This window comes from Streptococcus infantis (genome assembly GCF_047464215.1).
Taxonomy (GTDB): domain Bacteria; phylum Bacillota; class Bacilli; order Lactobacillales; family Streptococcaceae; genus Streptococcus; species Streptococcus infantis_P.
The window spans coordinates 1-51,711 of record NZ_JASHCG010000016.1 but is presented as its reverse complement, the minus strand read 5'-3'; the positions used below and the strand labels follow the sequence as shown (position 1 = coordinate 51,711).

General features: G+C 37.4%; 48 protein-coding genes, 1 tRNA gene, 1 pseudogene and 1 riboswitch. Of the genes and pseudogenes, 7 read left to right on the top strand and 43 right to left on the bottom strand.

What is annotated here, in order from left to right; translation table 11 throughout:
- The coding region (locus QM469_RS08975; protein WP_414276310.1) for a transposase at window positions 1–266 on the top strand (266 nt) is incomplete at its 5' end.
- Window positions 267–326: 60 nt separating this feature from the next.
- On the opposite strand, the gene QM469_RS08970 is transcribed toward QM469_RS08975, so the two are convergent.
- From QM469_RS08970 to QM469_RS08950, 5 genes are all read right to left on the bottom strand, one after another.
- Complete coding sequence (locus tag QM469_RS08970; RefSeq protein ID WP_000254784.1) at window positions 327–1,124, bottom strand: formate/nitrite transporter family protein; 798 nt, start codon at window positions 1,122–1,124, stop codon at window positions 327–329.
- 387 nt (window positions 1,125–1,511) lie between these two features.
- The gene (locus tag QM469_RS08965) at window positions 1,512–2,309 is read right to left on the bottom strand and encodes a formate/nitrite transporter family protein (RefSeq protein WP_248034321.1); all 798 of its coding nucleotides are present in this window, start codon (window positions 2,307–2,309) and stop codon (window positions 1,512–1,514) included.
- A 71-nt stretch (window positions 2,310–2,380) separates the two neighbouring features.
- Window positions 2,381–3,028 carry a hypothetical protein gene (locus tag QM469_RS08960; protein WP_414276588.1) on the bottom strand — a complete coding sequence of 216 codons (648 nt, stop codon included), beginning with the start codon at window positions 3,026–3,028 and terminating at the stop codon, window positions 2,381–2,383.
- Between the two features lie 28 nt (window positions 3,029–3,056).
- Window positions 3,057–3,470, bottom strand: a complete 414-nt coding sequence (locus tag QM469_RS08955) for a hypothetical protein (RefSeq protein ID WP_248034322.1) — start codon at window positions 3,468–3,470, stop codon at window positions 3,057–3,059.
- Between the two features lie 115 nt (window positions 3,471–3,585).
- A complete protein-coding gene (locus QM469_RS08950) occupies window positions 3,586–4,095 on the bottom strand; it encodes a QueT transporter family protein (protein ID WP_248034323.1) in 510 nt (169 codons plus the stop codon).
- A riboswitch (PreQ1 riboswitch) is annotated at window positions 4,093–4,190 on the bottom strand. It overlaps the preceding gene by 3 nt.
- 28 nt (window positions 4,191–4,218) lie before the next feature.
- Between QM469_RS08950 and QM469_RS08945 the strand changes: the two genes are divergently transcribed.
- The 3 genes from QM469_RS08945 (at window position 4,219) to QM469_RS08935 (ending at window position 5,283) form a co-directional block, all read left to right on the top strand.
- On the top strand, window positions 4,219–4,653 hold the full coding sequence (locus tag QM469_RS08945) for a GtrA family protein (protein WP_248034324.1): 435 nt from the start codon (window positions 4,219–4,221) through the stop codon (window positions 4,651–4,653).
- A gap of 70 nt (window positions 4,654–4,723) precedes the next feature.
- On the top strand, window positions 4,724–5,104 hold the full coding sequence (mscL, locus tag QM469_RS08940; protein ID WP_248034325.1) for a large conductance mechanosensitive channel protein MscL: 381 nt from the start codon (window positions 4,724–4,726) through the stop codon (window positions 5,102–5,104).
- A gap of 107 nt (window positions 5,105–5,211) precedes the next feature.
- Window positions 5,212–5,283: transfer RNA gene (locus tag QM469_RS08935), tRNA-Arg, on the top strand.
- 137 nt (window positions 5,284–5,420) lie between these two features.
- Here QM469_RS08935 and QM469_RS08930 read toward each other — a convergent pair.
- The 20 genes from QM469_RS08930 to QM469_RS08835 form a co-directional block, all read right to left on the bottom strand.
- Window positions 5,421–5,804: a hypothetical protein gene (locus QM469_RS08930; RefSeq protein WP_248034326.1), complete on the bottom strand. Its 384-nt coding sequence runs from the start codon at window positions 5,802–5,804 to the stop codon at window positions 5,421–5,423.
- Between the two features lie 2 nt (window positions 5,805–5,806).
- The gene (locus QM469_RS08925) at window positions 5,807–6,190 is read right to left on the bottom strand and encodes a hypothetical protein (protein WP_248034327.1); all 384 of its coding nucleotides are present in this window, start codon (window positions 6,188–6,190) and stop codon (window positions 5,807–5,809) included.
- Window positions 6,191–6,290: 100 nt separating this feature from the next.
- Complete coding sequence (locus tag QM469_RS08920; protein ID WP_153225505.1) at window positions 6,291–8,081, bottom strand: DUF262 domain-containing protein; 1,791 nt, start codon at window positions 8,079–8,081, stop codon at window positions 6,291–6,293.
- A gap of 115 nt (window positions 8,082–8,196) precedes the next feature.
- On the bottom strand, window positions 8,197–8,763 hold the full coding sequence (locus QM469_RS08915; protein ID WP_371607809.1) for a hypothetical protein: 567 nt from the start codon (window positions 8,761–8,763) through the stop codon (window positions 8,197–8,199).
- Between the two features lie 289 nt (window positions 8,764–9,052).
- Window positions 9,053–12,289, bottom strand: coding sequence for a type I restriction endonuclease subunit R (locus QM469_RS08910; protein WP_414276587.1), 3,237 nt, complete (start codon window positions 12,287–12,289; stop codon window positions 9,053–9,055).
- Window positions 12,290–12,301: 12 nt separating this feature from the next.
- Window positions 12,302–13,378 (bottom strand): restriction endonuclease subunit S, encoded by a 1,077-nt coding sequence (locus tag QM469_RS08905; RefSeq protein WP_414276591.1) that lies wholly within the window; start codon window positions 13,376–13,378, stop codon window positions 12,302–12,304.
- 1 nt (window position 13,379) lies between these two features.
- Window positions 13,380–15,119: a type I restriction-modification system subunit M gene (locus QM469_RS08900; protein WP_371607812.1), complete on the bottom strand. Its 1,740-nt coding sequence runs from the start codon at window positions 15,117–15,119 to the stop codon at window positions 13,380–13,382.
- A 140-nt stretch (window positions 15,120–15,259) separates the two neighbouring features.
- Window positions 15,260–16,429 (bottom strand): hypothetical protein, encoded by a 1,170-nt coding sequence (locus tag QM469_RS08895; protein ID WP_414273630.1) that lies wholly within the window; start codon window positions 16,427–16,429, stop codon window positions 15,260–15,262.
- Between the two features lie 23 nt (window positions 16,430–16,452).
- Window positions 16,453–17,523, bottom strand: a complete 1,071-nt coding sequence (locus QM469_RS08890) for a hypothetical protein (RefSeq protein ID WP_414276586.1) — start codon at window positions 17,521–17,523, stop codon at window positions 16,453–16,455.
- A 520-nt stretch (window positions 17,524–18,043) separates the two neighbouring features.
- Window positions 18,044–19,414 (bottom strand): 23S rRNA (uracil(1939)-C(5))-methyltransferase RlmD, encoded by a 1,371-nt coding sequence (rlmD, locus tag QM469_RS08885; RefSeq protein WP_414273628.1) that lies wholly within the window; start codon window positions 19,412–19,414, stop codon window positions 18,044–18,046.
- 74 nt (window positions 19,415–19,488) lie between these two features.
- On the bottom strand, window positions 19,489–20,463 hold the full coding sequence (locus QM469_RS08880; protein WP_414273627.1) for a DUF1002 domain-containing protein: 975 nt from the start codon (window positions 20,461–20,463) through the stop codon (window positions 19,489–19,491).
- An 82-nt stretch (window positions 20,464–20,545) separates the two neighbouring features.
- On the bottom strand, window positions 20,546–21,148 hold the full coding sequence (locus QM469_RS08875; protein ID WP_414276585.1) for a lysozyme family protein: 603 nt from the start codon (window positions 21,146–21,148) through the stop codon (window positions 20,546–20,548).
- Window positions 21,148–22,122: a nucleoid-associated protein gene (locus tag QM469_RS08870; RefSeq protein WP_414276584.1), complete on the bottom strand. Its 975-nt coding sequence runs from the start codon at window positions 22,120–22,122 to the stop codon at window positions 21,148–21,150. Before QM469_RS08870 ends, QM469_RS08875 begins: the two co-directional genes overlap by 1 nt.
- 7 nt (window positions 22,123–22,129) lie before the next feature.
- Window positions 22,130–23,386 (bottom strand): serine hydroxymethyltransferase, encoded by a 1,257-nt coding sequence (gene glyA / locus QM469_RS08865; RefSeq protein WP_414276583.1) that lies wholly within the window; start codon window positions 23,384–23,386, stop codon window positions 22,130–22,132.
- Window positions 23,387–23,452: 66 nt separating this feature from the next.
- Window positions 23,453–23,884, bottom strand: coding sequence for a GNAT family N-acetyltransferase (locus tag QM469_RS08860; protein ID WP_311522714.1), 432 nt, complete (start codon window positions 23,882–23,884; stop codon window positions 23,453–23,455).
- A 1-nt stretch (window position 23,885) separates the two neighbouring features.
- Window positions 23,886–24,488 carry an L-threonylcarbamoyladenylate synthase gene (locus QM469_RS08855; protein WP_414276582.1) on the bottom strand — a complete coding sequence of 201 codons (603 nt, stop codon included), beginning with the start codon at window positions 24,486–24,488 and terminating at the stop codon, window positions 23,886–23,888.
- Window positions 24,472–25,308, bottom strand: coding sequence for a peptide chain release factor N(5)-glutamine methyltransferase (prmC, locus tag QM469_RS08850; protein ID WP_414276581.1), 837 nt, complete (start codon window positions 25,306–25,308; stop codon window positions 24,472–24,474). Before prmC ends, QM469_RS08855 begins: the two co-directional genes overlap by 17 nt.
- Window positions 25,308–26,387, bottom strand: coding sequence for a peptide chain release factor 1 (prfA, locus tag QM469_RS08845; protein WP_414276580.1), 1,080 nt, complete (start codon window positions 26,385–26,387; stop codon window positions 25,308–25,310). Before prfA ends, prmC begins: the two co-directional genes overlap by 1 nt.
- A 9-nt stretch (window positions 26,388–26,396) precedes the next feature.
- Entirely contained in the window at window positions 26,397–26,876 is a 480-nt protein-coding gene (locus tag QM469_RS08840; protein ID WP_414276579.1) for a GNAT family N-acetyltransferase, read from the bottom strand.
- Complete coding sequence (locus tag QM469_RS08835; protein WP_414276578.1) at window positions 26,866–27,465, bottom strand: thymidine kinase; 600 nt, start codon at window positions 27,463–27,465, stop codon at window positions 26,866–26,868. Before QM469_RS08835 ends, QM469_RS08840 begins: the two co-directional genes overlap by 11 nt.
- Window positions 27,466–27,589: 124 nt before the next feature.
- On the opposite strand from QM469_RS08835, the gene QM469_RS08830 reads away from it, so the two are divergent.
- Window positions 27,590–27,772 (top strand): 4-oxalocrotonate tautomerase, encoded by a 183-nt coding sequence (locus QM469_RS08830; RefSeq protein ID WP_001117401.1) that lies wholly within the window; start codon window positions 27,590–27,592, stop codon window positions 27,770–27,772.
- Between the two features lie 121 nt (window positions 27,773–27,893).
- Window positions 27,894–29,267, top strand: a complete 1,374-nt coding sequence (mnmE, locus tag QM469_RS08825; RefSeq protein ID WP_311522719.1) for a tRNA uridine-5-carboxymethylaminomethyl(34) synthesis GTPase MnmE — start codon at window positions 27,894–27,896, stop codon at window positions 29,265–29,267.
- Window positions 29,268–29,554: 287 nt separating this feature from the next.
- Here mnmE and hemH read toward each other — a convergent pair whose 3' ends face one another.
- A complete protein-coding gene (gene hemH / locus QM469_RS08820; RefSeq protein ID WP_414276577.1) occupies window positions 29,555–30,649 on the bottom strand; it encodes a ferrochelatase in 1,095 nt (364 codons plus the stop codon).
- A gap of 154 nt (window positions 30,650–30,803) precedes the next feature.
- Here hemH and pepT point away from each other — a divergent pair, with 154 nt between their 5' ends.
- The gene (gene pepT / locus QM469_RS08815) at window positions 30,804–32,027 is read left to right on the top strand and encodes a peptidase T (RefSeq protein ID WP_414276576.1); all 1,224 of its coding nucleotides are present in this window, start codon (window positions 30,804–30,806) and stop codon (window positions 32,025–32,027) included.
- Window positions 32,028–32,103: 76 nt separating this feature from the next.
- Here the strand turns inward: pepT and QM469_RS08810 are convergent, their stop codons facing one another.
- The 17 genes and pseudogenes from QM469_RS08810 to QM469_RS08730 form a co-directional block, all read right to left on the bottom strand.
- Window positions 32,104–35,106, bottom strand: a complete 3,003-nt coding sequence (locus QM469_RS08810; protein ID WP_414276575.1) for a pneumococcal-type histidine triad protein — start codon at window positions 35,104–35,106, stop codon at window positions 32,104–32,106.
- A gap of 7 nt (window positions 35,107–35,113) precedes the next feature.
- Entirely contained in the window at window positions 35,114–36,043 is a 930-nt protein-coding gene (locus QM469_RS08805) for a metal ABC transporter substrate-binding protein (RefSeq protein WP_153225378.1), read from the bottom strand.
- Window positions 36,044–36,196: 153 nt separating this feature from the next.
- Complete coding sequence (locus QM469_RS08800) at window positions 36,197–38,782, bottom strand: pneumococcal-type histidine triad protein (protein WP_414276574.1); 2,586 nt, start codon at window positions 38,780–38,782, stop codon at window positions 36,197–36,199.
- Between the two features lie 310 nt (window positions 38,783–39,092).
- Window positions 39,093–39,347 (bottom strand): DUF3884 family protein, encoded by a 255-nt coding sequence (locus tag QM469_RS08795; protein WP_414276590.1) that lies wholly within the window; start codon window positions 39,345–39,347, stop codon window positions 39,093–39,095.
- Window positions 39,348–39,389: 42 nt separating this feature from the next.
- Window positions 39,390–40,796 carry a 6-phospho-beta-galactosidase gene (lacG, locus tag QM469_RS08790; RefSeq protein WP_153225380.1) on the bottom strand — a complete coding sequence of 469 codons (1,407 nt, stop codon included), beginning with the start codon at window positions 40,794–40,796 and terminating at the stop codon, window positions 39,390–39,392.
- Window positions 40,797–41,009: 213 nt separating this feature from the next.
- Window positions 41,010–42,701, bottom strand: coding sequence for a lactose-specific PTS transporter subunit EIIC (locus QM469_RS08785; RefSeq protein WP_414276573.1), 1,692 nt, complete (start codon window positions 42,699–42,701; stop codon window positions 41,010–41,012).
- The gene (locus tag QM469_RS08780; protein ID WP_045763395.1) at window positions 42,701–43,018 is read right to left on the bottom strand and encodes a PTS lactose/cellobiose transporter subunit IIA; all 318 of its coding nucleotides are present in this window, start codon (window positions 43,016–43,018) and stop codon (window positions 42,701–42,703) included. The genes QM469_RS08785 and QM469_RS08780 overlap by 1 nt, the downstream gene beginning before the upstream one ends.
- 34 nt (window positions 43,019–43,052) lie before the next feature.
- Window positions 43,053–43,889 carry a PRD domain-containing protein gene (locus QM469_RS08775; protein ID WP_006147554.1) on the bottom strand — a complete coding sequence of 279 codons (837 nt, stop codon included), beginning with the start codon at window positions 43,887–43,889 and terminating at the stop codon, window positions 43,053–43,055.
- A gap of 234 nt (window positions 43,890–44,123) precedes the next feature.
- A complete protein-coding gene (gene lacD / locus QM469_RS08770) occupies window positions 44,124–45,104 on the bottom strand; it encodes a tagatose-bisphosphate aldolase (RefSeq protein ID WP_414276572.1) in 981 nt (326 codons plus the stop codon).
- A 1-nt stretch (window position 45,105) separates the two neighbouring features.
- On the bottom strand, window positions 45,106–46,035 hold the full coding sequence (locus tag QM469_RS08765; RefSeq protein ID WP_223339540.1) for a tagatose-6-phosphate kinase: 930 nt from the start codon (window positions 46,033–46,035) through the stop codon (window positions 45,106–45,108).
- A gap of 10 nt (window positions 46,036–46,045) precedes the next feature.
- Window positions 46,046–46,561, bottom strand: a complete 516-nt coding sequence (gene lacB / locus QM469_RS08760) for a galactose-6-phosphate isomerase subunit LacB (RefSeq protein WP_001216925.1) — start codon at window positions 46,559–46,561, stop codon at window positions 46,046–46,048.
- A 148-nt stretch (window positions 46,562–46,709) separates the two neighbouring features.
- The gene (gene lacA, locus QM469_RS08755) at window positions 46,710–47,135 is read right to left on the bottom strand and encodes a galactose-6-phosphate isomerase subunit LacA (RefSeq protein ID WP_000029280.1); all 426 of its coding nucleotides are present in this window, start codon (window positions 47,133–47,135) and stop codon (window positions 46,710–46,712) included.
- 258 nt (window positions 47,136–47,393) lie between these two features.
- Window positions 47,394–48,302, bottom strand: coding sequence for an aldose 1-epimerase family protein (locus QM469_RS08750; protein ID WP_315639045.1), 909 nt, complete (start codon window positions 48,300–48,302; stop codon window positions 47,394–47,396).
- Between the two features lie 88 nt (window positions 48,303–48,390).
- Window positions 48,391–49,866 carry a PTS galactitol transporter subunit IIC gene (locus QM469_RS08745; RefSeq protein ID WP_315639044.1) on the bottom strand — a complete coding sequence of 492 codons (1,476 nt, stop codon included), beginning with the start codon at window positions 49,864–49,866 and terminating at the stop codon, window positions 48,391–48,393.
- Window positions 49,867–49,910: 44 nt separating this feature from the next.
- On the bottom strand, window positions 49,911–50,216 hold the full coding sequence (locus QM469_RS08740; RefSeq protein WP_000590576.1) for a PTS sugar transporter subunit IIB: 306 nt from the start codon (window positions 50,214–50,216) through the stop codon (window positions 49,911–49,913).
- 39 nt (window positions 50,217–50,255) lie between these two features.
- On the bottom strand, window positions 50,256–50,732 hold the full coding sequence (locus tag QM469_RS08735; RefSeq protein WP_311522730.1) for a PTS sugar transporter subunit IIA: 477 nt from the start codon (window positions 50,730–50,732) through the stop codon (window positions 50,256–50,258).
- 255 nt (window positions 50,733–50,987) lie between these two features.
- A pseudogene (locus tag QM469_RS08730) lies at window positions 50,988–51,380 on the bottom strand (hypothetical protein); the annotation flags it as partial.
- Between the last annotated feature and the right edge of the window lie 331 nt (window positions 51,381–51,711).

Genomic DNA, 51,711 nt, shown 5'->3' with positions numbered 1-51,711 from the left:
TCTTTGAACTGATTGAAGAAACGATTTCTTGTGTAAATCCTATTTTTCAAACTGTTTTTAAGACCTTTTTGAAAGACAAGGACAAAATCATGAACGCACTGGAACTGCCCTACTCAAACGCGAAACTGGAGGCTACTAATAACCTCATTAAGGTCATCAAGCGCAATGCTTTTGGCTTCCGGAACTTTGAAAACTTTAAAACTAGAATCCTCATTGCTTTGAACATCAAAAAGGAGAGAACCATGTTGGTCCTCTCCAGGTTATAACTTTTCATCAACCCACTACAGTTGACAAAGAGCCAGAAAAAGTTGGAATAAATCCAACTTTTAATCTACATATGTATCTTCGTTTTTGTTTAAGAAGGCGTAAGGTAATCCCATCAGTAGACCACCACCAATAAAGTTACCAATAAAGGTTACACCCCAGTGACGAAGAATATTTCCAATACCGAAGTTTGCGATTGAATCAGCAGCAACACTGAATTTCACGATAGCAAATGATGCAAAGTTTGCGGCGATGTGTTCATTTGTTAAGAATACAAACATGTAAATGGCTGAAAGAACCAACCAAAGTTTAGCTCCACCATCTTTAACCAAAACAAATGAAAGAATTGCGATATTTACAAAGACATTAGCCAAGATAGCTTCAAGTAAGACTAGTTCATTTGAACGGCCCAACTTCATTTCCACAACTCCAGAAATAAAGCTATCATGGGTAAGGTTTGCATAAGCCGCTGAATGGGCGAAGCCCCAACCTGCTATAAGAGCACCGATCAAATTAAAGAGTGTACAGTATAGAAGAATTTCAGCTGTCTTTCTCCAGCTAATTTTTTTCAAAAAGCTACCAGCTGTCAAGAACATCATGTTAGATGTTACTAACTCAGCATTCAAGAAAACAATGTAAGCCAATCCCCAAGCGAAAACAAATGGGAAGAGGAAACGTCCACTTCCAGGAGCAATCTTATTAATCAAGTCAGCTCCAACTGCACCAGCTGCTGTACTAAATGTTAAGAATGCACCAGCAAACATTGAACGGATAGCGTACTTGAATTTACTTTGACTGTAAAGACTTTCCTTTTTCTTACAAGCAAACTCAATTTTTGAGATAAATTCTGAAGAAACCATATAAACTCCTAAAACTTTTATTTGTGAATATTATAACATAAAATCGAAATTATGGGAAGGCTTTCTTAATTCTAGTTACAATATTTTCATCACTTTTAGTAATCGTTTCCATTTGCTTTGTATCAGCATCTTTAATGTTTTCACCCCTTTATTTTTAAACTCTCCATTCTATATATTTAATATATGTTTTTATTTTGTTCTATATTGAATTTACAAAAAAGTTTCTTTATTTTTCAGCAAAAGTCCATGCACTAATAATTTGTTTGAATTTATAGACAGAGAAAATAACGTTTTTATCAAAAAGTTCTTTGGAAAAAAATTGAGGTCTGGATTTTTAGTCCCGACCTCCTCTATTATTGATTTTCATTATATTTTCAAAAGCTTTTACTAATCAACATAAGTATCTTCATTTTTATTAAGATAAGCGTATGGTAAGCCTATCAAGAATCCTCCACCAATCAAGTTAGCGATAAAGGTAACACTCCAATGACGTAGGATATTAGGAATATCAAAGTTAGCAATTTGATCAGAAACAATGCTGAATTTGATAATGCTAAAAGATGAAAAGTTGGCTGCAATATGCTCGTTAGATAAGAAGACAAACATAGAAATAGCTGACAAGATAATCCAGAGTTTGGCATTGCTATCCTTAACCAAAATTGAAGACAGAATGGCAATATTTACAAACATATTTGCCAAAATCCCTTCCAACAAGACCAAATCACTAGGACGTGCCAACTTCTTGGCTACAATCTTTGGAAGATAACTGTCGTGTGTCAGGTGTGAAAACGCCGATGAATTAGCAAAGCACCAACCTGCTAACAGAGCGCCAACTAAGTTAAAAAAGGCACAATAAAGTAAAATAATAAAGGCTTTTTTCCAATCAATCTTCTTCAAAAATGTTCCAGCTGTCAAGTACATCATATTTGACGTCACCAACTCGGCATTTAAGAAAACGATATAAGCAAGTCCCCATGCAAATACAAAGGGAAATAGGAAATAACCAGCACTTGGAACGATGCTATTGAGTAGATCAGCACCTATGGCCCCAGCGGCTGTACTAAAGGTTAAAAAAGCACCTGCAAACATGGAACGAATAGCATACTTGAACTTACTTTGGTCAAATAGACTTTCTTTCTTATGACAATAATAATCAATCTTTGAAATAAATTCTGATGAACTCATATAAACTCCTTAAAATATAATCATCAGTATTATAACATAAAATAATTTAAGTGAAAATTAAATTTTACTTTTTACACTTGAATATTTTTAGCGCTAGCAAAAGCTTCAATTTCTTCTGCAGTCGCCCCCAGTAGCTCTGAAACCCACAAGCCGACAATATCTGACAAAACAGAATCGCAGACATATTCATTCTCACCATGACCATATTTACAAGTAAATAGTGGAGTTCTTATCGCTGATTGATAAAAATTGGAGGCTAACTCTTGCAGTTTTTCTGGCTGAAATTCAAGTCCCAACTCTTGTGCAAGTAGAGTTCTCACTTTGTCCCACTTTTCGCCTTTTGACTGGTAGTTCTCTCGTGCTTTGTTAATAAATCCCTGACAGAATTTTGACAACAAATCCTTGTTTTGATAGAGCAACCGACAAGAAAAGTCTGATATAGAACCAGCATGAAGTAAGAAAGTAAGCAAGTCATCAAGGCTTTCTGCTACCCGACCAACTTGGCCTTCACTCCCTATAAAGCCAATACTCTCATCCTCAAGAATTACATATTCTCCCCCGCTGCCGTCTTTAGCAAAGGCCTGACAAGCTAGAGAATATTCCTCATCGTTGTTAGAAAACTGCACCTCTCTGATGTGATCATAAAAGTAAATATCACACTCATCTAAAAGTAATCTTCTTAAATGCTGATTATTTCTGATTATTTGTAGCCTATCCATCTTTATCCCTCTCCAATATTTGGAATTGTCAGTGAATGATAACTTTAATATGATACTTTTTCGTTTCATTTTTTAGATTTCTGACAAGCTTATCATTCTCTTTTGATTGGCCAAAGAAATAGGCTAGAGCTTTTCCGTTCTTTTGTTGGATACTCAAAAAATATCTAGCTCCATTCAATTTAACACTTGGAATAAAATCAACCTCAATCTTTTTAATATTATTCAGTGGTATAATTCGCTTTCTAAAAACATAAGCATTATGGATATAAAATCTTCCCTTAGCAATATGAAAAGGGGCAAAAAAGTTTCCACCACTTTGACGCACAATGACATAACGGCGCCAAAGGATCAATAAAAGAAGGAAGGATACAAAGCAAATAGCAAAAGTCAAAACCGAGCTTTTCATCATCGACTTTAGCCCAATCAAAAAATAATCTATCATAATTAAAGCTCCTTTTTTCCTTATTATATCACTTTTATTGAACAACTAGTTTTATGGACAAAGAAAAAGACTGAACAACGTTCAGCCCTTTTCAATAATATTTGATGTGATATCTTTATCTAGTCAAATCAAGACGTTTACCGATTTTTCCGATAAGAATAGCACCAACAATCAAAGAAGCGAATTCTCCGATAGCAGTTGTAAACCAAGTTAAGAAGAAAGGTGCTTCTGCTACGATGTTCAATTCAGCAGCAATGGTGATCATTGAAATCGAAAAAAGAATTGAAAAGAAGAAATGATCTTTTCGAATCAATCCATTAAAAAGATAGTCTTTTTTATATTTGCTAAACAACCATACGCCTAAACTTAGGAAGATAAGCGTAGAGCCTCCACCAACTGCGACATCGATGATTCCAAAACTGAAGAAATTTGCAATCATACATCCAAGAGTAACACCGATAATGTACTTAGGATTGTAAAAGGCAAGGAAATTCATCATTTCAGAGATACGGAACTGATAAGCACCGTAACTGATAGCATTAAGGGGTGGTGTGATTGTCAAAACCACATAAATTGCTGCGACAATGGCAATATCTGCCATATCACGGATAGTTAGTTTTTTCATGTTTTCTCCTTTAGCGATTAACCCGCGTAAAATATGCTTGGTGAAAGAAGCTAAGCACCAAGGGTTGAGCAAGTCAACCCTACAAGTATAGCACATTTATCTCCTTTATGCTATACTATTTTTATGAAAACATGCATAAAAAAATTCTTCGATAATGAAATTCTCTCCTACTTATTTTTTGGAGCTGCAACTACTCTTGTTTCGATTATTGTTCGTATCACGATTTTTTACCTTTGCCAACAAGAATTATGGGCGACTGCTCTGGGAAATATAACTGGAATTTTGTTTGCTTTTTTCACCAACGATACCATTGTTTTTAAACAGAAACGAAAAAATTGGTTCAAACGTCTGATAAAATTTACAACTGCAAGATTCATAACTTTTCTATTAGACCTCCTTCTGACCTTTATTTTTGTGACGAGTTTCCCTCACATCATCGGTCAATTTGTAGGTGATAATCTCAATACTATCAACACAATTGAGACTATTTTTGCACAAGTTACGATCATAGTCCTCAATTACATCTTCAGTAAAGTTTTTGTTTTTAAAAAACACTGAGCATATTTCTTGAATTCAACAGATGATTGAGATATAATTTAGACTGTAAAATTTCGAAAGGAAAAAGAAAATGTTAAAAGATCTTAAAGAATTTTTGCTCCGTGGTAACGTTGTAGACCTTGCTGTCGGTGTAATCATCGCTTCTGCTTTTGGTGCTATCGTGACTTCATTTGTTAATGATATCATCACTCCACTTCTATTGAACCCTGCTTTGAAAGCTGCAAAAATTGAACGTATTGCTGAACTTTCATGGAATGGTGTTGCTTACGGTAACTTCTTGAGTGCTGTTATCAACTTCCTTGTTGTTGGTACCGTTCTATTCTTTGTGATTAAAGCAATGGAAAAAGCTCAAAACCTTGCCAAAAAAGAAGAAGTTGCTGAAGAAGCACCTGCTGGTCCAACTGAGTTGGAAGTTCTTCAAGAAATCAAAGCTCTTCTTGAGAAAAAATAATCATCTAGAGGATTCGGTTCAATACTGAATCTTTTTTACTTCTCTTTTTGCTGAGTTTAGAAAAAACTTGAGTTCAGCTCTCTTTTTTGATATAATAATTAAAGTTTCCACCCTTAGTGTAATGGATATCACGTAAGATTCCGGTTCTTGAGATGGGGGTTCGATTCCCTCAGGGTGGATATTTTATAAAGAACTTACCAAAATCTGTAGATAAAGCTGTAAGGATTCAGGCTCTATAATATTTCTAGTGGATAAATTCCCTATAGATATTATGGAGTCTATTTTATTGTTGAAAAGGTTTACTTTTATCTAGGCTTCAGTCTAGTTTTTTTATAATCGGAAATGCCTCTGTAAGGACGTCTATCCCAAAATTAATTCCCTGTACTTGGTAGTGATAGATGGGGGCAGGATAAAACTTTTGAACTCGGTTTTTAAGGTGAGTGTCTATCATTTCAAGTAAAATCCCATCTGATAAATAGGGAAATTCTGGTCCGCTGAGTAAATCTTCTTCTAGTAAATTCAGGTCCCACCCCTCATCAATAGATCTGCAAAAAAGAATCTTACCAAAATCAATACAGTATTTGAGCTTTTGATTCTTTAAGCCCTCAAGAAAAATTTGCAGGTGATTTTCTTGAGAAAGTTGACACCGTAATTCATACCAATTATACTTGATTTCCTCACCAATATGAACCCACTTCATTTTTAACAAACCTCTTCTATCCTTATATCACTCTCTTGATTTTTATAGAGAACTAAGTCAAAAACTAGATTCTTAGCACAAATACGAAAATGAACCAAGTCTTCTTCAGCCAAAACTCCACCCGCCCTATGAATCACTTCTGTAATCAGGCTACTAGTCTCTAGCTTACAAATAGGCGATTCAAGATCTGACGAACTAGGAATCTGATGAAGAGCATCAAATAAGTCTCTTTCTGTGATTTGGTAAAAATGACAGAAGGGAAATTTCAATCGAATCAGATGTTTCTTTCCCTTCAAAGTCATCGTAGAAATCTCGTAATGACTATTTTCGCTAAAAGCTGCACTAGCTTCATATTCATCCTCTGGTACAGATTTCCACTCTAGCATAAAATCTTGCCCTCCACTATTTTCTCATCTCATACGCTTTCTCTCTATAAAAATCTAAAATAGTTTAAAAAACGCACAGCTACTTGTTATTGATTCACCATTAAATCCATCCTTTTTCCTTAAATTCAGCAATACGAGCTAAATCCTCATCTGAAGGTTTATTGGAAACAATTTCTTTTGTAATAACCGAATACTCTTTGTTCCATTTTTTAAGAATTGCAATAATAGAATCTGAAATCCTGATATCTCTTTTCGAAATTGACTCTAAATTCCACTCTTGAATTTCAGAAAGTCCCATAAATTTTGTGATTTCGATCTTAGAAGCTGCATATTCTTTTTTCTTTTTAGCAAAGTAACCATTTCCTGCTATAATATTTAACTTCTTTTCAAATGGTAATTTATTGCCTATATGCTCGATTTTCTCTCGGATTTTATGATCTGATTCATCTATAAAGTAGTTAGTTTGCCATTTTTGAGGGAAGATATGCTCGATTTCCCATTTACTTGGTAATAATGAATCCTGATGTTTATAAGCAAGTGTTTTAAGCAACATTCTCACCACATTACGGTGAGGATTTTGGATTCCTGCTTCAAGTTGAGCTTGGTCTAGTTCTTTGAAATCAAATTTAGGAATATCTGATACAACAATTGCTGAATTTAATTTTAAAATATCACCTTTAACAGCATTGATAGTTGGAATAAGAATGTATTTTGTCATTAGTTCAGCGAGTAATTTGTTTAAGAATCTTGCAAATTTATCCTCAAAGTTTTTATCCTTACGATAACAAATATAATATATAATCACCGGATATTTCCAGAACTCATTAGGATATGAAGTAAGTGTATCTAATGTTTGTTTTATCTTTATATTTGATGACCAACTCTCATCTTCCAGCACTTCACCTTTATTAATTACTTTCCATAATTCGATCATTACGAATAAATTATCTAATAATTCAGATTGATAAAGGCGTTCAAATTTGTTACTCGAATAGTATTTTCTGACACCAGGTGTAGTACTTTTAGTATCTTTTTCCAAAGCTCTAAGATAGAACATATAGTAATAAAATAATTGTTGGATACTTTCATTAGCTGCTGTAGCTTGTTCATCAAGCTCTTTCCAGCGTTCAATAAATGTTTCCTTATCTTTTCCCTCAAGATGGTTATAAATCTTAGCTTTAAATATATCAGCATCAGATAGCGGTAAACCTCTGTCATTTAGAGTAGAGAAAATAGTCAATGCTGTATCTTGGGTATCAGCAGTTATTGGTAAAAGAATAGCTTGATTTAATAGGGAATAAATGAACTGATAAATCATTAAGGGATTCTCACTTGAATGTTTATCAAGTAACTCCTGAAAATGAATATAATTTCTAGAATAATTATCTTTAGAATCTTTATTTGCTCTTCCAGTTTCGAGAATTTTACGAAGAATTTCATTACCTTCATTATTAACAACACGTGATGTTAGAAGAGTAGTCTTATAATCAACTGTTCCAGTCAGTTTATTAGTGCGCCAGATTGAGGGTTCAATCTTACCAATAAAATTGTTCGCTTCTGGAGTTCGTTCTGATAATGGAGAATTAAATAGCTTTGTGTAAATCGCTCTTAACAATAAAAACAGAGAGGTAATACGTTGCTGACCATCAATAATTTCCTGTTCACCATTATCATTTTCATACGAAACGATACTTCCAAGAAAATACGAACCTTCGCGTTCAGTACCACCATTACTGACGGTAAATTCCCATAAATCTTCAAACAGTGTTTCAACCTGTTCATCCGTCCAAGCATAAGGACGCTGATATTCTGGAATAACAAATGGTTTTGTTCTTCCACTACCAAGTAGTGCTTCAACACTCTGCTTATTAACTTCTATTGTAGTTGGCATCTTAAACCTCCATATTATATTTGCTAAAATACTACATTTTTTATTGATTATTTTGAAAACTATATCAAATCGCTTTAACTAGCAATCCTACACATTCAAAACGAACTTTTAGTAACTATTGCATATCTTCCATGGCTTCTTTCACATATCCTTCTACATCTTCAATCTCTAAAAACGAAGGATCAAGGTGACACAAAAAGTGCCAATCTTCGGCGCCTTTTTTTCTATAGACAATCGCTTCCCCGTCTTCACTTCCGAAAAAGTTTCTGTCGACTTCATACCCGTTGCGCTCTAAAAAGTCCTTTGCCTGATGATACTTGACTTCTCGTGCTTCGATATAAGCTTTGACTTCATCGTTGTTAACGATATAGGCATCGATTTTTGAATCCCCTTCGATTACTTGATTGTTTTTAACGGAAAGATTCGAAATTTCTTTCCAAATAATCTCGACATTTTCTTCAGGTTCAAATGAAAATCTAGATAAAGGGACAATATTTCCATTGAACACAATTTCCATATAATCTGGCAAGTGTTTTGGGTTCACATACTCCACTTGAAACCCATCTTCTGTTTCTAAAGTATATCCAGGAATTTGAGCTACAAAGGCTTTTCCATCTTCTAAAGAGTCAAACACGACTAAATCTTTTGAATAATGATTTTGATACAATTCCAATATAAGCATTGATAATCTCTCCCATTTTCTCTACCAATATTGTATCACTTTATTGAATTGTACTACAAATAATAAAAAGCTATTCTCTATCAACTCCTAAATACCTTTTCCAAACATAGGTAGTTACAAAAAAATCTGAGTGCCCCAATATTAGCTACACCCAGAACTTCTGTAATATCAACGATATTGATCGTAAGCTATTTATCGCCAACCTAGTTACCCTACTTAAATTTTTAAGTAGGATGGTCTTTATAAAAATAATTAGAAAAACAATTTAATGATTATTTTCAATATAACCCTATGCAAGACCAATCCATCCATATCCTTGTACTGCCATATCAACAAAATGGTTAATGAGTAATGATACCTTAGAATCAAAGGCTGCTTTGTCATAACTCTCAGGAAGATCCTGATTTAATGATAATTCAACTTCATATTTAAGTTTGGCACGCGGCTGTTCATCTTTGTACCAATCTACCACAAGAAGATTACTACGATTATCCATCAATTTCTTAAACAGATTTTTTGCAGACAGTTTTACTTTTTGCTCCTCAACCTGTGTCAATTTCTTTCCAGCAATCAACAAATCGTAAATTTCCAGTTCTTCTTCCGTAAGACCTTCCATATTTGCACGATTGTCCTCTTGACGCATCTCTTCAAGAAGTTTAACAAGCTGTTCGTAATAATCTTCATTTTCAGTACCGCCTGCATTATAGGAATCAATAATGCGTTTGAATCGTTCGGAGAATTTCGTTCTAGTGCAATTTCTATTAAGCATTTGTTCTAGTGCTTGCTCTATATATTCCTTCAAATCATCAATTTCAATAGCTTTATACTCAGCCAATTTTATTTCTTGTCTTAGCTGTTCAATATCTACTTTAGATAAATCTATGGCCTTTGTCCCTTTAATCATGTACTGAGCTTCTTTCCCCCGAACATAATTAGCGAAATCCGGACTTGCAATTACACTACCGTCCAGAATTTGATTCATTTTCTGTCTGGCACGAGCTACTTTTTCGTCATCAATAGTATGATAAAACAATCCATGTAAATAAACGAGTGGTGCAAATTTATCATTAGTCCAATTTCTTTCAAAGATTTCTGGTTTTGATGCTTCGTAGAGATTCGTTAAGGTGTTCAGTATAACCTTGAATTTCTCTTTAGCATCATCTTTAGCAATAATAGCGTCATAAGCTCTTCTTAAAGCATCCAGTTTATCCAGAGTATTGGAATCTGCAATGATTTTCTCTAATGAAACACCTAAAGAAAGCAAGAAAGAATCTGCCTCATGAATTGTACCATCAATGTATCCGATTAGCTGTTCTATATCTTTTGCAGGAAATTCTGTTCCGTCATTACCCGTGGCATATTCTGTTAATGCTTTCTTCATATATTTAAAAACATTCACATAATCAACAATAATTCCAGCAGGTTTTCCAGGATAAACTCTGTTGGCACGAGCTATGGCTTGCATCAACGTGTGTCCCTTCATCGGCTTGTCAAGATAGAGCGTAGAAAGGTTTTTCACATCAAATCCTGTTAGCCACATAGCACACACAAATACTAATTGCAAAGGATCATCTGGACTCTTGAACCTATCCTCGATATCTCTACCATCAGATGTGATTTCTTTCATCTTTGCACGATGCTCCGATATTCTCAACCCTTGTTTAGCAAACTTAGCTTCTTCATCATTCTCTTCAGAAATAACCACTGCCATTTCCACCTTATTCATATAAGCAAGAATATTTGTGAGCTGATCACATTCTTCCTTTGTAGTGGCAGAATTTCGCTGTTTCGTAATATTTTGTTTTTCAATAGCCCAGTAATGCTGAACCTTGTCATACATCTTGACAGCTGTATATTTGTCAACTGACACAACCATTCCCTTCCCAAGAAATCCTCGTCTTGGGAAGTGGTATGCAATATCCTGCGCAACCTTATCCAGTCTGTCATCACGCTTAATAACTTCTAAAATACGAGAGGATGCATTTTCTAACAGACGGATTTCGTCGTCGTTAAGATTTTCTTCTTCGATAATATCTACAACATCATCATCAAGGAAATTATTTTCAAGACCTACTTCCGGAACTCGTCTGGAATAGAACAATGGTACAGTAGAACCATCTTCGACAGATTGTGCAAAGTTATACTCTGACACATACTCACCGAACCATTGATTAGTAAGACGCTTAGCCCCGAGAAGTGGTGTTCCTGTAAACGCAACAAAATTAGCATTAGGAAGTGCTGTTCTCATGTTTTCTGCTAAATCTTTGTACTGTGTTCTATGTGCCTCATCAACTAGAACAATGATATCATCACGTGTAGAAAGAACAGGATACTTCTTCGTCTTATCGTATCTAAACTTATGAATTAGTGTGAAGATAAATGCTTTGTTAGTAGTTAAAAATTCTCGCAGCTGCTTGCTGTTTTTTGGTTGACACTCTTCTTTAGAACCAATAACTTCTGTGCGTACAAAATTCTTATGAATCTGCGTATCCAAATCTTCACGGTCTGTGATAATAAGGAATGAAAAATTACCAGCCACTTTGCGTTTAACCTTACGGGCAAACATAACCATAGAGTAGGACTTACCCGAACCTTGTGTATGCCAGAAGACACCCAGTTTACCATTTAATTCTTTTCTGTTTTTTACTGATTCCATCAGATTATTTACGCCTAAATACTGATGGTTTTTAGCGATAATTTTTATTTGTTGATTCTCAAAGAGAATAAAATTTTCGATATAATCAATCAATTTATCCTTGTTTAATAAACCATCAACAAAATATCTTACAGAACTATCTTTTACATTTTCAGCTGAGTGAATAGCTTCTCGATCCAGTACTTCTTTTTCACTATCAACTTTAAGCCATTCAAAAAAGTAGTCATAGGTCGCATTGAAGGCACCAAGCTTTGTTTCTAATCCATTTGAGAGAACACAAATTTGATTGAATGCAAATAGATTTGGAATATCTCGTAAATAATCCTTTAAATTATTATTATAGGCTTCTTCAATTTTAACGATGCTATTCTTTAGTTCAATGAACACAAGAGGCATTCCATTGATGAAGATAAGGATATCCGGTCTGCGATAATAGGCCTTTCCTTGAATCCACATCTGAGAAACTGCTGTAAAAGTATTGTTCTCCGGATGCTCAAAATCAATTAGCTTTACAAAATCAAAGTCTTCTTTGTCGTCTTTGCGAACTGTGATTTTTATATTATTGCGGATTTGCCTGTATATTTTATAGTTAGTATCAACAATATCTGTACCTGTGTAATCCTGCCTTAAGTTTTTTACTATTTCCTTGATTTTATCTTCAGAGATAGTAGGATTAATGCGTTTCAAAGAAGACAGCATAACATCAGGAAGAACACATTCTTTCTTAGAAGCTCTTCCTGTACCATCATTCAAATCATCTTGCTTACTCAAATCAGCATCACAAATGAGGATATCATAGTTAAATGGTTCCGTTTTTAATTTTGCAAGTATAGCCTGTTCTATATCATCTTCAGATATAAAATTACGCATAGGAACACCTCCTTACACTTCAAGTTTGCCACTCATTAAGCGTGGTAAAAGCATATCTCTTTGTTTAATTAATAATTGGATTTCATTCCAAAGGTTATTTTGCTCTTGAATAATCGGTTTAATAAAATCAGCAAAAACTATTTGTAATTCATAATCAGGAACCAAAATCTTCATTCCCGTAAATCTACCCCAATGTCTTTTATACTCTTCTGTTACAATAATTTTGTGAACAGCATAAAACAAATAATAGTCATTCAACTTATTTTCATTTTCGCTTATAAATGGAACCACATTTTCACCCAAAGAAAACTCTCTAATCATTAACACAAATTTACATGAATGATCACCAAACAAAAGAACTGGTTTATCAATACTTGCACAATGAGATGGTTCATCATTATGGTAACCTAGGAATTCCGCTGAAGATTGATCAATTACTATTACTTTACCTTCCGATTCCAATTCATTTCTTTTATATAACCGATTAAAAGGCAATCTTTTTACACAGTTCTTTATCTTTTTAACTTCCCAGCCTTTTGGTATGCCATTTTCAAATTCTACATCCTCATATCCAGGAAAGCGGAATCTTACAAACCATTCTTTATATAGATTCTCTGCCATTTGCTCCAACAACTTGATCCGCTTGTTGTTGTTTTCGATGAGGTTGTCGTAAGTTGTCAATATCGATGAAATCTTCTTTTGAATAACAAGTCTTGGTAGTAAAGCTTTGTGTTTTGATAAATTATTTATTGTGATTTGTGATTGAGCCGCCCCCGTATCCAAGTATCTCAAATTATTGCAAACAAATTGATAATATAAGTAACGCATATCTGCAACACTTTCATCAAGATCAACAATGATAGATAGATTCGTGATATAAGATTTTGGCGGTGAAATTTTTACATCCCCTGTACCTCCAACTCCTCTTGCTACCACAATTAAAGTCGGATTTTCAACCATGTATTCACTATAATATCCTGTTATTCTATATCCGCTGAAAACAGGATATCCATCGTCAAGAAACTTATCTTTATCAGGCATCTTTCCATAGCGAAATTTTGCTATATTCCCCAATTTCACATATTTCATATCACTCACCCAACAATTCTTTCAGATTATTTGCGATGAGCTCTTCAAGTTTCTTTGCCTCAGCACTTAATGAAGTGAACTCGGCATTCAAGGATAACATTTCTTCCTTAAACTCTTCCTCGGTTAATCCATCATCTTCTATCACTACACCTACATAACGACCTGCATTGAGGGAGTAGTCCTGTTCAATGATTCCGTCTTCACCATTCATAGGTGCAACTTTACAAAGGCCGATAACATCAGCATATACACCATCTGGGAATCTTTCCGTTAACCAATCAATCTGTGATTGCCAGTAATCTTTAGTTAGGACTTCTTTATCATCAGAAGATTCTGGAGCATTTGCAAGTTCTGTTTTATATTCATCAAGCAAGTCAACAAGAGCTTGTGTATCACCTTGATATAGTTTTGTTATTATGCCAAGGTTCTTAATCTGCTCATCTGAGAACTTTCTATGAGCACGGTCAATCTGAGTAAATATATTTCTGGCATCGATAAATAAGATTTCATTTTTCTTATCAGTGTTTGGCTTCTGTTTATCGAAGAACCAAAGAGTTGCCGGAAGTGTAACAGATGAGAACATATTTGAAGGAAGAGTCACCATTTGTGAAATAATACCTTCTTCAATCATTCTCTTTCTGATTTCATATTCTGAACCAGAAGCATCCGAAGCGGAATTAGCCATAACAAGAGCTGCCTTACCATGCTCATTTAACGCAGTGGCAAAGTAGCCAATCCACAAGTAGTTAGCGTTTGGTACTGTTTCTTTTTTATCTGATTTTTTCTTTGTCGATTTTGTCTTATTTCTTGGTACGCCATACGTATTGAAACGGATATCGTCAGAAACTTTCTCAACCACAACCTCATCAACATTAAAGGGTGGATTTGCCATTACATAGTCAAACTGTCCAAATGCATTATATGGATCAGAATAAAATGAGTTAGCTTGTGTAATATCTCCACGAATATTATTCAGAAGAAGGTTCATCTTTGCCAGTTTAACGGTGTCTGGTTCCTTTTCCACACCATAGCAACGGAATTTCATCTGTTCACTCTCGCTGGCATTGTGATTATGCATGTACCTTGCTGCCTGAACAAACATCCCTCCTGAACCACATGCTGGATCTAGGAACTTCTTTTCACCGGGCTGAGGATCTAATACTTCAACCATATATCTTACAACAGTTGCAGGAGTGTAGAATGTTCCTCCATCCTTACCTTCCGCAAGTGCGAATTTTCCTAAAAAGTATTCATAAATTTCACCAAAGATATCAATAGTGCTATTTTCAGGAATATCCTTGAAAATACGCACGATGTTAGAGAGAAGCTCTGGTTCCTCATCCGGAACAAGCTGTGCGTATACTTCTTTAGGAAGAACTCCTTCCATTCTAGGGTTTTCATCTTCAATAGCTTCCATAGCTTCCTTTACGATGATAGCTTTGTTTGCATCGTCCGGTGCGTCATTGATAAAGTCATAATAAGCACATCCTGGAAGATAGAATCCGCATTTTTCTATTGAGATTTCTTTCATGGATTTTTCCATACGTCCACCTTTAAGACGATTATACTCTTCCTCAATATCTTCCTTATGTTGTTTATATAAAATATCTGCATATCTAAGGAAGATAAGCCCGAGAATAGGCTGACCATATTTATTCGCAGCTAAATGCGCACTTGCACGAAGAACATCGGCAGAATGCCATAGTTTATCTTTTAATTGTTTTAGTTCTGTATCTTTCATTCCCTATTTTTCCTCCTTAATAAATTCAAGTACATCGTTAGGATAGGAGTACCGTTCAGCGATATACAGATACTCTCTAATTTATCTAATGCCATATATTTCCCTGTTGGAGTTATACTATGGAATGGAACTATTAAAATTTATTTAGTAAGTAAATTCCCTAACTCACTGCTCAATCTCTGCTTTATAGAACAGAAATCAAGCCCCTGAACTTTCTCTGCACGTAATCTAATTTTTTCTTCAGTAGTATAAGAATCTAACTCATCTTGAGTGAAAAAATCTTTTGCATCATATCGACGTATAGGTATAATTATTTTATTATAATAAACCAGCATTTTAATAGGATTGGCTCGTAATACCTCGGCCAACCCAGAATCCGCAGTTGCAAAATAGTGGAGATAAATCACATCTGGGTTTTCAATACAATTTAATAAAGTACTTTGCTCCAATAGTCTTATATGAAAAATATCCCATGCTGTATTATGTATTTTATCAATTAACTTATCAGCCTTTAACTGCAACTTTTTAAATATTTCTTGAACCGCACTATCATTTTTCAAAAAAAGTATTAATAAAGTCATTTCCAATTCTAAAAATACGCATAAATCCTCAATACAATAGCGTTTAAACTCAGCCACTTTAGCTTTTGTAGAAAGATTTTTTGTATTTTTCAAAATGAATGCTTTCAATATATAGCAACACACTGCCTCATAATGTTGTATCACCTCATCATTACTTAGGTAGTATTCTGCATCTTCCCAGATTTCTTTCATCCAAATATATTTATCTGGTTTTAGAGTCTGAGGCACATTAGATTGAAATACTTCAAAATTAATGCTATCAAAATAAACATAACTTTCAATCATTTTAGCTAATAATTCACGATTTATTGGGGTGGTATATCTTTCCATTAAAGCAGTTGAAATATTATTTGTTAGACGCAACGATTTAATCTCGTGTAAAAATCTAATTAAATTCTCCTTATCTAGGATATTTCTTCCTCTATATAAATCATGTATGTAAGTAAAAATGTTTAGGTCGTAATTGACAATTCTAGCAACGGGTAAGAAATTATCCTTAGCATTCACAGTATTTTTATCAATAACCCAAATTTTTTGGTAATCTCCCAAACCAATCAGATTAAACTTTCCATAGCTAAATGATTTGCCTATATTACCAAAATTTGACTTTTCTTCATCAAATAGAAAAACTCTACACTTATGAAGGTTCCATCTATTGAAAACTTCCATTTTCTGTATGGTCGTTTCACAATTAATTATCTCCTGAATAAAAGGATATATTTCATCCATAAGCGTTTAACCTCAAAAAAAACTCAGTTGTCTTGTTCATAACAAATAACTTCTTCCCAATAATCATACTCATCACAAATATACAACATTGCATTAAGTAGCTTCAAAAACTCTTGTTCTTCTATTTCTTTCTCCCACCTACCATGTCCAATCATATGTCGATTTGGTTCATCAAGTGTAAACCTATTTGTATCTTTGAAGAAACGATACAGCCAGTGCATCAGTCCTACATCGCTAAACGACTTATCAATAAATATATTATCAATTTCTTTAATCGCTCGGTGACCTACTGGTATTTTTTTCTCTAATGAAGTCAATTCTGAAATTCTATTTAGCGCACCATCAATTGCCAAACTCCCAAGAGTGTATGCTGCATAAAAGTTTTTATTAAAGTAGCAGTCAACCATTGATTTTACTAGGGGAGCCGAGTAACACGGCGAATTTTGTAAGGAAATAATAAATTTCTCATTTTTTAGTTTATCCCTAAGCAACTTAATCCATTCGTCCTCCAAGGTATTCCATTCCTCAGCAAGTATACGCTGATAAACATTTCTGTCACGAAAATAAATAACCCATCCATTTTCTGCTAGCAGTTGAACTCGAGATATAATCTGCTCGATTTCTTCTTGTGTGTAAATCGAAGGCAGTGATTTTAAAAGTTCATTGATGCCACTAAAAATCTTTGAATAATCAATTTGATAGCTAGCAATTAAATTTTTTGCAGAATCTGCAATGTTTTGAATTGCTTGCAAGTGTGTGCTTGATAACGTTTTATTGTACGAAGCAATCACTTCTGACATGACATTAATAGCGTTTTTGTCCACTTGAATTAATGAAGGCAGACTTACTAAAGGAGTCGTCAAATTAGCAATATTCACTAATTTAGCTGAACTTAATACATTTGAAGTTGCAATTAATTCTGAAATAATGTTAGCATTTACAGTTGCTTGAAAGTTACTAAAGGTATCAGCCAAAACAGAAATAGCTGCAGTATTTTGTCCCAATTTTATCTTCTCAGAGAGGTTTGTTGAGCTGTCTAAGGCAATTTTTATAGAGTCTTTTTCAACTTTCTTCACTTTATTACTATCAGTCATTTCGTCCTTCCAAAACAGCTTATTCATATTGTTTATTATACCACTAAAACCCAAAAAGACCTTAACCATTCGGTCACAGTTACTGACAATTTTATCTTAGTCCATCTGTCAAATTTTCCCTTTCTATGTGCTAATTATTCTGTCCAATAACTAACACATAATTAGCACATTAAAAACTATTTTATTTTCTGAACTAAAAATTTTAATCGTTAACTGAAATAATATTCTAAAAAGTTTTTGACTCCTGTCAGATTGTAAAACTTACTATAAAATTGCTTGATTTCCTGTAAGAATATAAACTACTATACTACTTCTACTTCGCTAATGCCTCAGCTCATACAAGCAGTGATACCACTTCGACATAATGCGTTTGTGGGACTCAAAAGGTTTGGGTGAACCTTTTGAGGATTAACTGCGTTTTACCAACAAACTCACACACTCAGCGGTTCGCTGTTACCGTATCGTTTCGTCGTAAACTCCTTACTCTACGACAGCTATCCCATGGACAGATCATCTTTTTCTACTTCGCTGATGCCTCAGCTCGTACAAGCAGTGATACTGCCTCAACATGATGCGTCTGCGGAAATAAATCAACCGGCTGGACTTTCTTCAATTTATAGCCCAACTCTTGATAGAGTTTGATATCACGTGCCATAGTAGCCACATTACAGGAGATATAGGCGATACGGTCTGCTCCTGTTTGGGCGCTGGCTTTGATAAAGCTTTCGGTCAAGCCCTTGCGTGGTGGGTCGACTAGGATGGCAGTTGGTTGGATGCCTTCCTTGAACCAATTCTTCATGGCATTTTCAGCTGTATCGCAGACATAGTGGGCATTGGTGATATTGTTTAATAAAGCATTCTTCTGGCTATTTTCTACTGCTTCTGAAATAACCTCTACTCCATAGACTTCCTTGACATGCTTAGCGACAGATAAGCCAATAGTCCCAATGCCTGAGTAGGCATCAATAACCACATCATCCGACTTCAACTCTGCAAAATCAATAGCCGTTTGATAAAGTTTCTCTGCCATTTCGGTATTGACCTGGTAAAATGCTGGTCCAGAGATTTGGAAATCATTGCCCAACATTTGATCAGTAATGTAATCTTGACCATAAAGCGTACGCCATTCTTTCCCGAAAATGGCATTGGTATTTTGGTCATTGATATTCTGCATAACAGACACAATTTCTGTAAATTGCTTGATTAGTTGTTCAATCAATTGTTCTACTCGGAAAACTTTAGGACGAGTTGTTACCAAAATGACCATGATTTGTCCTGAATGATGACCACGACGGACTACAAGATTGCGAATCAAGCCAGATTGTTCTTTTTCATCATAAGGCTTCAAATCATAGCGGCGAAGCAAATCTCGTAAAGCCACAATAACCTGGTCAATAACTGGATCCTGAATGTAAAAATCTTCCAATGGCATAAGGTCATGAGAATTCTTACGGAAGAAACCAGTTTCTAGAACACCATTAACACGACGAACAGGTACCTGAGCCTTGTTACGATACTTGATAGGATTTTCCATACCAAGAGTATCAGCAACCTCTACATCTGAAATTCCAGCAATCTTATAAAGACTGTCTTTTACTTGTTTAGTTTTAAACTTAAGTTGCTCTGGATAAGCTAGATGACCTAGGTCGGCGATTCCAGAACGCAAGTAAGCCAAATCTAAGTCTTGATTACGATGTGGAGATTGCGCAAGGTATTCCTCAACCTTACCAAAGCCAATTTTCTTGTTGACTTTAAGGACACGCATGAGGATTTTCTCAGTCGGTAGAGCATTCTCTACAAAAAAGACCAAGCCATCTACCTTGGCAACACCTGCTCCTTCATGTGTCAAATCGACAATCTCTACTTCTACAATATCATTTTTCTTTAACATAATTTTCACTTTCTATCAGCCGACAAAAAAAGACGGCAACTGTTCTGTTACCATCTATTATACCATGAATTACCCTAAGCACCAAAACTCTTGAAAAAGTTTACAATTGCTTGCCAAATAGCACTGAGGATATTGCCACCGTCTTGAATAGCTTTATTAGCATCAAAGTTAAGGTCTATATTGCTAAAACTATCTCCTGCTTGCGCGACGATACTTTGTTTCAGATCCTTTAGAGTCTTTGTGAAATCTTCGTTATTGAGAATATCACTCTTGGAAAGATTGAAGGCAAAGTTGATGATGATATTAATCTGATTTCCTGTTATAACCTGATCCAACTTATAATTTTTCAACGTATCTTCAACAATCTTACGAACATCATCTTCAGTAAGCTCACCCTTAGACTCTTTAGCTTTAGCGATAGCAGATTTGATATCGGCAAGGGCTACATTGAGTTTATTGGCATCATAGCCTGATTTGTCCTTGTTTTCATCGTTAATGTCTGACAAGGCTTTTAGCTCTTCCTGAGCTAGGTCTTTATTTTCTTGAGGAAGTTGAACACCATTAGCTTCTAGCGAATAGTAAATACCTGCTAGGGCACTTTCACCTGTTACAGGGATTGGTGCAGCTACGGTGATGCGCGCATGCTCCACACCCAAGGTAACGGCCGCATTACGGTACATGTCTTGGGTCACTTTAGTGATATTTTCAGGGGTTTCAATCTTCACTTCAAGTGGAGATTTTTCACCTAATTTTTGAATTTTTGCAGACGAATAGAGCTGGAGACTAGAGTCATTAGCGACGTTCATAATCTTTGAGTAGACATCTGGCGTCATAGTCTTCAATTCTTTGGTATCTGTAGAGGCGCTATAGCCGAGTTTTTTTAATGTTTGATTTTTTTGATCTTCAGTGAGAGAAGAACCCAAGACGTACTCAGGTTGAACATAAGTTTCATCAATTACTTTTTGAACATCAGTGGCTGCTTGAGCGCTTTGCAAAGTTGCAACTGCTAAAAGAACTGCAGCACTAGTCAGAAAGAATTTCTTTCGCATGAGACGTTCCTCCTTTTCCTATCTAGGATAGTCTATTAGCCTTAAAGAAAGCTTATAAAAACACCTAGAATTTTCTAAGTGCTTAAAATAGATTAAAAAATTTAATAATATAGAGATTTAGTTGAACCTGTCTAGAGTAATAATAGTTCCCTCCATCTACATAAAGTTCTCCACCTTGAAAGATGGAAATTGGATTGACATATCGATAGGTTTTTCCAGTTGTATTTCCTAAAATCGGAGCAACGGTATCTCTTGAGTATTGTTTAGCTAGGGCAAGGGTATTTTCTTTCCCATTTTGGGCGATAAAATCAATATAAGCAGGTCCAAAGTTATAGGCCTGTACAGCAGTCCAAACATCTACACCCTTTTCTTGAGCTAAATAAAGATTCTCTGTCAAGGTTTGAATTCCCTGACGAATACTACTCCTATTGTCAGAGATTGTATTTGTAGTTCCGCTGGCAGACTCACTTGACTGCATCACATCACTTTCTTTACCTTTGGTTTCGGTATAAATCATGGCCAGGACTAGTTCTTCATTTGCGGGTGTATCTTGCTCACTTAAAACCTCTCGTACCAAGGATTGATAGGTCATGACCTGCTTCACATCCCGATACATATGAAAAAGTTTATAACCAGTAAATAAGATAAGAACAAGCACCAAGACCCTTCTTATAAATTTAAACATTATTTGCTTTGTATATCCTCGATGTTTTTGATTAAGATAGAGTAGGTACCATTGTCATTTTGGATAAATTCGACCGACTCAGCATCTTGGTAAATATTATTAGGTACGATTAACTCAATCCCATTTGACAAGGAGAGTTTTTGGTTTTCAAATTTCTTTAATTGACGACTAGCATCGATTTCATCAAATTGAACTGGCTCTGGCACTGCTTCCTTGACTTGATCAATAAAGCTAAGACGTGCAGTGAGATTGTTGTCAAAAAGGTCATTAGCCAATTTTTCAGGAGACAATTCATTGCTTTCTTCAAGATTGTTGAAAATAGCAGACTTGACCTTGGATTGAAACTGGAAATCGTCTGTGTTGAAGGTTTCTGCAATTCTTTGAGCCGTTTTTTCCAGTTCCTTGATGGACTTCTTAGGTGAAATCTTTGGCTGAGCCTGGATCAGATTCTCAGAAAAATAGTTCAAAAAAGTCCCGTTATACTTGATTCGTTTCTCAATAAGATGATATTTTCGACTCTGAAGATTGACCACCAAGGCCTCATCAGCCCCTGTACCAAATCCAGGAAGATTGTTTTGAGTCAGCTTGATTGGATTATCAACCTCTCCACCGAGGTGAGTCAAGGTCTCACGCAGGGCAATTCGCAAGAAAGCGAAATGCTCTACTCCTTCTTTAGAAAATTGCACAAAAATCAAGTCATTGGTCTTAAGATTTTCGGAAATGCTGAATTCCTCTTTCCAGAGATTAGCCAGCGTCACCGATGTCTCCAACAAATCGTCTGTGATGTGATTGAAGAAGGAATTTTCTTCTTCGAAAATCCCAGTCTTAGCTTCATCCGAATACACACGTTCGATTTTCTTGCGCAGGTATTCTTCGATTTTTGGAGTGATATTGAGAAATTTATCCGCTAGGAACAGCTCGGTATCATCCGGACTGAACTGATGGATAATAGCTTTCTTAATATAAATGTCCATAAAAATTTTAATCCTCGTATAATGGGAAGGCATCTGTCAAGGCTTTGACTTCGCTTCTCACTTCTTCTAAAACAGCCTCATTTTCTGCATTTTTAAGGGTTTTAATGATCAGTTCAGCTACTTTACGGCTCTCTGCTTCAGCAAAACCACGTGCAGTTGTTGCCGCTGCACCGATACGAATACCACTTGTCTTAAATGGTGACAATGTTTCGTAAGGGATTGAGTTTTTATTTAGGGTAATATTGACCTCATCTAGCAAGTTTTGAGCAACTTTTCCGTTCTCCACAACCTTGGTTACATCAACTAGGAAGAGGTGGTTTTCAGTACCACCAGAGATAATACGGAAATCAGGGTCTTGCAAGAAGACTTCTGCCATAGCCTTGCTGTTCTTAATAACATTTGCTGCATATTCCTTGAAGGCTGGATCCAAAACTTCTTTAAAGGCAACAGCCTTAGCAGCAACAACGTGCTCTAATGGCCCACCTTGGATACCTGGGAAGATAGCTGAGTTAATTTTCTTAGCAAGATCTTCGTCGTTGGTCAAAATCAAACCACCACGTGGACCACGAAGGGTTTTGTGCGTCGTTGTTGTTGTAATATGTGCATAAGGCACTGGACTTGGATGAAGACCAGCAGCAACCAAGCCAGCAATATGAGCCATATCTACCATGAGTTTCGCACCAACAGCATCTGCAATTTCACGGAATTTTGAAAAATCAATAATTTGAGAGTAGGCTGAAGCTCCTGCTACGATTAATTTTGGTTTTACTTCTTGGGCTTGTTTTAAGATAGCATCAAAGTCCAATAGTTCGGTATCAGGATCAACGCTATAAGAAACAAAGTTGTAGGTTTGGCCTGAGAAACTTACTGGAGCTCCGTGAGTCAAGTGCCCACCTGCTGCCAAATCCATCCCCATGACCGTATCACCTGGCTCAATCAAGGCCATGTAAGCTGCACAGTTGGCTTGACTTCCTGAGTGAGGTTGGACATTGGCAAACTTAGCACCAAAAATTTCTTTTGCACGTTCAATAGCTAGACTTTCTACCACGTCTACCACATCAGTTCCACCATAATAGCGACGTCCTGGGTAACCTTCGGCGTATTTATTGGTCAAGATAGACCCTTGAGCAGCCATAACAGCCTTAGAAACGACATTTTCAGACGCGATTAGCTCAATATTGTTTTGTTGGCGTTCCTCTTCTTTGGCAATGGCATTCCAAAGATCTGCATCATATGCTTTAAAATCATCTTTGTCAAAAATCATAGGTCTTCTCCTTTATAGTGTGACAGGTCTTTAGTTTGTTTTTACAACAAGAATATAAAATCCAAACTAAAAAATGCGAATAAACCGTTTCTGCGTCTTATCACAGGTATAACCAACTTTTTCATAGAAAGCATGCGCACCTAAACGATGGTCTGCAGAATTTAAGCGGATAAACCCATAATCACGTCTTTTTGCTTCTTCTTCCAACCCTTGTAATAAGCTTTTACCAATACCTTGACCTTGCGCTTGAGGTGAAACTGCTAAGGCTAAAATATTAAATCCTGCTTTAGAATAAAGTGATTCATAAACCTCGGCATGAACATAACCAACTAAGTCATGGCTGGTCGAATCCTCGAAACCCAGTAGGTAATGATGTGAGTCTTGAGATAACTTAGCTAGTTGACTAGCCGTTTCCTCTAAACTAAACGAATAGCCTAAAGTTTCTTTGTTAATCTCACAAATAGCTGCAACATCTCTTGTTTTCAAATCACGTAGCATATCATACCTCCTCAAAAAGAATGGCTGGTATCTTGGCAAGGATATCTTCTCGAGTAATCGCTCCTTGGCGTAGAATCTTTACCTTGTCGCCAGATAAGTCTAAAATAGTCGAATCCTGACCCGTTAAAAAAGCATCGTCTTCTAGTCCCAAGACCACTTGGTCAAAGTTTTGAAGAATCTTGTGAAAATCTACTCCACTTGATTGACCTGAAATATTGGCAGAAGGTCCGATTAAGGGGCCAAACTCACGAATCAAGTCCAGAGTTACAGGATGACTCGGCATGCGAAATCCAACAGTAGTCAAGTCTGAATTTACCCAGTAGGGAACTCTGTCATTAGCTTCTAGGATAATCGTTAGTGGACCCGGTAAAAAGGCATCAACAAGATTCTTTAGATAATCTGGTTGATTTTTAGAAAAATACAAGATGTCATCGATAGAAGCGACATTCAGATTAAGCGCCTTATCTCTAGGGCGACGTTTAAGCTGATAAACATGGTCAACAGCCTTTTTATCTAGAGCTTTTGCAAAAAGTCCATAAACAGTCTCCGTTGGCAAAACAACAGCGCCACCATTTTCAAGCTCTTGCTTAATTTTCTCCATCATCAACAACAACCATCCTATCTTGGCCAAATTGATCTTTGAGGGTTCGCACTCTTTTATCAGGAAGATTTTCCTTAAAAAGAGTAGGAACACTAAAACCTTGCTTGTATCCAATTTCAAGGTAAATCTTACCACCATCATTTAGATAGTCTTTAGCTTCCTCCGCGATTCTGCAATAGATCGCTAGACCATCCTCATCTGCAAAGAGGGCTAAATGTGGCTCTGAATGGAGAACATTCAAACCAACTTCTGCCTCATCTACTCGAGATATATAAGGTGGATTGGATACAATTATATCATATTTTGAAGAAATTTCGGAGAAACAATCAGATTTAATAAAGGATAATGTTAGACCTTGATTATTAGCATTTTCGCTGGCTACATCTAAAGCATCTTGGGAAATATCTGCTGCTGTCACTGACCAATCTTGTTTGTTTTTGGCTAAGGCGAGAGCAATAGCTCCACTACCTGTTCCAATATCCAGAACTGAAAGATTCGTCTCAGGATTTTCAGCTAGAATAAGCTCCACCAACTCTTCTGTCTCTGGACGGGGAATCAAGACCCGCTCATCAACCTTTAACTGCATCCCCAAAAATTCTGCATGACCGATAATGTACTGTGCAGGTATATGATTTGCCAGTTTCGTGTAAATTTCCTCTACAAACTCTTTTTCTTCCTCTGTAACTTCTTGCTGAAGGGCAAAGACGAAGTCAGTAAAAGATAGATTTTTCAGGCTACGATAGACAAAGGAGAGGCTTTCTGCTTCCTCTCCTTGCGCTATCAACTTTTCCTCAAAATCTTTAAACATTTGAGCTAATTTCATTATTTGTTTAATTCTTCCAATTTTTGTGTTTGGTCATAAAGAACCAAGGCGTCCACAACTTCATCTAGTTTACCAGACAAAATCGTATCTAGTTTTTGAAGAGTCAAGCCAATACGGTGGTCGGTAACACGGTTTTGTGGGAAGTTATAAGTACGGATACGTTCTGAACGGTCACCAGTACCGATAGTAGACTTACGCTCTGCGTCCTGCTCGTCTTGGGCAATCTGTGCAAAGTGGTCAGCAACACGCGCACGAATGATCTTCATTGCCTTCTCACGGTTTTTCTGCTGGGTACGTTCTTCCTGCATTTCAACCTTGATATTGGTTGGCAAGTGAACGATACGAACGGCAGTCGCAACCTTGTTGACGTTCTGTCCACCAGCTCCAGATGCGTGGTAGATATCCACACGAAGGTCTTTTGGATCAATATCGTACTCTACTTCTTCCACTTCAGGCATGACAAGGACAGTAGCTGTCGAGGTATGAACACGCCCTTGACTTTCTGTCACAGGGACACGTTGAACACGATGGGCACCAGACTCATACTTAAGCTTAGAGTATACAGACTGACCTGATACCATAGCAACCACTTCCTTGAAACCACCTACACCGTTCATTGAGGCTTCCATGACTTCAAAGCGCCAGCCTTGGGCTTCCGCATACTTTTGGTACATAGTTAGCAAATCCCCAGCGAATAGTGCTGCTTCATCTCCACCAGCTGCTCCACGGATTTCAAGTATGATGTTCTTGTCATCGTTTGGATCTTTAGGAAGGAGCAAGATTTTCAGTTTTTCTTCGTACTCTTCTTTTTCAGCCTTAGCATCTTTCAATTCTTGTTTGGCCATTTCTTCCAAGTCAGCATCTCCGCCTGATTCTTTAATCATCTCTTCGGCGTCGACAATATTCTGAAGGACTTGTTTGTATTCGCGGTAGGCATTTACGGTATCACGAGTAGAAGCTTCCTCTTTTGAAAGCTCCATGAAACGCTTGGTATCAGAGACCACATCTGGGTCGCTCAGCAATTCTCCCAACTCTTCATAACGGTCTTCTACAGCTTGTAGTTGATCATAGATGTTCATTTTTTCTCCTTATTTCTCAATTGTTAAATCATAGATTGCTACTACTTCATTCTCAAATATTTCCCCAGTTTCTTTAAATCCATAACTGAGGTAACAAGATCTTGCGTGTTCATTTTCCGGTTCATAAGACAACCAAAGTTTATTGCTTAAACCTACTGGCGCTGTCCGAACATAGTCTAGTACTTTATCCATAATTGGTTTAAAATATCCTTGATTTTGAAAATTCTTATCAATCATAAAACGAAATAGTAAATAATTTCCACTACTAATTCCTATCTTTTTGTCATAAGCTAACATTACAAAACCTATAATTGCATCATTATCATAAACTGCCAATGGAGCTACAAAATCTCCATTTTTAGTGTAGACGTATGCTTCAGCTAAACTAATTGCATTGGTTGCAATGAATTGTTTTTGATATTCCTTGACATCCAAATTCAAAACATCAAAATAATTTTCCATTGTAACATCTCTTAGTTCAATTGTCATAGCTTTGCTCCTTGTTAGAAGTTATCATTGGCGCAAAATAATGTTTACGGCAAACCGAGATATAGGTTTCATTGCCACCTATCTGGATCTGCTCACCATCATAGACTGGCAATCCGTCCTGCGTACGCAAGACCATGGTCGCTTTTTTCTTGCAATACTGACAGATGGTTTTGATTTCATCGATTTTATCTGCCAAGAGCAAAAGGTGTTTGGAGCCTTCAAACAGCTCATTACGAAAGTCATTTTTTAAACCAAATGCCATAACAGGTATATCTAACTCATCCACAACACGAGCTAGGTCGTAAACATGGTGACGCTTTAAAAACTGGGCTTCATCGACAAGTACACAGTATGGCTTTTCAGGTAAGTCTCGGATAAATCCAAAGATATCCGTTGTTTCCTCAATAGCAACTGCTGGTCTTTTCATTCCAATTCGACTTGAAACATAGCCAACACCGTCACGCGTATCCAGAGCCGAAGTCATAATCACAACTCCCTTTCCTTGCTCCTCATAGTTATAGGCTACCTTGAGAATCTCAATCGTCTTGCCTGAGTTCATGGTCCCATAACGATAATACAACTGTGCCATGCTTCTATTTCACGTCCATTTCTAAATTTTTTGCTACATTCTAGTATACCATATTTTCTCAAAGCTTTAAATGGCAAATTGTGGTAAAATAGAAGAAATCAAATATCTAGTGGAGGACGCAATTATGCCATTTGTACGCATTGATTTATTTGAAGGACGCACGTTAGAGCAAAAGAAAGCCCTAGCCAAGGAAGTAACGGAAGCTGTTGTTCGCAACACTGGTGCACCTCAATCTGCTGTTCATGTCATTATCAACGATATGCCTGAAGGAACCTATTTCCCACAAGGCGAAATGCGCACTAAGTAAAGCTTAAGCAATCTGCTTAGGCTTTTCTTTATAAGTGCCATTCGTTGAATAAAACACTATATTTTGTTACAATTTGAAGAGATATTAGTCTATACAAACAAATAAACTATAAGGAATTGAAATGATTACACGGGAATTTGATACCATTACAGCCATCTCGACACCGCTTGGTGAAGGGGCTATTGGGATAGTCCGCCTAAGCGGAACGGATAGTTTTGCCATTGCGCAGAAAATCTTTAAAGGCAAGGACTTGAGCAAGGTTGCTAGCCACACTCTTAACTACGGCCACATTGTTGATCCTCAAACTGGTAAGGTCATGGACGAGGTTATGGTTGGGGCTATGAAATCTCCAAAAACATTCACTCGTGAAGACATTATCGAGATTAACACCCACGGTGGAATCGCCGTAACCAATGAAATCCTGCAATTGGCTATCCGTGAAGGGGCACGCATGGCAGAACCTGGAGAATTTACCAAGCGTGCCTTCCTCAACGGTCGAGTGGACTTGACTCAGGCTGAAGCTGTGATGGATATTATACGTGCCAAGACAGACAAGGCCATGAATATTGCAGTCAAGCAACTAGACGGTTCTCTATCTGACTTGATTAATAATACTCGCCAAGAGATTCTCAATACCTTGGCTCAAGTTGAGGTTAATATCGACTATCCTGAATACGACGATGTGGAAGAAGCCACTACTGCCGTTGTCCGCGAAAAAACTATGGAGTTTGAACAACTCTTAACCAATCTCTTAAAAACGGCACGTCGTGGGAAGATTCTCCGTGAAGGGATTTCAACGGCTATCATTGGTCGTCCCAACGTTGGGAAATCCAGCCTCCTCAACAACCTATTGCGTGAAGATAAGGCCATCGTAACTGACATTGCTGGTACTACTCGAGACGTCATCGAAGAATACGTCAACATCAATGGTGTACCACTTAAGTTGATTGATACTGCGGGTATCCGTGAAACAGATGACATCGTCGAACAAATCGGTGTCGAGCGCTCCAAAAAAGCTCTCAAGGAAGCTGATTTGGTTTTACTCGTCTTAAACGCCAGCGAACCTCTAACTGCCCAAGACCGACAACTTCTTGAAATCAGCCAAGATACCAACCGTATCATCCTACTTAACAAAACTGACCTACCTGAGGCTATTGAAACTACCGAACTTCCTGAAGATGTCATCCGTATTTCGGTCCTCAAAAATCAAAACATTGATAAGATTGAAGAACGGATTAACAACCTCTTCTTTGAAAATGCTGGCTTAGTCGAACAAGATGCTACTTACTTGTCCAATGCCCGTCATATTTCATTAATTGAAAAGGCAGTCGAAAGCTTACAAGCTGTAAACGAAGGCCTCGAACTAGGAATGCCAGTTGATTTGCTTCAAGTTGATTTGACACGTACTTGGGAAATCCTCGGAGAAATCACTGGTGATGCTGCTCCAGATGAACTCATTACACAGTTGTTCAGCCAATTTTGTCTGGGTAAATAAGAAAAAACTAGGTCAAAAAAATGCTAGTCACCTAAAAAGAGGTTGGGACAAAAAGATCCCGACCTCACTTTTTATTATCAATCATAATTTGACGCGGTAGCTGATTGAACTTTTTGTTCGTCTTTTAGACTCCAAAAAGCTCCTAATCATCCTCGCGGGGCTGGAACTACGAAATCAAGACTTTGTCTATCGATTTCTGTCCCACCGCCTTTTCTTTCACCTTCTAAGCAATATCCTGCCTTAGCAAATATTTGAAACAAAACTTACCAGTTCTTTTCTATTTTCACTTAGTCTTTAGGTAATTTGCCAGCTTTTTCAAGCATTTTTTTGATTAAATAAGGCATCTTGACATTTTCACGACCTTTTTTCTCAATCAATTTTTTAACAAATTCTGGCATTTGTAAGTCTTGTGATTCATCTAAAATATTCTTAGTTTCATCCGAAGGGACTAATTCATCAAAGGTTTCTTCTTCTGGGAGGAATTCTCTAAATTCTTTATATTCGTTAGCTCGGACAATATTGACCAAGGCATCAATCAAACGAGAATCTGTATTTGGCATTGGTGGACGATGGTAGTTCACCTCCAATTCCTGACACAAGTCTTGACATTCCACATCGTTGTCAAACAAGACTTCAATATGCTCACTGATAAAACTAATAGGCACAAAAATATAATGTTCTGGATGCTCTTCCTGTTCTCTAAGATACTCCAATACATCTGGTTTAATCCAAGGAATACCAATATCACTTTCGCTCTGCCAAGTGTTGGTATATTGCTCTGGTTTCAAGCCTAATTTCTCAGCAATTAACTTGCTATTTTCGAAAATCTGGTCGATATAGGGATCACCAAAATCCAAGGCAAAAATGGGCACACTGTGGGCAGAAAAGATTACTTTGAAAGTATCCTGTTTCACCTTTTCTTTTAAAATCTTAGCAATTTCATCTGTCCAATAGTTTAATAGGGCTTCTTCTTGATACCAGTCCTTAATAACTAAAAACTGAATTTGTTTACTTTCCAGAAACTTTTCGTACCCCATGACAGAGTAAAAGGAATAGTGTGGCTCCAAAATCAAGCAAATACACTTTTCAATTCCATCTGCTTCCATTTGCCGAATCACATCTGGAATAAAGGGGGTTGAAAATTTATTGGCAAAATAGACACTATGTTCATTTCCCAATCTAGCTTCTACTAAGGCAACTTCTTCACGGGTAATTTTTTGAAGTGGGGTTCCTCCAATTCGGATATAATTATCGTAAAGTGTTTGAATCTCGTGGTCTTGAGGTCGAACTCCACGACGAATGTTGGTAAAAAAGTCGGCTACTCCTTCAAAGGTAATCTCTTCTGGGGAACCAAATGTCATCATTAAAATCGCTTTTTTCATCTCTGCATCCTTGTGATATTTTTATCTTTTTTATTGTATCACTAAAACAGCTATAAGTAAACGCTAACATAAGAATGTTACCTCCCTTCTGACTTTTGTTTTTCTCTTCTTTCTATGATACAATGGTTTTAAAAGAAGGAAAAAAGGAGTTACGATGAAATATCCAACATTGTTGGAGCGTTTTTTGACTTATGTCAAAGTCAATACTCGTTCTGACGAACATTCAACCACTACACCAAGTACCCAAAGTCAAGTAGACTTCGCAACCAATGTCCTCATCCCTGAGATGAAACGTGTTGGTTTGCAAAATGTTTACTACCTACCAAACGGTTTTGCTATCGGAACCTTACCAGCCAACGACCCAAGTTTGACTCGTAAGATCGGTTTTATCTCCCACATGGATACAGCTGATTTTAATGCTGAAGGTGTCAATCCACAAGTTATTGAAAACTACGACGGTGGAGTTATCGAGCTTGGTAATTCTGGTTTCAAGCTTGATCCAGCAGATTTCAAGAGCTTAGAGAAATATCTAGGGCAAAGCTTGGTTACAACTGATGGAACTACCCTTCTCGGGGCTGACGACAAATCAGGTATCGCGGAAATCATGACAGCTATCGAATACTTGACTGCTCATCCTGAGATTAAACACTGTGAAATCCGTGTTGGCTTCGGACCTGATGAAGAAATCGGTGTTGGTGCCAATAAATTTGATGCAGAAGATTTCAATGTTGACTTTGCATATACAGTTGACGGGGGACCTCTTGGTGAACTTCAATACGAAACCTTCTCTGCTGCAGGTGCAGAACTTCATTTCCAAGGTCGTAATGTTCACCCAGGAACGGCCAAAGGGCAAATGGTTAATGCTCTCCAATTAGCCATTGACTTCCACAATCAACTCCCAGCTGGTGACCGACCTGAGTTGACTGAGGGGTACCAAGGATTCTACCATCTCATGGATGTAACAGGAACTGTTGAGGAAGCGCGTGCCAGCTACATTATTCGTGACTTCGAAAAAGAAAACTTCGAAGCACGTAAAGCTGCTATGCAAGCTATCTCTGATAAGATGAACCAAGAACTTGGTAGTGATCGTGTTACTTTAACATTGACAGACCAGTACTACAACATGAAGGAAGTCATTGAAAAGGATATGACACCAGTAACCATTGCCAAAGCAGTTATGGAAGACCTTGGTATCACACCAATTATCGAGCCTATCCGTGGAGGAACAGACGGTTCTAAAATTTCCTTCATGGGAATTCCTACGCCAAATATCTTTGCTGGTGGCGAAAATATGCACGGTCGTTTTGAATACGTTAGTCTACAAACAATGGAACGTGCAGTCGACACCATTATTGGAATTGTAGCTTATAAAGACTAAAGAGATCGGGAAAAAATTCCCGACCTCTTTTTTATCAGCAGCCTACTTTTGACGCAGTAACTGTCTGAACTTTGTATTATTCTGCTACTTTTTCTCTTGTTTCTGGAGAGCTAGTTGCAGGAGTTAAGGTTGACTCAGCTTGTTTATCGTTTGTTTCTGTATTGGCTGTTTCTGTGCTAGCTTCAGCTGGCTTGACTTTGGATTGAAATTCTTGGTTTAACAAAACGATTTCTTGAGCAAGAGCTAAAAGAGCTTGCTTGTCTTTGCTTGCTGCACTAAGCTTATCAAATAAAGCGTCCACTTTTTCAAAGTCAGCATCAGAACCATTATTCATTTCTAAATAAGTATGAAGGGCAATAACACCATTATAAAGTTTTTGGTAGAGAACTAAAACCTCTGGGTCTTGTTTGACATTCTCACGTTCATTCTGAATGGTTAGTGAAATACGTTTCAGAAGATCTTGGACTTGCATGTTCAATTCATCTAGGTCAGCATCCTCTTTGTCAAAGGCAGCTTTCAGATTCTTCACTTCGTCAACAAGTGAAGCTTTAACACCTTCTTCTTTGACTTGAGCTACTAATTCTTCAGCTTTTGTTAAAAGTCCTGCCACCTGACCTTTTAAGACATGGTTACTTTGTTCCTCAGGTTTTATATCATCAAACAAACCTTTCAAGAACTCATAAACTGCAGTTTTAGCACTATGACCATCAACTTTTTCAGTGTCTAGGATCGTTTCAGAAGGTTTATGAGCAACTGATTCATTCTTCACTGCTTCTTCTACCTCTAATTTTGTTTGATAGATTTCAGGGAAGAGTTTGTTCAAGTCAGTTGCCTTAAGGAAAGATTGTGACTGATAAAGAGTCCAAGTTAAGTTAGCAACTTTATTTCTAAGAGTGTCATTTAAACGACCATCTGACAGATGTTGATAGAAATACTTAATGTATTCGACTGTCGTAACACCAGTTCGATCATTAAAATCTTGCAGAGCTTGTAGTTTAGCTTCAACTGCATCTAAACCAGCCTCATCTTGAGCCAATTTATTTTCTTGGAGTTGAGCCAAGAGATCCTTTTTAGGAAGTCCATAAGCATCCGTATCCAAGGTATTAATCTTATCTACTAAAGCTTGATATTTCTTGTCTAAAGGACTGATTTCTGTTGGTTTTACACTAGAGTCAACGTGGATATACTGCTTGTCAAAGAGATCTAAAGCAGCCAGATAACCAGCTGTTGAGTTGGTTGAGAGCTTCTTCATATTTTCAGAGAATTGTCCCAAGGCAAGCTCAATTTGTCTTTGTAAAATTGGTTTATCTTTATAGACTTCACGACTCTCTGCCAAGAGTTGATCAATCTTATACTGGACTGCTTTTTCATCAAAAGCACCAGGTTGGTAAGTTGACTGTAATGCAGGAATTTTGTTTTTCAAAGCGACTTCATAACCTTTAGTTTGAACCTTGATGTAGTGGTTATGGTCACCATGAGGGATAACAAAGCTGCCATTTTCAACCTGCAAGCTATAAGGAGAAACACCATCACGTAGAGCAGTTGTATAGAGTTCGTTTAGGAAATCAAGCTCTGCATCACCTGTTTGAAGCGGAATACGAACGTGTTCCTTACGAACGGCGTAAGGGTGAATGTGAGTTGGATCATAAGCTTGGTCTGGATTACCAAATACAAAGAATCCATTTGAAATTCGGATTGCTTCAAGCGGAACACCATAGGTTTTAGAGATATAAGCTATCTTTTCTTCATCGCTGGCATCTCGAGAGAAAGCCTCTACATCTTTTGCAAGTGGTTTAACAGGTTCTACCTGATGATGTTCCGTCAAGTGCTCCTGAGCAGCCTTAATCTGCTCTGTTGATAAATCCTTTTTAAAGAAATAGTGATTGTGATCTCCATGAGAAACGACAAAACCTTCCTCATCTTCACTTATCACTCGGTCAGCATCGAATCCGTGATCGTGGTCTTCACCATCATTATGATGGTCATGATTAGCATCTTCATGGTCATGGTTGTGCTCATGATCTTCACTAGGTTTACTTGGAGTTTCTACAGGATTTGATGGTGTTACAAGACCTGAAAGTGGCATCAAACGAGCAATCTTTTGTTCCAAAGCAGACATACTACTATAGGGAATGAAATGGTAGTGATTACCGTGTGGAATGGCCACCCCTGATGGTGTACGACTGGTAATTTTAGCTGGGTCAAATACCAAACCATCAGATTCTCGATAGCGTTGACTAACTGGTAAAGCATATAACTGAGCAAGAAGACTTTGAAGGTCGTCCGCTTGAGCTACTGGTTTGTTTGTAGCTGAGTTATCTGCTTGAGGACTTGGTTCAACACTTGGATTCGGTTTATAGTCCGTCACACTCGGTTGACTTCTCCTGCCAGCCAGATAGGCTTGTGCAGCAGCCAACTCGCTTGAGGAAAGTGCACTCTTTGGAACGTAGTGATAATGTCCACCGTGAGGAACGATATAGGCATCACCTGTATCTTCAATGATATCTGCAGCATTAAAGACATAACCATCATCCGTTGTATATCGGCCTTGAGCTCGTGCAGCAAGGACTTCCTTAGTTTCATTTCCTCTATCTGATGTGCCTTCTCGTTTCTGACGCTCAATTTGGTCTTTGGTACGAACATTATCTGCATGGCTAGCATCTTTTAGATAGACATAGTATTTGCCATCAACTTTGATGATATAGCCACCTTTAATCTCATTGACAATATCTTCATCCTTCAGCTGATAGTTTGGATCTTTCATGACCAGTTCTTCACTAAAGATAGCATCATAAGGCACCTTACCATTATAGTAATGGAAATGGTCGCCGTGTGAAGTCACATAACCTTGATCAGTGATTTTGGTAACAATCTGTTCAGCTTCTATGCCTTCCTTCTTGCTAACTTGGTCTGGTGTCAGAGTTTCATTCTTTTTAGCTTCAGACTCTTTACCATCAACGTAGGATACACGGTTGTCATCTTTTTTCTCAGGTGCTTGATGTTGATTTAAAGCATAAGCACAAACACTTAAGGCAAGGACCACTGCAGATCCCGCTAGATATTTTTTATTAATCTTCATAATCTCCTCATTTCAATTCTTCAGCTAAGATAGCCATATTTTCTTCTAAATTTTCCAAGTAGGACTTGTCATTTTGTGGATCTGCCTCTAAAGGATTGAGGGTTTTAAGACTCACACCTGTTGATTTGACAAGAGTGTCCGCTACCTTAGATGATGCATTGCTCTCTGTAAAAATCGTTTTAACCTTATAGGTTTTAACAAATTCCTGAATTTCTGTTAGTTGTCTTGGGCTTGGTTCTTGGTCAGGAGAAATCCCTGCAATCCCAAGCTGATTTAGTCCAAATCGTTTTGCCAAATATGAAAAGGCTGTGTGTTGGGTTACAAAAGTCTTTTGATTAGCTTTTTCAAAGATGGGTTGGTATTTCTTAGTTAATTCTTGAGCTTTTTTGATAAAGGCTTGCGCATTTTTCTGGTAAGTTTCTTTATGCTCACTATCAACCTCTGAAAGTTTGTCAGCGATAATTTGCGCTTCTTCGCCAGCTTTTTCAGGATCTAACCAAGTATGAGGATCGTACAAGGTTTTCTCATCAATCCCATCTCCAGCTTCCATATCTTCTAATCCAGGCACGCGCTCCAAGGTCATACCTTCTGATGCTTCTAAGACCTTTACCTTGGATTTTTGCAGGCTTGGATCCAAACTTCCCGCCCATGACTCTAGTGTATGAGAGTGATAGACAAAAACATCGGCATCATATATTGCTGCGATATCATTTGCCGAAGGTTCAAAGGAGTGAATTCCGCTACTTGACTGAATCATTCGAACATCATTCAAGTCACCAGATACTTCCTTGACCATGGCATAGATAGGATAAAAACTGGTCACAATTTTCATACCTTTAGTTTCATCACTCTTGTCTTGACTGGTCTTTTGTCCACATGCTCCTATGGTAAGAGCAAATAAGGCAATCATGAGCCATAGGATACTTCTTTTTTTCATAACAACTCCTTAACTAGTATTTAACCATTTAATTAACTAGTAAATAGTTTATCTTTATTTAGAAAATATGTCAAGAATTTTTACACAATTTCATAAAAAAGAGAACAGAATCCATATTCTGCTCCCTTTTTATCTTCTATAATAGTTGTATAGTTACTTACTCTCCTTTAATAAGACTAATAACTTTTCAGCTTCTACCATAATAGTATTGTTGTCCTGAGAACCAAATAACAGGTTATTTTTTAATCCTGTGAGAGTTTCGTTGGCATTGGACTTAAGAATTGGATCCTGAATCTTTTTAAGTAACTCTTCCGCCTCTCTCAGTTTTTCTTCAACCTTTTCAGTTTCAACCTGAGGTTCCTCTGGTTCCGATGGTGATTCTTCTTCTGATTCCTCTGGTTCTTTTAGTTTTGGAGATTCTGCTTTCTCATTTTTCGGTTTTTCTTCGCGAGGTTTTTCCTCCTCAATTTTTTCTGTCTGAGGTTTCTCCTCAGTTGGTTTCTCTGTTTGATTGTTAGCAGCTTGACTATTGTGGTTTCTTTGAACATGGTCGCTCGCATTACCCCAACCACTATCTGAATGCGGACGTTCGTTTGGATGTTCGACATAATACTTCACAGTTTCAAATAGCTCTTCTAAAGTATACCCCTTAGGTGCCTCATAAAGACCTTCGTCAAACCACTCAAATTTGATGTTATGGTAATGGTCATAATGAGGTATAATCAAACTTCCATTTTTAACTTCCACAGTATGTTGGAGATTGTAAGGCATACGGTCAAGTGGTACCTTCTTAGCTGCTTTTACTCGATTGTAAATCGCTTCTGCTCCCTTAGCCTCAGTATTTCCTGAACTTTGATGATTTGTTGAAGGAGGTGTCAAACCTTTCGCTTTAGCATAAGCTTGAGCTGCTGCTCTTTCAGCTTCAGACAAACTATCTTTCTTAATCCAATGACTGTGGCTCATATGCGGAGTTACATAGGCATCCCCCTCATCACTGGTGATATCACGGGGATCAAAGATATAGCCATCTTCTGTTGTATACTTGCCTGCCAACTTGGCTACTTGAATCTCATTATCTGTGTAAGTTATTTGTGCATTTGGTTTTCCTAAACGTTCTGGATGACGAATCGGCGCTAGAAAAGCAAGGATATCATCAACTAACTTGACTTTATCACTTGACTCATCGTTGAGACGTTCCAATAGTCTATCCAAAGCGTCAAAATCAGCTTGGCGCCCTTTATTGGAAATCAAATCTTGATGAACTGTTGCTAGTAAATCATAAACTTTGTTGTAAAATTTTTGATCACCAGATGCAAGATTGGTTTTCTTAGCTCCTAACTCATGAGACAAACTTTCTTGTTTGGTAAGTTTATTATCAATGGCTGCAACAGTTTCTGCTGAAAGTTCCTTGGCAAAAATATAACGCGAAATTCCATTCTCTTCGAAGACATAACCATCAACCACCTTTCGAATCGCCTGTTTTACCAATTTTCCATCAATTGGATTGCTTGGACCTGGTTGAGGATTTGGTACAGGTTGTGGACTTGGTATTGGGGTAGGATCTGGAACAGGGATTGGATTTGGAAGACTTGGAGTCGGAATTGGTTTTAATTCTTTACCACCTGCAGTTGTATGATTTCCTTGATAATTTTCAGAAATCATTCTCGCAATCCTCTGCTCTAAATCAGACATTTGAGAATAAGGGATAAAGTGGTAATGATCTCCATGAGGTACCGCTACCCCATTCGTAGTTTTTCTTGTAATTTGCGCTGGATCAAAGACAAGCCCATCTGATTCCACATGTCGTTGGCTGAGTGGCAAGGCATAAAGTTGTTTCAAGAGACTAGATACGTCTTCACTTGGACTTGCTTGATAACTATTATCCACTTGTGGGCTAACAGTTGGAGCCCATCTTCTAATATTTGTCTCAACATTACTATGATTTGTTTGTCCATATGTACTACTATTCGAAGCATCTGATGAGCTATTGCTAGAAGAATTCGTTGACGGACGATACCCAACTGAGCTTGTTTGCCCACCTTTACCAGATAGGAAGGCTTGGGCCGCAGCAAGTTCGCTAGCTGATAAGTCACTCTTAGGAATATAGTGGAAGTGATTGCCATGGGGAACGATGTAGGCATCGCCAGTATCCTCAATAATATCACTTGCATTAAAAACATAGCCATCATCCGTTGTATAACGTCCCTGAGCCCTTGCTATAGTAACTTCATTGCTAACTTTTGTTCCACTACCATGTCCGTGTTCTTGCTTCTGACGATTGATCTCATCCTTACTACGAATATTTTCTGCATGGGATGCATCTTTGAGGTATACATAATAGCGACCATCAACCTTAATGACATAACCACCCTTGACTTCGTTGACAATATCCTCATTTCGAAGTTGATAATTCGAATCCTTCATCAAAAGTTCTTCGCTGATAATAGCATCATAAGGAACCTTGCCATTAAAGTAATGATAATGATCTCCATGTGAAGTCACGTAACCTTGATCGGTAATTTTAACAACAATTTGTTCAGCATTAATGCCTTCTCGCTGACTAACCTCATCTGGCGTCAGATTTTCAGTTTTAGCACTAGTCTGATTCCCTTCTATATAAGACACACGATTAGACTCTTTGCTAGTCTGTACCGCTTGGTAACGCCCCAATTCATAACTGGAAAGGCTTAAGGCTAAAAGAGCTACGGAACCAAGAACATATTTTTTATTGATTTTCATCTTAATACACTTTCTATTTCATTTATTCGTTAAAGAAAGAACTACACTTTTTCCCAAAGGACTTCCTTAACCGGTTAAATATCTATTTAGAAAAATAACTCACTTTTAAAACTCCTCCTTCTATTTTCTATTTATCAAACAAGATTTGAGTAATTGAGTTAATTCTCTTTATACTTAACCGGTTATTTAACTAGTTAAGATTTTACTCCTATCACATAAATCTGTCAAGAATTTTTTTGACTTTCAGGTAAAATCTAGATAAAAAAGAGGAATATCCCCTAGTATGAGATAGATTCCTCTTTATAATATTTTAGTGTTGAAATGGCATAAAATCCGAAACAAAGGAAATGTTATCCTTATCTTCTGCGTTGACAAAATTTAAAAATAGCTTTTGAAATTCTTCAAATTCATAGTCTGAATGACAAATCCACTCCTTACCCGTCGAGACATACCATTTTCCAAGACTTGCAAGTTGCTCCTTGGTCAAGGATGGTACATGAGAGCAATGTTGAAAGTTAATAATATAAACTTTTTCATAGATTGATTTGATAAAATCTTTGAGTATAAACTTTCCTCGCTTAAATTCTATACCTAATAACTGGTTGTACTATTCAATCACTTGGGTCTCAGCTAGTTTTTTGTACCAATGAGCTGATTTCTTTGGATAGCGTTCTTGTGTATCGAAGTCCACATAGAAGAGACCATAGCGTTTTTCATAACCATTTGACCATGAGAAGACATCCATAAGTGACCAAATGAAATAGCCTTTAACTACTGCTCCGTCTGCAATAGCATCTGAAATAACTTCCATGTGCTTCTTCACATAGTCGATTCGACCGTCATCGTAAACTGTGTTATCAACGAATTCATCCTTGTAACCAAGACCATTTTCTGTGATGTAGATTTTCTTGTAGTTTGGATAATCCTTTTTCACGCGCATGATTTGGTCGTATAATCCTTGAGGATAGATAATCCAGTCCCAGTCAGTACGAGGTACATAGTCAGGAGCTACACGACGACCAACACCCTTGATCTGGTATTTAGAGCTTCCTTTCTCCCCTTTACCATTATGGATGATTTCTGTCTCACCATCAAAAGCTTCCATCCAATCGCTCATATAGTAGTTAATTCCGAGGAAGTCATTCAAATCTTTAGCTGCTTCAAGCGCTAAAAAGTCTTCGTCACGCAAGTCAAGCTTTCCACCATTGGCAGCCAAGATAGCCTCTACCCCTGCCAGGGTCTTTTCAGAGTAGTGCCCCAGATAAGTTGCATCTAAGATAAATTTGTTATGGATAATGTCCTCCAACTCTGCCGCAATAACATCTGCAGGATTTTTAGGATCCAATGGATACTTAGTTGGAAGGGCGTGAACAACCCCGATTTCACCTTTATAGCCTTTGTCTTTGTACAATTTCACAGCACGAGCATGAGAAACCATCATATTGTGGTGGGATTGGAAGACTTTCGCAAGGTCATATTGAATACCTGGTGGGAATTTACCGACCAAGTATTGACCGTCACCGATTGGACCAATTTCATTAAAGGTTGTCCAGTAGTTTACTTCTGGGAATTCTTCAAAACAGAAGGCAGCATAATCTACAAAGTGTTCGATATTTTCACGATTCAAGAAGTCTCCGTTTGAGTGAAGAGCTTCAGGTGTATCAAAATGGTGAAGAGTTACGAACGGTTCTACATGACGTTTATGACATTCTGCAAATAACTTATGATAGAATTCTACCCCTTTTGGATTTACTTCACCATAACCTGTTGGAAAAATACGTGACCAAGCAATTGAAATACGGATACCGTTTACCCCATATTCCTCAGCAAACTTTAAGTCCACTGGATATTTATGGTAGAAATCACTCGCTGGTTCAGCTGTGTACCAATAGTTATCTGCTAGGTATTTGTCCCAGGCAACAGGACCTTTACCATCTGTATGCGTAGCTCCTTCTGCTTGATAAGCCGCTGTTGCGCCACCAAATATAAAATCTTTAGGAAGTGTTTTTGTCATTTTTTCACCTATTTCTTGATTGGATAAAATGAAAAGTGAGAGGAGAGGAGTTAGTGAGCTATCCATCTCCATCTCACTTCTTGTAGCAAGTCACTGAATTGTGACATGAGGAGGTAAAAACGATATTTTTTTACCGACGAATTAACAAGGCGATTAGGAAATTCGCCATAGCGATTTCCGTGATGATAGGAGACTGTTTTACAGTCCCTATCATCAATCGAATTGAGCTTGAACAAAGGCTAGAGCACCTTGTCCATCGCGTGTCAATTTAATGTATTGAGCTCCCTCAGTCTTAGCCAGTTTGATACCTAGTTTATCTGTTTCAGCCTTCATATCTTCGAAGTTTGAAGCGACCTGTGGTGCCAAGATAACCAAATCAAACTCAGGTAGCATCTCACGGTGAGCACCATAGCCACCAGCTGCAGCTTTAACTGGCACCTTGTACTCAGCTGCTGCTTTGTTCAAAGCGTTGGCAAGAAGACCACTTGTTCCTCCACCTGCACAGAGAACGAGTACGTTGGTTTCTTCAGTGATTGTATTTTGTGCTGATTCTACTCCAGCTTTTTCAAGGATAGCATCAGCTTTAGCAGTGTTGAAGTTTGCTGCAACTTTTTCTTTTAATTCATCATTAGCTTTGCCTGAACGTTCTTCTTCAAGAATTTGTTCGTCATAAACCTTGAGGAATGGATAGTAGATAACAATATCTACTACGATTAACAATGCTGCAAGAGCAAATGACAAGAACTGGAAGTTTGTACCAAGGACAATCCCCAAAGGTCCAGGAGTAACCCATGGAAGGTTGGCAGTAAATGAGTTCATGCCGAGAGTTTCGATAAAGAATTTGAAAATCCAAACGTTTGCAATTGGAGCAAAGATAAATGGAATAAAGAAGATTGGGTTCAAAACAAGTGGTGCACCAAACAGGATTGGTTCGTTTACACCGAAGAATGTAGGAACTACTGAAGCGCGTCCGATGGCACGGTTACGCTTAGACTTACACAACCACATAAACATGAATGGAACTACAAGAGTTGCTCCTGTACCACCCATAGTGACGATAAACATTTGTGTACCAGATGTAAGGATCTTATCAGCGTGCATACCTTGTTGAAGAAGGTTCAAGTTGACTTCGGCATTTGCATAAGTGATCGCTGCAATGGCAGGTTCAACGATAGATGGGCCGTGAATACCGACAAACCAGAAGAAGGCAAAAGCACCAAAGATAATGGTAATACCAAGATAACCGTCTGCTGCTGAGAATAATGGGGCAAAGAATTTACCAATTGATTCTGCAACGCTTGCACCAACAAATTGACGAGCGAGCAAGTCAAGAGCATAAAGAGAAACAACTGAAAGCGTAAACGGAATAACGTCTTTAAAGACTTGTGAGATATTCGGTGGAACTTCGTCAGGCATGCGAATAGTAACGTTGTTCTTCACACAAACCTTATAGATAGCTACAGTTACAAAAGCTGCCAGGAAGGCTGAAAGCAACCCTTTTGTACCAAGGAAACCAGTTGCAAAGCCACCTTCAATTGGATCAGCTGCCAACATCAATAATCCAACAATAGCCGCCAATAGCGTTGACATATAGTTGATTTGGTTGGTTTTTTCCATGCTACGGTTAACAGAGTCTGTTAATGATTTAGCAGTCGTACCAGCTAGCAAGACTGCTAGAATTCCCATAGAGTAGCTGTAAGGTTTCATCAAAAGTGCTACTACTTCATCAGACCATTTAAAGCCCCAAGAGTTTGGAACAAAAGCAATCAAGATAAAAATACTTGAGAATAGAATGACTGGCATTCCTGCGATAAATCCATCCCGAATAGCACGAAGATAGATATTTCGAGATAGTTTTTCAAAGAAAGGCTTCCCTTTCTCGATATAGGCAATTAACTTATTCATTATTTAGCTCCTCTTTTATAAAGTTCGATTAAATGGTGCATCAAATCTTTTAGCAAGATTGTTGTCATCAGGTGATCTTGACCATGCATCATGGTCACGCTATAAGCCAAATCGTCACCAGCAGCTTCCTTGGTTAAAAGACTAGTTTGCGCGTGGTGTGCTTCAGCGATACAGCTACCAGCTTCCTCAACTAGGCTATCCGCTTTCGCGAAATCACCAGCTTCAGCAGCCTTCAAAGCTTCCAATAATTTTGAACGAGCATCACCTGCATAGGCAACAATCTCAAAACCTAACAATGTTACTTCTTCTCTATTCATGATAGATTTCTCCTTATATAATTTTTAGTAAATGTTATGACAATAAACGTTGGATGTGTAGAACAAGATAAACTCGTTCACTCTTGTAGAGGTCAAGACTAGTTTCCTGAGCAATGACCTCATAAATTTTACTACCAATCTCGAATGCTTCTGGATAGGTATTCTTTATATGTTCTTCCATATCGAGCAAGGATTGATTATCATCGCGACTACGATCCAGATAATCCAAAAAATAATTTAGATGAATCATAAAGCGGTCGTAGAAATTATTATTTTCAGGTGTTCGCTGGATTTTATAACTCTTCAAAACGCTTTCGACCCTCTTTAAAATTTCCTTTCTCTTATCAATTGACTCAACAACTTCGACTTCATTCTCACCTTCGGCATTTATGAAATGATAAGCGATACGAATGATTTCGTCTTCAGGAAAATTTTCTGTCAGTTTTTGACGATAAATTTCAAAAGCTTCTTGTGCAATTTGAAAAGCGATAGGATATTTGGCAGAAATGTCAGGTAAGTTACTATCCTTATAGCGTCCTTGGCTAATAGCCTGATAAGAACAATAGATATGGTCTGTCAGAGTGACGTATAAATACTCTTGGACAGGATATTGATATTTTTTAGAAAGATTATCAATAATCTCATAAGTGACCGTAATAAAATCAAGCGGTACATCCTTGAGAAGAGCCATAAAGTTTTCTCGCGACTCTTCTGTTTTCATCCGAAAAACTTTTTCAACCTGATCCTCAGAAATCAAATCTCCCTTCTTCTTACCGAATGAAATACCCTTACCAATTACGATCAACTCCTCTCCCTTGCTATTTCGCACGAGAGAAACATTGTTATTCATTGGATTTAATATCCGATACATGGCAACCTCCTTGCCCTATTATTTAAGTTTTGTGAGCATAAAAAATGACCACAAATGAGTTCAGAAAATATACCTCTGAGTCATCTGTGATCATGCCTAATATTACTTAGTAACACTCACTTTGTATTAACTTGTAACTTAAGTATAGCACAAGATTTTTATTTTGTAAACCTTTACATACAACTTTTTTTAAAAGTTTTTTAGCTATGTTTTAGGACATAAAAGGGGGGAAATTTAGACACGTTCGGTCCATGAAGTTGCTGTTGTTTTAAGAACCTTGTTGAGTTCGTCAATGTTCTCAAATCCAGTTGTACGCAACCACTCACGAGCTGCTGCTTCACCGTCTTTGATGTAAGCTTCAACTGATCCAGCCCATGTTGCACGTCCGCAAAGAACACCATTGAAGTTTGCGCCTGATTCGTGGGCAAAGACAAGAGTTTCTTGGAAGAGTTTAGCTGATACACCTGCACTTAAGTAGATGTAAGGAAGGTTAGTAGCTTCGTCTTGAGCTTTGAAGAAAGCAGTTGCTTCTTCACGTGTATGAACGATTTCTCCATCGCCAAATCCTTCAACGTATTTAACGTTAACTGGAACTTCCACTTTCAAGACATCGATATTGAAACGTGGGTCTGAGAAGACCTTCATCGCACCAATAACCTTGTGTGGTTTTACTTTAGCGTATTCGGCAGAACCTGCGTCCGCAATCTTTTCATCGTAAGCAAGAATTTCAAGGAAGAATGGAATATCTTCCGCCACACACTCAGAACCGATACGTTCGATGTAGGCTTGTTTTTGTTGATTAAGTTCGTCAGAGCTGTCTACATCATAGTAAAGCAAGAACTTAACAGCATCTGCACCTTGTTCTTTGATACGTTTTGCAGACCAAACATCCAAGCAGTCTGGCAAACGTTTTGTACTTGTTGTGTCGTAACCTGTTTTTTCATAAGCAAGGAGAAGACCAGCTTTTGGATCAAGAGCTTTTGTAGCTGGAAGTCCATACTCAGGGTCAAGAAGCATAGATGAAGCGTATTTAGTCAACTCATCTGCTACCAAAACTTTAAGTTCTTCCATTTGAGCTACTGTTGGCTCTTCTGTTTGGTATTGAGCCATAAGGCGTTTCAAAGCACCACGTTGGTCAAAAGCAAGAGCTGAGATGATACCATTCTCATCAGAGAGTTTTTGCATACAAGCGCGTTTATTTTCTGTTAAAACCATTTTATACCTCTTTTACAATTAATTGGTCATATAGACCTTGATAGTTAGCCATATTGACATGACCGGTCATTTTTTCTTGAGCATTAAGCATACCAAGGACATTTGCCTTGATCAACAGTTCTTGATCCGTTTCTTTATGGAAAAGACCTGAAGCAATACCTGCCACTGTAGAATCGCCAGAACCGACTGGATTTACTACTTGAATTCTTGGAATATCTACTTTGTAGAAAGTGTTACCGTGTTTAGCGAATGCTCCGTTAGCACCTAAGGAAACGATAATCCACTCGATTCCATCAAATAGTGGTTCTTGAAGAACTTCTTTTAATTCATCCAAGTCTTTAGAAATTTCTCTTCCTAAAAGTTGAGATAATTCTTCATTATTTGGTTTGATGACTGTTGGTTTATGTGGAGACTCAAGAACTGCCTGAAGTGCAGCGCCTGAACAGTCCAATACAACAGGTTTCCCAGCATGATTCGCAAGTTCAACTAAACTAGCATAGTAATCAACTGGAAGTCCTGCAGGTAGACTACCTGAAATGGCCACTACCTCTACAGTCTCTAAAAGTTCTTTGAAATGAGCCAAGAAATCTTGACCTTCTTTTTCTTGAACTTCAGGACCTTTTTCTAGGATTTCTGTTTGGTTTTCTCCATGTAGAATTGCGATACAGTTACGGGTTTCACCTTGAATTGAGAAGAAACGTTTGCTTACTTTATCATCAATATTTTCTACTAAAAAATCACCAAGTTTACCACCGACAAGTCCTGTTGCGACTACGGAGTCACCAAATTCTGATAGGACACGAGTAACGTTAAGACCTTTACCACCAGCCGTTTTAGTTACATCTACAACACGGTTGACAGTGTCAATTTTCAATTCATCCAAAGGATAGGAAATATCAATGGATGGGTTCATTGTGACTGTTAAAATCATAAGTCACCTCTTAGTCGTGGTATTCACCACGATCCCATTTTTCAAGGAACTCTGTAAAGAAGTTGGCATCTGTTTGATGATCGTTATGAGTTTCAACGTGTTGGATTTTAGCGATCAATTTTTTATTTTCTTCAGATGGTTTGTATTCAGCATTGATGAAAGCTTCAATGATATCGCACATAAGCAATTCACCAGTGATTTTACCACCAAATCCGATAACGTTGGCATTCAATTGTTCTTTAGCGTAAAGAGCTGTTGTCATATCACGAACCAAAGCAGAACGAACACCTGGAACTTTGTTAACAGCGTTATTGATACCTACACCAGTACCACAGATACATACACCAAGATCAGCTTGGCCACTAACTACTGCTTCACCAACTTTTTTACCAAAGATTGGGTAGTGGGTACGAGCGTGGTCATAAGTACCAAAGTCGATGACTTCATGTCCTTTTGATTTCAAAAATTCTGAAACCGCCATTTTTTCATTTGTTACGATGTGGTCACATCCAATTGCAATTCTCATTAGTTATTCCCTCCGATTAATTATATAAATCTAATATCATTTATCCTTACTCAAGAAAAATCAAGATTAGCTTAGGAAGCGAGCTGCGAGCATAACTGAGGTTAGCTAAAGTGAGCTGACGACAGATTATCTTGATTTTTGAAGAGTATTAGCACATTTTGTTCAACATGTCGACACGGATTTGGTGACGACCGCCGTCATACTTACCATTTACAAAACCTTTAGCAATGTTCTTAGCCAATTCGTCACCAACAAGTTGAGCACCCATGGTAATCATACGTGAGTTGTTGTGACCACGAGTCATATAAGCTGAACGTTCGTCAGATACTTCTGCAGCAACCATTCCTTTGATTTTAGTTGCAACCATAAATGGTCCAGCACCATAAGCATCAATGACAATACCAAGGTTTTGTTCTTCTTTTTTAACTTCTTCAGCAACTGCAAGAGTTACATCAACGAAGTCTTGACCTTCAGCTGTAACATCCACAACGTGGAAGTTTTCTTTTTCCAAGAAATCTTTAACGACTTCTTTCAATCTCAAACCTGCAGCATCTGCACCAATAACAATAGACATATTGTATACTCCTTTTTTATAATAGACCAGTAAAAATTTTTTGGTTCTGGAAAGAAAATGACCATTACCAAGTAGTTACTGGTAGTTTTTGTTGACTATTTTAGTTTAAGAATGATTCATCTAATCACTCTTTGTAACTTCTCCTTGGAGAAATTGGAAGAATAACTTGTTAAAACAAACACAAATTGTTCTTTCTAAACATAATATACTACTATTGTTTAAAAAAGTCAACAGTTTGTGTTTGTTTTTGTTTATTTTTTAGAAAATTTCTATGTCAAAACCAATTTGATCACTTTGACTTGGATTTAAAATTCGAACATTTTTCTTATCTTCTAGATGATCGCCCTCTTCGAGTGATGTTGACAAACCTGACCAAGGTTCAAGAGCAAGGAAGGGACCTTTATTGAGAGTTGACCAAACGATGAGGTTTGGAAACTCTTTAAAGTCTAGTTTCAATCCCTTTTCATGCTTGCGTGATCTTAAAGAAACAGAGCGAGATGCTAATTCATCTAAAGTCACAGCATCATAGCTAAAGAAATCATAGTTTAGATCCAATTCTTTTTGGTCTTTTAACCAGCTACTTCTATCTTGAAAATCTAACATTCCTGTTTCTGGGAATGGTTTTGGAACTGTACATGTTTCAGCTTTTTCAAATTCAAGATAGTAGTCTTCATAAGCCTCATCATCAAATAAAGGACAGTTAAATCCAGGATGTCCACCAATAAAGTAAGGCATTTTCTTATCTGTTTCCTTATTGGTAACTTTATACTGTGTACGAATAGTTTTTCCAGTAACTATATAAGTTATTTCTAAGCGAAAATGATAGGGATAATTCTCATACATTTCTTGATCGTCTTCAATCGCAAAAGTAACCGAGTTATCCGTTTGATCCACTAATTCAAATTCTTTTTTTCGTACTAGACCATGACGTGGAATTTTACCTTTTACTTGACTACCATCTTCTTGATTATATAGGACAGTATCATTTCTAACAGATCCACAAATTGGAAATAGAACAGGTGCTTGACCGCTCCAGTAAGTTGAATCTCCTTGCCACAAGTACTCAATTCCATCCTTGTCTTTTATTGAGGTAAGAGCACCTCCAAAGGTCTGAAATTGTACACTTAACTGTTCTGATTGTAATTCAATCACTAGGGTTACCTCCATTAATTTTTTCCCTAAAAAAACTAGATTGCCGACTCCATACTTGGAAACTGACAACCTAGTTTTTACAATTTACATTTTTAGGAGCGAATTATTTTGCATTTGCTGCATATTCTTCATTACGTTTGATCATTTGTTTTCTGTACCAAGCAAAGATACCGATATAGAAAGCAAGGAATACTACAGCACCAAGGATTGCTTTGATATCACCAGTTGTAGTGTTACCAATTGTCCAACCAAGAAGTTTTTCGATTGGTCCTTCAAGTGTTGAGTGAGTAATGAGCTGAGTTTGGCTTACACCTTCTGGGAAGGCACCTACACCTTTAGCAAGTTCTGTTGCAAATGGTGCGATAAGTGTACCTGAAAGAAGGAAGAGTGGCAACAAGAGTGTTCCGAAGATAATCATACGGAGCAATTTACCACGAGTAACTACCAAGAGAGCTGGAGTTACACCCATTGCGATGATACCAGCAAGTGGCAAGATACCATTTCCGACATTTGAAAGAAGCACAGCTTCAACCAACATGATTGGTGCAAGTACGTTAGCACAAGCCCAGATTTCAGCACGACCAGCGATAAATGGCCAGTCAAGACCAATGTTGAATTTACGTCCTTGAAGACGTTTAGTAGCAACGTTTGTAATACCTTGTGAAAGTGGTTCTACGGCTGCGATAAACCATGAACCGATCAATGAGAAGAGCTCCAAGCAGACACCGGCAGTCAAACCAAGTGACAACCAACCTTTAATAACAAGTTCCCATTTATCAGCACCTTCAACACCAGGAACTGGATGTGGAGTTCCCATCAAACCGATAACGATACCAAGGATGAAACCGATGAAGAATTTAGATCCCCAGAAACCGATTCGTTTATTCAATTTAGCAGCGTCAAAGTCGTATTTATCAAGACCTGGGAAGAGTTTATCAAAAATCTTATCCAAAACCATGATAACTGGGTTCATCATGTAGTTCATGTGAGTTGAAGTCATTGGTGATGAACTTGGTGCGTTAAGAAGGTCATCAAATGTTGGTTTCATCAAGTCAGAGTTGATGATTTTAAGAACCCCAACAAGAACAACTGCTGCAGTCGCGATGAAGAGTGAAACTCCTTGGCTAACTCCATTGTTGTCAGCATACCATTTGATCAAAAGACCTGTGATAGACAAGTGCCAGATATCAAAGATATCGACGTCAAGTGTATCAGTTTTCTTCATTGCAAGCATGACAATGTTGACGATCAACATCACAAGCAAGAAGTAAAGTGTCCAAGCTGAACCCCAAGTGATTGTAGCAAGTGGTGCCCAACCAACGTCGGTAATATTCAATTGAATACCAGTGTTTTCAACGAATTTTGCAAGAGACGCTGAGAAAGCACCATTTAACATACCGATGATAGCACCGATACCAGTAAGAGCGATGGCAAGTTTGATACCACCTTCAAGCGCTTTGGAGAATTTCACTCCAAAAAGTAGAGCCAATAATGTCAAAATGATCAGCATGATGATCGGTCCACCCATTTCCAAGATAGGTTTGAACAGCTTATTGGCTAGTTCGATAATGATATCCATAATTTTCCTCCCTTTATTTTTATGGAATATTTACAAATTAATAATTAGCTTAGACCATGTTCTTTGATAGCTGCTTCAATATTGTCATAAACTGGAGCGCTCATAGCTGGAATACGGAACAAGATTGGTCCTGCTTCAACAACTGGGATACCTGGTTCAAAACCTAAATCAGTAGCAGCGATTGGTGTAAAGATATCATAACCTTTAATCAAGTCTTCATTGACATCTTTTACCATAACAGCATCACATTGAACATCGTACCCACGGTTAGAAAGTTCTTCTTCAAGAGCACTTTTAATTTGGTGGCTTGAGTTAACACCTGCACCACAAGCAGCAAGAATTTTAATCATTTGGATTTCCTCCGTTTTTATATAAAAATTATTAACAAATTAAGCAGTCGCTTCTGAGATGTATTGGAACAAAGCTTCAGGTTCCGTAATCTTAGAGAGCGCTTCAAGATGACCATTGCCTGTAAAGAAGTCCATCAACTGCGCAAGAATATTTGTTTGACTTGAGCTTGAATTGTTGATGATAAAGAAGAGTAATGATACTTCTACTTCCTTATCAGGGGCAATCATATTGTGGAACGTTACTGGTTTTTCCAGACGAACCACGACAACATTTTCAGTTAGATTATGAATTGTATCAGTATGAGGAATAGCTACGTTAGGCAAATCCTTCCCTAAAAACTCCATATCCAAACCAGTTGGGAACGATTTTTCACGTTCAATCAAGGCCGATCGATAGGTCTCTGTAACAACTTTCTTTTCTTCCAATAGGGTTGCAACTTGATCGAATAGTTGCTTTTGATTATCTGCTTCTAAGCAAAAGACTAAGTCTTTGTCAAAGAAATGATCTAATCCCATGACCTTCTCCCTTCACATTTAACTTTTATGGTATAAGTATAACACTATATGAAACCGTTGTCAATGTTTTTTTGTTGTATTTTGTTTGGTTTTTGTTTTTTTGTTTACGTTTTAAACATTTGCTAATTTCAAACATATTTTTTATAAATTTCTTAATAAGTAAAACAAAAAACAGGAATGCCTCCTGTTTTCACGATATTAACTCTTTTTATTGGTCCAACTTTCTTCCACCATTGGAAGGAGATTTTTTAATACCTATGGAACACCTTCAAGAGAAACATATCTAAACTTACCATCATCGGATTTAAAAAAACAGATAATTAAATATTTCCCATTCTTAGCAATACAGTTTACTACATAGGCCTCATAGCCACCGATAGTTGATTTTGACCCCCATACCTTGGAAAATTCTTGACTTTTCTGTTTAGATTCATAAATGCTAGTTGAAATTTGAACAGTTTCAAGCGCAGCGTACTCACTTTCACTAATACCAAACTGCTAAGGTTTAAAGGTATTGAGAGTTACAATATTGACATCCGTCCCATCACAGTACTGAATATCATCTCCACCTTCAATTTCTTTGAAATGAATCCATGATTTAGGAATTTTCACATAGCCATAATCATCTGAACCTACTATTTGAGTTTCTTATGTCTGGCTAGATAAGAAAGGCGATGATTAAGTGCCACTGGGAAGGACGTGATTTGCAACCACGAAAAAAAGCCTCAGCATTCGCACTGCTGGTGCTTTTCCATTGCTCATGGCTTAGAAAACTATCACTTTTTCGCAGAATCCGTATAACACATTTACGGAGCAGGTGCAAGAAAAGGCGTTTTTTGAGAGTGTACTGATCCCAAAAAGTTAGACAATTAATTTAAGCAAAGGATTTAGTTCTGTATTGTACAGGACTAAGTCCTTTTCTACCATTTGTCAAGTATATCAAGGTATTTGATGAAAAGTAGTTTGAATTCCATAGTCA

What these genes read in the sequence shown, in the direction of transcription:
- QM469_RS08805 (WP_153225378.1), bottom strand. Translation starts at nt 36,043, where the DNA reads ATGAAAAAAAGAAGTATCCTATGGCTCATGATTGCCTTATTTGCTCTT.
- QM469_RS08740 (WP_000590576.1), bottom strand. Translation starts at nt 50,216, where the DNA reads ATGATTAAAATTCTTGCTGCTTGTGGTGCAGGTGTTAACTCAAGCCAC.
- QM469_RS08950 (WP_248034323.1), bottom strand. Translation starts at nt 4,095, where the DNA reads ATGAAAAAACTAACTATCCGTGATATGGCAGATATTGCCATTGTCGCA.
- QM469_RS08875 (WP_414276585.1), bottom strand. Translation starts at nt 21,148, where the DNA reads ATGTTTAAATTTATAAGAAGGGTCTTGGTGCTTGTTCTTATCTTATTT.
- QM469_RS08890 (WP_414276586.1), bottom strand. Translation starts at nt 17,523, where the DNA reads ATGACTGATAGTAATAAAGTGAAGAAAGTTGAAAAAGACTCTATAAAA.
- QM469_RS08765 (WP_223339540.1), bottom strand. Translation starts at nt 46,035, where the DNA reads ATGATTTTAACAGTCACAATGAACCCATCCATTGATATTTCCTATCCT.
- QM469_RS08830 (WP_001117401.1), top strand. Translation starts at nt 27,590, where the DNA reads ATGCCATTTGTACGCATTGATTTATTTGAAGGACGCACGTTAGAGCAA.
- QM469_RS08945 (WP_248034324.1), top strand. Translation starts at nt 4,219, where the DNA reads ATGAAAACATGCATAAAAAAATTCTTCGATAATGAAATTCTCTCCTAC.
- QM469_RS08855 (WP_414276582.1), bottom strand. Translation starts at nt 24,488, where the DNA reads ATGATGGAGAAAATTAAGCAAGAGCTTGAAAATGGTGGCGCTGTTGTT.
- glyA (WP_414276583.1), bottom strand. Translation starts at nt 23,386, where the DNA reads ATGATTTTTGACAAAGATGATTTTAAAGCATATGATGCAGATCTTTGG.
- QM469_RS08905 (WP_414276591.1), bottom strand. Translation starts at nt 13,378, where the DNA reads ATGAAATATGTGAAATTGGGGAATATAGCAAAATTTCGCTATGGAAAG.
- QM469_RS08840 (WP_414276579.1), bottom strand. Translation starts at nt 26,876, where the DNA reads ATGACAATTGAACTAAGAGATGTTACAATGGAAAATTATTTTGATGTT.
- hemH (WP_414276577.1), bottom strand. Translation starts at nt 30,649, where the DNA reads ATGAAAAAAGCGATTTTAATGATGACATTTGGTTCCCCAGAAGAGATT.
- QM469_RS08860 (WP_311522714.1), bottom strand. Translation starts at nt 23,884, where the DNA reads ATGCTACGTGATTTGAAAACAAGAGATGTTGCAGCTATTTGTGAGATT.
- QM469_RS08900 (WP_371607812.1), bottom strand. Translation starts at nt 15,119, where the DNA reads ATGAAAGATACAGAACTAAAACAATTAAAAGATAAACTATGGCATTCT.
- QM469_RS08775 (WP_006147554.1), bottom strand. Translation starts at nt 43,889, where the DNA reads ATGTATCGGATATTAAATCCAATGAATAACAATGTTTCTCTCGTGCGA.
- QM469_RS08930 (WP_248034326.1), bottom strand. Translation starts at nt 5,804, where the DNA reads ATGAAGTGGGTTCATATTGGTGAGGAAATCAAGTATAATTGGTATGAA.
- QM469_RS08965 (WP_248034321.1), bottom strand. Translation starts at nt 2,309, where the DNA reads ATGAGTTCATCAGAATTTATTTCAAAGATTGATTATTATTGTCATAAG.
- QM469_RS08920 (WP_153225505.1), bottom strand. Translation starts at nt 8,081, where the DNA reads ATGCCAACTACAATAGAAGTTAATAAGCAGAGTGTTGAAGCACTACTT.
- QM469_RS08750 (WP_315639045.1), bottom strand. Translation starts at nt 48,302, where the DNA reads ATGGAGGTAACCCTAGTGATTGAATTACAATCAGAACAGTTAAGTGTA.
- lacA (WP_000029280.1), bottom strand. Translation starts at nt 47,135, where the DNA reads ATGTCTATTGTTATTGGTGCAGATGCTGCAGGTTTGAGATTGAAAGAA.
- mscL (WP_248034325.1), top strand. Translation starts at nt 4,724, where the DNA reads ATGTTAAAAGATCTTAAAGAATTTTTGCTCCGTGGTAACGTTGTAGAC.
- QM469_RS08835 (WP_414276578.1), bottom strand. Translation starts at nt 27,465, where the DNA reads ATGGCACAGTTGTATTATCGTTATGGGACCATGAACTCAGGCAAGACG.
- QM469_RS08780 (WP_045763395.1), bottom strand. Translation starts at nt 43,018, where the DNA reads ATGAATAGAGAAGAAGTAACATTGTTAGGTTTTGAGATTGTTGCCTAT.
- QM469_RS08955 (WP_248034322.1), bottom strand. Translation starts at nt 3,470, where the DNA reads ATGATAGATTATTTTTTGATTGGGCTAAAGTCGATGATGAAAAGCTCG.
- QM469_RS08910 (WP_414276587.1), bottom strand. Translation starts at nt 12,289, where the DNA reads ATGCGTAATTTTATATCTGAAGATGATATAGAACAGGCTATACTTGCA.
- rlmD (WP_414273628.1), bottom strand. Translation starts at nt 19,414, where the DNA reads ATGTTAAAGAAAAATGATATTGTAGAAGTAGAGATTGTCGATTTGACA.
- QM469_RS08785 (WP_414276573.1), bottom strand. Translation starts at nt 42,701, where the DNA reads ATGAATAAGTTAATTGCCTATATCGAGAAAGGGAAGCCTTTCTTTGAA.
- lacB (WP_001216925.1), bottom strand. Translation starts at nt 46,561, where the DNA reads ATGAGAATTGCAATTGGATGTGACCACATCGTAACAAATGAAAAAATG.
- QM469_RS08970 (WP_000254784.1), bottom strand. Translation starts at nt 1,124, where the DNA reads ATGGTTTCTTCAGAATTTATCTCAAAAATTGAGTTTGCTTGTAAGAAA.
- QM469_RS08870 (WP_414276584.1), bottom strand. Translation starts at nt 22,122, where the DNA reads ATGGACATTTATATTAAGAAAGCTATTATCCATCAGTTCAGTCCGGAT.
- lacG (WP_153225380.1), bottom strand. Translation starts at nt 40,796, where the DNA reads ATGACAAAAACACTTCCTAAAGATTTTATATTTGGTGGCGCAACAGCG.
- QM469_RS08745 (WP_315639044.1), bottom strand. Translation starts at nt 49,866, where the DNA reads ATGGATATCATTATCGAACTAGCCAATAAGCTGTTCAAACCTATCTTG.
- QM469_RS08735 (WP_311522730.1), bottom strand. Translation starts at nt 50,732, where the DNA reads ATGGGATTAGATCATTTCTTTGACAAAGACTTAGTCTTTTGCTTAGAA.
- QM469_RS08880 (WP_414273627.1), bottom strand. Translation starts at nt 20,463, where the DNA reads ATGCGAAAGAAATTCTTTCTGACTAGTGCTGCAGTTCTTTTAGCAGTT.
- QM469_RS08960 (WP_414276588.1), bottom strand. Translation starts at nt 3,028, where the DNA reads ATGGATAGGCTACAAATAATCAGAAATAATCAGCATTTAAGAAGATTA.
- prfA (WP_414276580.1), bottom strand. Translation starts at nt 26,387, where the DNA reads ATGAACATCTATGATCAACTACAAGCTGTAGAAGACCGTTATGAAGAG.
- lacD (WP_414276572.1), bottom strand. Translation starts at nt 45,104, where the DNA reads ATGGTTTTAACAGAAAATAAACGCGCTTGTATGCAAAAACTCTCTGAT.
- QM469_RS08925 (WP_248034327.1), bottom strand. Translation starts at nt 6,190, where the DNA reads ATGCTAGAGTGGAAATCTGTACCAGAGGATGAATATGAAGCTAGTGCA.
- QM469_RS08810 (WP_414276575.1), bottom strand. Translation starts at nt 35,106, where the DNA reads ATGAAGATTAATAAAAAATATCTAGCGGGATCTGCAGTGGTCCTTGCC.
- QM469_RS08915 (WP_371607809.1), bottom strand. Translation starts at nt 8,763, where the DNA reads ATGCTTATATTGGAATTGTATCAAAATCATTATTCAAAAGATTTAGTC.
- prmC (WP_414276581.1), bottom strand. Translation starts at nt 25,308, where the DNA reads ATGAAATTAGCTCAAATGTTTAAAGATTTTGAGGAAAAGTTGATAGCG.
- QM469_RS08800 (WP_414276574.1), bottom strand. Translation starts at nt 38,782, where the DNA reads ATGAAAATCAATAAAAAATATGTTCTTGGTTCCGTAGCTCTTTTAGCC.
- mnmE (WP_311522719.1), top strand. Translation starts at nt 27,894, where the DNA reads ATGATTACACGGGAATTTGATACCATTACAGCCATCTCGACACCGCTT.
- QM469_RS08895 (WP_414273630.1), bottom strand. Translation starts at nt 16,429, where the DNA reads ATGGATGAAATATATCCTTTTATTCAGGAGATAATTAATTGTGAAACG.
- pepT (WP_414276576.1), top strand. Translation starts at nt 30,804, where the DNA reads ATGAAATATCCAACATTGTTGGAGCGTTTTTTGACTTATGTCAAAGTC.